The sequence below is a fragment of the Halomonas sp. DP5Y7-2 genome, assembly GCF_019802025.1.
GTDB classification, from domain to species: Bacteria; Pseudomonadota; Gammaproteobacteria; order Pseudomonadales; family Halomonadaceae; genus Halomonas; species Halomonas litopenaei_A.
Map to the genome: position 1 here is coordinate 168,267 of NZ_JAHVHY010000009.1, position 50,779 is coordinate 219,045.

The 50,779-nt window shown below is 60.8% G+C and carries 41 protein-coding genes and 1 tRNA gene (1 of these 42 running past the window's edge); 35 read left to right on the forward strand and 7 right to left on the reverse strand.

Annotated features, from left to right (window positions below):
• From KUW18_RS17780 to KUW18_RS17800, 5 genes are all read left to right on the forward strand, one after another.
• A protein-coding gene (locus KUW18_RS17780; protein WP_222562020.1) for an SDR family NAD(P)-dependent oxidoreductase crosses the window boundary here: on the forward strand, window positions 1–407 show its 3' portion. It extends 352 nt beyond the left edge of the window; only the last 407 of its 759 coding nucleotides appear in the window; its start codon lies beyond the left edge, outside the window; it ends in the stop codon at window positions 405–407.
• A 10-nt stretch (window positions 408–417) separates the two neighbouring features.
• Window positions 418–1,380 (forward strand): C-terminal binding protein, encoded by a 963-nt coding sequence (locus KUW18_RS17785; protein WP_222562021.1) that lies wholly within the window; start codon window positions 418–420, stop codon window positions 1,378–1,380.
• Window positions 1,381–1,471: 91 nt separating this feature from the next.
• Window positions 1,472–2,467 carry a DctP family TRAP transporter solute-binding subunit gene (locus KUW18_RS17790; RefSeq protein WP_222562022.1) on the forward strand — a complete coding sequence of 332 codons (996 nt, stop codon included), beginning with the start codon at window positions 1,472–1,474 and terminating at the stop codon, window positions 2,465–2,467.
• Between the two features lie 84 nt (window positions 2,468–2,551).
• Entirely contained in the window at window positions 2,552–3,046 is a 495-nt protein-coding gene (locus tag KUW18_RS17795) for a TRAP transporter small permease (protein WP_222562023.1), read from the forward strand.
• Between the two features lies 1 nt (window position 3,047).
• Window positions 3,048–4,328, forward strand: a complete 1,281-nt coding sequence (locus KUW18_RS17800) for a TRAP transporter large permease (protein WP_222483756.1) — start codon at window positions 3,048–3,050, stop codon at window positions 4,326–4,328.
• Window positions 4,329–4,598: 270 nt separating this feature from the next.
• On the opposite strand, the gene KUW18_RS17805 is transcribed toward KUW18_RS17800, so the two are convergent.
• Both KUW18_RS17805 and ispB read right to left on the reverse strand, forming a co-directional pair.
• Window positions 4,599–4,675 (reverse strand) — tRNA-Pro (locus KUW18_RS17805).
• 145 nt (window positions 4,676–4,820) lie between these two features.
• Window positions 4,821–5,819, reverse strand: coding sequence for an octaprenyl diphosphate synthase (ispB, locus tag KUW18_RS17810; RefSeq protein WP_206944006.1), 999 nt, complete (start codon window positions 5,817–5,819; stop codon window positions 4,821–4,823).
• 286 nt (window positions 5,820–6,105) lie between these two features.
• Between ispB and rplU the strand changes: the two genes are divergently transcribed.
• The 16 genes from rplU (at window position 6,106) to KUW18_RS17890 (ending at window position 20,918) form a co-directional block, all read left to right on the forward strand.
• Window positions 6,106–6,417: a 50S ribosomal protein L21 gene (gene rplU, locus KUW18_RS17815; RefSeq protein WP_206944005.1), complete on the forward strand. Its 312-nt coding sequence runs from the start codon at window positions 6,106–6,108 to the stop codon at window positions 6,415–6,417.
• A gap of 62 nt (window positions 6,418–6,479) precedes the next feature.
• On the forward strand, window positions 6,480–6,737 hold the full coding sequence (gene rpmA, locus KUW18_RS17820; RefSeq protein WP_097790539.1) for a 50S ribosomal protein L27: 258 nt from the start codon (window positions 6,480–6,482) through the stop codon (window positions 6,735–6,737).
• A gap of 126 nt (window positions 6,738–6,863) precedes the next feature.
• Window positions 6,864–8,054: an Obg family GTPase CgtA gene (gene cgtA / locus KUW18_RS17825; protein ID WP_206944004.1), complete on the forward strand. Its 1,191-nt coding sequence runs from the start codon at window positions 6,864–6,866 to the stop codon at window positions 8,052–8,054.
• Window positions 8,055–8,111: 57 nt separating this feature from the next.
• Window positions 8,112–9,251 carry a glutamate 5-kinase gene (gene proB / locus KUW18_RS17830; protein ID WP_222562024.1) on the forward strand — a complete coding sequence of 380 codons (1,140 nt, stop codon included), beginning with the start codon at window positions 8,112–8,114 and terminating at the stop codon, window positions 9,249–9,251.
• A gap of 256 nt (window positions 9,252–9,507) precedes the next feature.
• Window positions 9,508–9,774, forward strand: coding sequence for a 30S ribosomal protein S20 (gene rpsT, locus KUW18_RS17835; protein ID WP_206944002.1), 267 nt, complete (start codon window positions 9,508–9,510; stop codon window positions 9,772–9,774).
• A 333-nt stretch (window positions 9,775–10,107) separates the two neighbouring features.
• Window positions 10,108–11,631, forward strand: a complete 1,524-nt coding sequence (gene murJ, locus KUW18_RS17840) for a murein biosynthesis integral membrane protein MurJ (protein ID WP_206944236.1) — start codon at window positions 10,108–10,110, stop codon at window positions 11,629–11,631.
• An 89-nt stretch (window positions 11,632–11,720) separates the two neighbouring features.
• Window positions 11,721–12,773 carry a bifunctional riboflavin kinase/FAD synthetase gene (ribF, locus tag KUW18_RS17845; RefSeq protein ID WP_222562025.1) on the forward strand — a complete coding sequence of 351 codons (1,053 nt, stop codon included), beginning with the start codon at window positions 11,721–11,723 and terminating at the stop codon, window positions 12,771–12,773.
• Between the two features lie 10 nt (window positions 12,774–12,783).
• Window positions 12,784–15,630, forward strand: a complete 2,847-nt coding sequence (gene ileS, locus KUW18_RS17850) for an isoleucine--tRNA ligase (protein ID WP_222562026.1) — start codon at window positions 12,784–12,786, stop codon at window positions 15,628–15,630.
• Between the two features lie 37 nt (window positions 15,631–15,667).
• Entirely contained in the window at window positions 15,668–16,174 is a 507-nt protein-coding gene (gene lspA / locus KUW18_RS17855) for a signal peptidase II (protein WP_224852145.1), read from the forward strand.
• Between the two features lie 63 nt (window positions 16,175–16,237).
• A complete protein-coding gene (gene fkpB / locus KUW18_RS17860; protein ID WP_206943994.1) occupies window positions 16,238–16,684 on the forward strand; it encodes an FKBP-type peptidyl-prolyl cis-trans isomerase in 447 nt (148 codons plus the stop codon).
• Window positions 16,685–16,810: 126 nt separating this feature from the next.
• Window positions 16,811–17,764 carry a 4-hydroxy-3-methylbut-2-enyl diphosphate reductase gene (gene ispH, locus KUW18_RS17865; protein ID WP_206943993.1) on the forward strand — a complete coding sequence of 318 codons (954 nt, stop codon included), beginning with the start codon at window positions 16,811–16,813 and terminating at the stop codon, window positions 17,762–17,764.
• A 234-nt stretch (window positions 17,765–17,998) separates the two neighbouring features.
• A complete protein-coding gene (locus tag KUW18_RS17870) occupies window positions 17,999–18,502 on the forward strand; it encodes a type IV pilin protein (protein WP_206943992.1) in 504 nt (167 codons plus the stop codon).
• Window positions 18,489–19,001, forward strand: a complete 513-nt coding sequence (locus tag KUW18_RS17875; protein WP_222562027.1) for a prepilin-type N-terminal cleavage/methylation domain-containing protein — start codon at window positions 18,489–18,491, stop codon at window positions 18,999–19,001. Before KUW18_RS17870 ends, KUW18_RS17875 begins: the two co-directional genes overlap by 14 nt.
• The gene (gene pilV, locus KUW18_RS17880; RefSeq protein ID WP_222562028.1) at window positions 18,998–19,417 is read left to right on the forward strand and encodes a type IV pilus modification protein PilV; all 420 of its coding nucleotides are present in this window, start codon (window positions 18,998–19,000) and stop codon (window positions 19,415–19,417) included. The genes KUW18_RS17875 and pilV overlap by 4 nt, the downstream gene beginning before the upstream one ends.
• Window positions 19,414–19,896, forward strand: a complete 483-nt coding sequence (locus KUW18_RS17885) for a PilW family protein (RefSeq protein WP_222483735.1) — start codon at window positions 19,414–19,416, stop codon at window positions 19,894–19,896. The genes pilV and KUW18_RS17885 overlap by 4 nt, the downstream gene beginning before the upstream one ends.
• A complete protein-coding gene (locus KUW18_RS17890) occupies window positions 19,893–20,918 on the forward strand; it encodes a PilX N-terminal domain-containing pilus assembly protein (RefSeq protein ID WP_222562029.1) in 1,026 nt (341 codons plus the stop codon). Before KUW18_RS17885 ends, KUW18_RS17890 begins: the two co-directional genes overlap by 4 nt.
• On the opposite strand, the gene KUW18_RS17895 is transcribed toward KUW18_RS17890, so the two are convergent.
• Entirely contained in the window at window positions 20,915–21,454 is a 540-nt protein-coding gene (locus KUW18_RS17895) for a GspH/FimT family pseudopilin (protein WP_222239146.1), read from the reverse strand. The genes KUW18_RS17890 and KUW18_RS17895 overlap by 4 nt on opposite strands.
• A gap of 181 nt (window positions 21,455–21,635) precedes the next feature.
• On the opposite strand from KUW18_RS17895, the gene thiO reads away from it, so the two are divergent.
• Window positions 21,636–22,733: a glycine oxidase ThiO gene (thiO, locus tag KUW18_RS17900; RefSeq protein ID WP_222562030.1), complete on the forward strand. Its 1,098-nt coding sequence runs from the start codon at window positions 21,636–21,638 to the stop codon at window positions 22,731–22,733.
• Between the two features lie 18 nt (window positions 22,734–22,751).
• Here the strand turns inward: thiO and KUW18_RS17905 are convergent, their stop codons facing one another.
• A complete protein-coding gene (locus KUW18_RS17905) occupies window positions 22,752–23,018 on the reverse strand; it encodes a PP0621 family protein (RefSeq protein WP_222483729.1) in 267 nt (88 codons plus the stop codon).
• 110 nt (window positions 23,019–23,128) lie between these two features.
• Here KUW18_RS17905 and KUW18_RS17910 point away from each other — a divergent pair, with 110 nt between their 5' ends.
• The 3 genes from KUW18_RS17910 (at window position 23,129) to KUW18_RS17920 (ending at window position 28,124) form a co-directional block, all read left to right on the forward strand.
• Window positions 23,129–24,760, forward strand: coding sequence for an NAD+ synthase (locus tag KUW18_RS17910; RefSeq protein ID WP_222562031.1), 1,632 nt, complete (start codon window positions 23,129–23,131; stop codon window positions 24,758–24,760).
• 167 nt (window positions 24,761–24,927) lie between these two features.
• Window positions 24,928–26,256, forward strand: coding sequence for an ABC transporter substrate-binding protein (locus KUW18_RS17915; protein ID WP_222562032.1), 1,329 nt, complete (start codon window positions 24,928–24,930; stop codon window positions 26,254–26,256).
• 104 nt (window positions 26,257–26,360) lie between these two features.
• Window positions 26,361–28,124 carry a purine-cytosine permease family protein gene (locus tag KUW18_RS17920; protein WP_206943979.1) on the forward strand — a complete coding sequence of 588 codons (1,764 nt, stop codon included), beginning with the start codon at window positions 26,361–26,363 and terminating at the stop codon, window positions 28,122–28,124.
• A gap of 156 nt (window positions 28,125–28,280) precedes the next feature.
• Here KUW18_RS17920 and KUW18_RS17925 read toward each other — a convergent pair whose 3' ends face one another.
• The gene (locus tag KUW18_RS17925) at window positions 28,281–29,099 is read right to left on the reverse strand and encodes an outer membrane protein assembly factor BamD (RefSeq protein WP_206943977.1); all 819 of its coding nucleotides are present in this window, start codon (window positions 29,097–29,099) and stop codon (window positions 28,281–28,283) included.
• 173 nt (window positions 29,100–29,272) lie between these two features.
• Between KUW18_RS17925 and rluD the strand changes: the two genes are divergently transcribed.
• The 6 genes from rluD (at window position 29,273) to clpB (ending at window position 42,028) form a co-directional block, all read left to right on the forward strand.
• The gene (rluD, locus tag KUW18_RS17930) at window positions 29,273–30,232 is read left to right on the forward strand and encodes a 23S rRNA pseudouridine(1911/1915/1917) synthase RluD (RefSeq protein ID WP_222239137.1); all 960 of its coding nucleotides are present in this window, start codon (window positions 29,273–29,275) and stop codon (window positions 30,230–30,232) included.
• The gene (gene pgeF / locus KUW18_RS17935; RefSeq protein ID WP_206943974.1) at window positions 30,229–30,984 is read left to right on the forward strand and encodes a peptidoglycan editing factor PgeF; all 756 of its coding nucleotides are present in this window, start codon (window positions 30,229–30,231) and stop codon (window positions 30,982–30,984) included. The genes rluD and pgeF overlap by 4 nt, the downstream gene beginning before the upstream one ends.
• A gap of 657 nt (window positions 30,985–31,641) precedes the next feature.
• Window positions 31,642–32,142 (forward strand): hypothetical protein, encoded by a 501-nt coding sequence (locus KUW18_RS17940; RefSeq protein ID WP_206943973.1) that lies wholly within the window; start codon window positions 31,642–31,644, stop codon window positions 32,140–32,142.
• Between the two features lie 135 nt (window positions 32,143–32,277).
• Complete coding sequence (locus tag KUW18_RS17945) at window positions 32,278–34,224, forward strand: hypothetical protein (RefSeq protein WP_224908844.1); 1,947 nt, start codon at window positions 32,278–32,280, stop codon at window positions 34,222–34,224.
• Window positions 34,225–34,311: 87 nt separating this feature from the next.
• Window positions 34,312–39,264, forward strand: a complete 4,953-nt coding sequence (locus KUW18_RS17950) for a DNA repair ATPase (protein ID WP_222562033.1) — start codon at window positions 34,312–34,314, stop codon at window positions 39,262–39,264.
• A gap of 181 nt (window positions 39,265–39,445) precedes the next feature.
• Complete coding sequence (clpB, locus tag KUW18_RS17955) at window positions 39,446–42,028, forward strand: ATP-dependent chaperone ClpB (RefSeq protein WP_222562034.1); 2,583 nt, start codon at window positions 39,446–39,448, stop codon at window positions 42,026–42,028.
• A gap of 392 nt (window positions 42,029–42,420) precedes the next feature.
• Here the strand turns inward: clpB and KUW18_RS17960 are convergent, their stop codons facing one another.
• Window positions 42,421–43,842: a sugar porter family MFS transporter gene (locus KUW18_RS17960; protein ID WP_206943970.1), complete on the reverse strand. Its 1,422-nt coding sequence runs from the start codon at window positions 43,840–43,842 to the stop codon at window positions 42,421–42,423.
• 619 nt (window positions 43,843–44,461) lie between these two features.
• Between KUW18_RS17960 and KUW18_RS17965 the strand changes: the two genes are divergently transcribed.
• Window positions 44,462–46,186 carry an acetolactate synthase 3 large subunit gene (locus KUW18_RS17965; protein ID WP_222562035.1) on the forward strand — a complete coding sequence of 575 codons (1,725 nt, stop codon included), beginning with the start codon at window positions 44,462–44,464 and terminating at the stop codon, window positions 46,184–46,186.
• Window positions 46,186–46,677 (forward strand): acetolactate synthase small subunit, encoded by a 492-nt coding sequence (gene ilvN / locus KUW18_RS17970; RefSeq protein WP_206943968.1) that lies wholly within the window; start codon window positions 46,186–46,188, stop codon window positions 46,675–46,677. The genes KUW18_RS17965 and ilvN overlap by 1 nt, the downstream gene beginning before the upstream one ends.
• Window positions 46,678–46,769: 92 nt before the next feature.
• Here ilvN and ilvY read toward each other — a convergent pair whose 3' ends face one another.
• Window positions 46,770–47,657, reverse strand: coding sequence for an HTH-type transcriptional activator IlvY (gene ilvY, locus KUW18_RS17975; RefSeq protein WP_206943966.1), 888 nt, complete (start codon window positions 47,655–47,657; stop codon window positions 46,770–46,772).
• 223 nt (window positions 47,658–47,880) lie between these two features.
• Here ilvY and ilvC point away from each other — a divergent pair, with 223 nt between their 5' ends.
• Together ilvC and pssA are read left to right on the forward strand one after the other, a co-directional pair.
• Complete coding sequence (gene ilvC, locus KUW18_RS17980; protein ID WP_224852159.1) at window positions 47,881–48,912, forward strand: ketol-acid reductoisomerase; 1,032 nt, start codon at window positions 47,881–47,883, stop codon at window positions 48,910–48,912.
• Between the two features lie 232 nt (window positions 48,913–49,144).
• On the forward strand, window positions 49,145–49,966 hold the full coding sequence (gene pssA / locus KUW18_RS17985) for a CDP-diacylglycerol--serine O-phosphatidyltransferase (protein WP_206943964.1): 822 nt from the start codon (window positions 49,145–49,147) through the stop codon (window positions 49,964–49,966).
• Window positions 49,967–50,779 lie beyond the last annotated feature (813 nt).

Consider the following 50,779-nt stretch of genomic DNA (forward strand, 5'->3'; position numbering starts at 1 on the left):
CGGCGGTGTTCGAGCTATGTCAGCTTGCGGGGCGGCATATGCTTGATCAGCGGCGTGGAAAGATCATCAACATTGCCTCACTGCTGTCATTTTTCGGCGGCTATACCGTCCCTGCTTATGCGGCCAGCAAGGGCGGTGTCATGCAGTTGACCAAGGCACTGGCCAACGAGTGGGCTGGGCGAGGCGTCAACGTCAACGCCATTGCACCAGGTTACATGGCGACCGAGATGAACGCGGCCCTGCTGGCGGATCATGCTCGCAATACCGGGATCACAGAGCGTATTCCCGCGGGAAGATGGGGCGTTGGCGATGACATGAAGGGGCCTCTCCTGTTTCTGGCATCCACCGCTTCCGACTATGTCAATGGTGCCATCTTGCCGGTCGATGGTGGCTACCTTGGACGCTAAAACAAGGGGCATGCAGCTCGCCTTCTCGGATCTTGATCATGCCGATCATCTGATCGAGAGCGGTATCTTTTCCTCTGCTGGCCTCTCGGCAAAGATGTTGCGCTGCCGTAGCGAGATGGAGGTCATTGAGCAGCTTAATGATGTCGATATTGTAATTAACCAGTACGCCTCTTTTACGCGTCGGGTGTTCGAGGCATTGCCACGTCTGAAGCAAGTCGTCCGGTATGGAGTGGGTGTCAACAATATCGATATAGCAGCTGCCACGCAGGCGGGAGTGCAAGTCTGTCATGTGCCCGACTATGGCATGCATGAGGTGTCCGATCATGCCTTGGCGATGACGCTAGCCCTGCTGAGAAAGCTGGTGCCAATGCACCATGCTTGCCACCAGGGGCGCTGGGATTATGTCGAAGCTGTACCGTTGAGACGATTGTCCTTGCTGACCATTGGCGTGATCGGTCTTGGACGGATCGGGCGACTATATGCGCGCAAGATGCAGGCACTTGGATGCCACGTACTGGGCTATGACGCCTACTACCGTCCATGTGCAGAAGATGGGACGGAGCTGATCCAGCGTGCCGAGCTTCCAGAGCTATACGGTGAAGCCGATGTCATTGCCGTTTTCTGCCCATTGACGGCAGATACTCATCACCTGATCAATGCCAGCGCCCTTTCTTCAATGAAGGAAGGGGTCTATCTCATCAACACCTCCCGTGGCGGGATCATTGATGAAGACGCCCTTGCCGATGCGCTGGCATCGGGCCAGGTGGCGGGGGCGGGTATCGACACCACAGAGCATGAACCCCTGCAGCCATCGAGTCGGTTGTGGTCGAGTCCCCACTGCCTGATTACCCCCCATATGGCCTGGTACTCGGAAGACGCGGCCGCTGAGCTAAAGCGCAAGGTGGCTGAAGAGGCCGTGCGGTTTGCTCGAGGCGAGCCGGTGCTATGGCCCGTCAACCGTCTGGCGTCGTAGCGGGTGTCATCACGCTGAGTCGTAACAAGCCGCCTGGCGGCACTCCCGGGCCTGACGGGCTCGTACTCTAACGCGAAAGAAGGAAGTGGCGATGTCTAAAGCTTGCAAGCCCCGGTGGGTGAGGTCGGTCGCGATGCTCGGTTCGCTGTTGGCCATGACGCCGGCTATCTCCCAGGCCGAGACGCTACGTATGTCCACGGTCACTTCAGTGTCGGCCAAGGACGCCAGCTATGAGTTGAAGCGCCTGGTAGAAGAGCGAAGCGGTGGTGATCTAGAGGTCACGATCTTTCCTGATAACCAGCTGGGGGATGACCGGGTGGTGGTGGAGAGCACCATCTTTGGTGACATCGATATTGGTTTATCATCGACCAGTCCCATGGCCACTCTGTTTCCCGACCTTTATCTCTTTGATGCGCCCTTCCTGTTCCTGTCCAAGGAGGGGACCTATGCCGAGCTCGACGGAGAGGTGGGGGATCAGCTGTTGGCCTCTCTTGAGAGCAAGGGCCTGAAGGGGCTGGCGTTCTGGGAAAACGGGTTTCGTAACTTCACCGACAGTGGAAAGGTGGTGGCGGTACCCGCCGATGTGGAAGGCATGAAGGTACGTACCATGGAGAATGAGGTCCATCTGGCCGCATGGCGCGCCTATGGTGCCAACCCGACACCGATGGCGTTCACGGAACTGTTTACCGCGTTACAGCAGGGCACGGTCGACGCTCAGGAAAACCCGCTGGGAATCATCGACGGTAACCGCTTGCAGGAAGTGCAAGATCATGTGTCGCTGACACAGCATGTCTATACCCCGTATCTCGTGTTCATGAGCCTTAGTGCCTATAACGCTCTGAGCCAGGACCAGCGTGACGTGCTGGAGGCCGCCATCGATGAGATGACCACCTATCAGCGTCAGCGCTCCGAGGAGCTGGAGGGCGAGATTCTGGCGAAGTTCAGTGAGCAGGGCGTGACCGTGACCGAGCTGTCGCCAGAGCAGAAGGCGATGTGGCGTGACGCCGCGGTGGAGGCCGATATCTACGCACTGGTAAAAGACAAGATGGAGCATCCCGAGTACCTCGATCAGCTTTTGTCCCAGTAGCTTCCTGGGGCGCCGGTTCATCGGCGCCCCTTCTTTTTGCCTAAAGTTTCGCTGTTTGCTCCCGATTGCCGCAGGAGGGTGCGGATGAAAGTGCTCAAATGGTTCGACCAGTACGCGGAGATTTCGATCTGCGTGGTACTGATGTCTGCGATGACGTTGCTGCTCGCGGTTCAGGTGTTTATGCGTTATGTCATGGGGGAGTCCCTTTCCTGGTCGGAGGAGCTCGCCCGCTACTTCTTTATCTGGTTGATCTATCTGGGTATCAGCTACGGCGCGCGAGAAATGCGCCATATCAAGATCGATGCGGCGCTCAAGCTATTCCCGCGACCGGCGCGCCCTTGGGTCGTGATTCTTGGGGATGTGCTGTTTCTGGTCTTTGCTCTGTACGTTGTCTGGACCAGTTGGACGGTCATCGAGCGCCAGATGATGCTCGGCCAAACCTCTCCGGCTATCGGCGTGCCCATGTGGATCGTTTATGCAGCCCCCTGTGTGGGCTTTGCGCTGACCACGGCGCGACAGGTGCAGAGCATCTGCTGGCGGATCAAGCATCCCGACGCTGCTCACGAATCGGAGGTGTGAGATGACTGCAGCCGTGTTGTTTCTGAGCCTGGTCGCGCTGTTGATCCTCAATGTGCCAGTGGGCATCGCCATCGGCCTCTCCTGTGTGGTGACAATTCTCACCTTTGGCACGCTGTCCGATCTATATGTGGCGCAGACTTTGGTATCCGCCACCGACAGCTTTCCGATCATGGCGATTCCGCTGTTTATCCTGGCGGGCGACCTGATGGGGGCCGGTGGGGTTTCCCGGCGTATTCTGGCGGTGGCGTCTGCCTTCTTCGGCCGTGTGACGGGAGGGCTGGCCATCGTCACGGTGGTGGTGTGCATGTTCTTTGCAGCGGTATCGGGGTCTGGTCCGGCGACCGTTGCGGCCGTCGGCTCCATGGTCATACCGACCATGCTTGAGGCGGGCTATTCCAGGTCCTTCGTGCTGGCACTGGTGGCGGCGGCGGGGAGCATCGGCGTCATCATTCCTCCATCCATTCCGATGGTGCTCTACGGTGTCTCTACCGGCACCTCCATCTCCAACATGTTTCTGGGTGGCGTATTGCCCGGATTGTTGATCGGTATGGTGCTGATCCTTTACGCCTACTTCTACTCCAGAAAAATGGGTTGGAAAGGCACTGAGGAGCCCTTTGAAGGGCGCAGGACGCTGTGCCTGGTATGGGAAGCCAAGTGGGCGCTGCTCAATCCCGTGATCATTCTTGGTGGCATCTATGCGGGGATCTTCACGCCGACCGAGGCGGCGGCTGTCGCTGCCGTCTATGCATTTGTCTGCGGTGTCTTTATCCACCGGGAGCTCTCGCCCAGAGACATCTTCAAGGTGATCGCGGGCTCTTGTGCTACCACTGGCACGGTCATGGTGATCCTTGGCTGTGCCTCCACCTTTGCCCGTATTCTCACGATCGAGCAGATCCCGGTGGCCATCGCCGACTTCATGCTGCAGTTCTCGTCGAGTCCGGCGGTGATGTTGCTGGTGATTCTGGTGCTTTTGCTGGTGGTTGGCTGCGTGATGGATACCACCCCCGCCATTCTGGTGCTGTCACCGATTCTGTATCCGGTGGCCACCTCCATGGGGATTGATGCCGTGCACTTTGGCATCGTGATGGTGGTCAGTCTGGCGATTGGCTTTATTACCCCGCCGCTGGGGATCAACCTGTTCGTCGCAGCTCGGATTGGTAACGCGCCCTTGGGTACGGTCATCAAGGGGATCGTGCCTTTCGTGACGGCCATGGTCCTGACGCTGCTGGTGATTGCCTACGTACCAGCGCTGTCATTGATGCTTATATCACTGTTGAGCTGAGTTGGGTTCAGCATAGGAAGATGAGCTCAGGGAGTTGAGTTTAGATAGAACAGAGGATGTGAGGCGCAGTCGCGTCCGGTGCAAAGCAGGACGACCTGAGCGACGCCGCGGGGTCTTTTGGACGGTAGCGTTGGCAGGAGCGACGTGCAGGTGGGGTCGAAAAGATCCGCGGTCTATTGAGGCCGCTTATGCGCCAGCTCGACATGGGGTATCAGAAACGAAAAAGGCTCCTGCGAAATGTTCGCAGGAGCCTTTTTCTGTGAAATTCTTTGGTCGGAGTAGCAGGATTCGAACCTACGACCTCTGCCTCCCGAAGGCAGCGCTCTACCAAGCTGAGCTATACTCCGACGCGTGAGGTGTGCCCCTCAACGGATGCGTAGTATACGGATCCTTGTGATTGATGCAACTCTTGCGAGCCCGATTCGGTACTTTTTTCCAGCTTGCCCGACACTTGGGGGCACTTTGCCTGTTGCCTATCAGGCCTGGTGATTGTCAGGTCTTGCGCTCTACCGCCAGGCGGGCCAGCTCGGCCATGCTGTCACGGTAGGGAGAGGGCGGCAGCTGGTCGAGTTCTGTCAGCGCCTTCGAGACCATCTCTTCCGCTTTCTGGCGAGTGTAATCCAGGGCCCCGGTAGCGGTAACGATGGACAGCACCTCATCGAGATGGTCGAGTCCGCCCTTGCGGATGGCGCGACGTATGATGCGGGTCTGTTCCGGCGTGCCGGCGGCCATGGCCTGAATCAGTGGCAGGGTCGGCTTGCCTTCCGCCAGGTCGTCACCGACATTCTTGCCCATGGCCTTGGCGTCGCCTTCGTAGTCGAGCAGGTCGTCAATAAGCTGGAATGCCAGGCCGAGATAGCGCCCGTAGTTCGCCAGCGCCTGTTCCTGCTGCTCATCGGCGCCGGCGAGGATGGCGCCGCTATGGGAGGCAGCCTCGAACAGCATGGCTGTCTTGCCAAGAATGGTGTCGAAGTAGGCCGCTTCGTCGGTGTCCGGATTGCCCACGTTGGTGAGCTGCTGGACCTCGCCTTCGGCGATGGTGCAGGTGGCGGCGGACAGCACTTCCATGATCCGCATCGAGCCGACGTCGACCATCATCTGGAACGAACGCGAGTAGAGGAAGTCACCCACCAGCACCGATGGCGCATTACCCCAGGCGTCGTTGGCGGTGGCCTTGCCGCGGCGCATGTGTGACTCATCGACGACGTCATCATGGAGCAGCGTCGAGGTATGCATGAACTCGATCAGCGTGGCCAGGGTAATGTGACGCTCGCCCTGGTAGTTCAGCGCCCTTGCCGCCAGCAGCACCAGCAGCGGGCGCAGACGTTTGCCCCCGCTTTCGATGATGTATTGCCCAATGGTTTCGACCAGCGGGATGCGGGAGGCAAGCTGGTCCAGGATGGTCTGGTTGACGGCGGCGAAGTCGTCGGCGACCACCGCATGAATCGGCGAAGGAGCTGCAGATGAAGGCGTGGTGGCGTTGACAGGCATGAAGGCGGCTTCGGCTTATAGAGATGGGAGGCCAGGGGCCAGGTTGCCGGTCATGCTATGGGCCCCCTATGGGGCCGTCAAGACGATAAGCACCCTGGCAGGGCCCGTGAAGAGGTTTTTGCCGGCAATGTGGCTTGACGGCAGTCGCCGGGTTGTGTTGTCGCGCGGGCATCGTTATAATTCGCGGCCCACTCATCCATGCTCCCTGTCAGATGGCTGCCAAAAGGGGCGCCACTCGAAGCAGGTCGATCAAGAGCCAACCCCGATGAGTATCTGGAGAAACAGCATGTACGCAGTGATCAAAAGCGGTGGCAAGCAGTACCGCGTTCAGGAAGGCCAGACTCTCAAGCTCGAGAAGCTGGAAATTCCGACTGGCGATACCGTCGAATTCGACGAAGTCCTGCTGGTTGGTAATGACGACGACGTCACCGTCGGTGCCCCGCTGGTAGCCGGCGCCAAGGTGAGCGCTGAGATCGTTTCCCACGGCCGTGGCGAAAAGGTCACCATCATCAAGTTCCGTCGTCGTAAGCACCACATGAAGCGTCAGGGCCACCGTCAGTGGTTCACTGAAGTTAAAATCACCGGAATTTCTGCCTAAGAACGCCTCGCCTCACGGCGAATGCGTAGCGGACTATTCCCTCAACGAGCGAGGACTTTGCAATGGCTCATAAGAAGGCAGCCGGCTCCACACGTAACGGTCGCGACAGTGAAAGCAAACGCCTTGGCGTCAAGCTGTTCGGCGGCCAGGCAGTGACCCCGGGCAACATCATCGTGCGTCAGCGTGGCACCAAGTTCCACGCCGGCACCGGTGTTGGCATCGGCAAGGATCACACTCTCTTCGCACTGGACGAAGGTGTGGTCAAGTTCGAGACCAAGGGTCCGAAGAACCGTAAGTTCGTGAGCGTTGTCTCTGCCTGAGACCGCCCCGAGCGCCATGGGTAGGCAGCGGCCGTGAAGTTCGTCTGCTGTCAGGCCCCGGAAGGCCCCGCCAAGCGCGGGGCCTTCTTGTATCATGGTGGAAAGCTTCCGCCAGGAGAGTGACAGATGCAGTTCGTCGATGAAGCCTCGATCATCGTGGAGGCGGGCAACGGGGGTAACGGTTGTCTCAGCTTCCGTCGTGAGAAGTACGTGCCCAAGGGCGGCCCGGATGGTGGAGATGGCGGTCATGGTGGGTGTGTTTACCTGATTGGTGACGACGCCCTCAATACGCTGATCGACTTCAAGTACCAGCGCTTCTACAAGGCGCAGAACGGGCAGCCCGGGCAGGGCCGTCAGATGAGTGGCAAGGCTGGCGAGGATCTCCACGTGAAGGTCCCGGTGGGAACCACCGTCATTGATGAAGATACCCTTGAGGTGATCGCTGACGTGACGGAGGTCGGCCAGGTCGTGCAGGTGGCCCAGGGTGGTCGTCGCGGGCTTGGTAACATCCACTTCAAGTCGTCTACCAATCGCGCGCCGCGTCGGACCACGCCTGGTACAGAGGGTGAGCGCCGCAACTTGCGCCTGGAAATGAAGGTGATGGCCGATGTCGGGCTGTTGGGGCTGCCCAATGCCGGCAAGTCGACGCTGATTCGCTCCGTCTCAGCGGCCAAGCCCAAGGTGGCCAACTACCCGTTTACCACCCTTGTGCCCAACCTTGGCGTGGTCAAGCTGGGGATGCACGAGCACTTTGTCATGGCGGACGTGCCCGGGCTGATTGAGGGTGCCTCCGACGGCGCCGGCCTGGGACTGCGCTTTCTCAAGCACCTGACCCGTACCCGGCTGCTCTTCCATGTGGTGGATGTGGCACCCTTTGATGAGTCTGATCCGGTGGATGCTGCGGCCGCCATCATGCATGAGCTTGGGCAGTTTTCACCGACGCTGGCGGAGCGTCCGCGCTGGCTGGTGCTCAACAAGCTGGATCTGCTGCCGGAAGACGAGCGTGAGTCGGTGGCGGCAGAGATCGTGCGTCGGCTTGACTGGCAGGGGCCGGTCTTCCGTATCTCGGCCATCTCCAATGATGGCACCGATGCGCTGGTGCAGGCGGCTCATCGCTGGTTGACCGAACAGCGCACCCTCGAGAACGAGGATGAAGAGGCCATGGAGCGCGAGCAGGACATGCGCCAGCGGATGGAAGATGAAGCCGTGGCGCGCACCGAGGCTCGTCTCGGGCGGCGTCGCAAGCACGTTGATGACGACGACGATGATGATCTGGACGACGATGATCACGACGTCGAGGTCGAATACGTTCAATAGGGCTGCCGGGCTGTCAGCAGCAAGCGCGGTCGGTAGCGTGAACAGGTCGAGGAAAGGATGCACAGCGTAGAGCAGGTTCCGGGGCGAGACGCCCTGAGCAGCGCGCGGAGGGTGGTGGTCAAGATCGGCAGCGCGCTGTTGACCAACGATGGCCGTGGTCTCGATGACGACGCCATTGGTGGCTGGGTGGACCAGATTGCCGCCCTGGCGTCCCGCGGGGTCGAAGTGGTCCTGGTGTCTTCGGGGGCGGTGGCCGCCGGCATGGTGCGCCTGGGGTGGGCATCTCGCCCGTCGTCAGTTCATCAGCTCCAGGCGGCGGCGGCCGTAGGGCAGAATGTGCTGACGGAAACCTATGAAAGCCATTTTGGCCGTCATGAGCTGCTCACCGCGCAGATCCTGCTGACCCACGATGACCTGTCCAATCGCAAGCGCTACCTGAATGCGCGATCCGCCCTCAGGACGTTGGTCGACCTCAAGGTTGTCCCCGTGATCAACGAGAACGATACGGTGGTGACCGACGAAATTCGTTTCGGTGACAATGACACCTTGGGCGCGTTGGTGGCGAACTTGCTGGAGGCGGACGCGCTGGTGATCCTGACCGACCAGGAAGGCCTGTTCGATGCGGACCCCCGCCATGACCCGGATGCCAACCTGATTCAGGAAGGCCGTGCCGATGATCCGCGGCTTGCAGCGGTGGCTGGCGGCGGCGGTGCGCTTGGGCGCGGGGGCATGACGACCAAGGTGCGCGCCGCCAGGCTGGCTGCCCGCTCGGGCGCGGTCACGGTCATCGCCAGCGGTCGCCAGCCGCGGGTGCTGGAGCGTCTCGCGGATGGCGAGCGTCTCGGTACTCTGCTGACTCCCGATCGTGCTCCCATGGCCGCTCGCAAGCGCTGGCTCGCCGGTCAGCTGCAGGTGCGTGGCACCTTGACGCTGGACAGCGGGGCAGTGCGCGTCCTGCGCGACAAGGGGTCGTCGTTGCTGCCTGTGGGCGTAAAAGGCGTTCAAGGCAGGTTTGCCCGCGGTGACATGGTGCTTTGTGTAGATGAGCAGGGAGAGCGTGTTGCCAAGGGGTTGATCAATTACCACGTGGATGACGCGAGCAAGATCCTTGGGCAGCCCAGCGGACGCATCTGCGAGCTACTGGGCTACATGGAGGCGCCCGAGTTGATTCACCGCGACAACCTGGTGGTGTTTTGACAAGGCCACATCCTGTACCCGCCTTGTCAGGGGCGTCTGGCAACACGTGCCGAAAAGCTGGCACCCCGGGGCTTGACATGATAGGATGCGCCATCCTCTCAGACACGGCCCGTAACGATTGCCTTGCAACATAGGTTGCTATGGCGGTCGGCCAGATGGCCAGGCCGACGGGGATTTTTTATTTTCCCCTGTTGGATCAAAATGTTATCAAGTCATCGTATGACGGTGACGACAACTTTCTCCAAGGAGACAGTCAGTGGCTAACAGCAAGCAAGCCCGTAAGCGCGCCCGTCAGGCAGAAACTCGTCGTGTCCTGAAGGCAGGCCAGCGCAGCATGGTCCGCACTTACGTCAAGCGCGTGATCAAGGCAATCAACTCTGGCGATCACGCCCAGGCAATGGACGCCTTCAAGGCAGCCCAGCCGGTCATCGACCGCATTGCCGACAAGGACACGCTGTCCAAGAAGAAGGCCGCTCGTATCAAGAGCCGTCTGAACAAGCGCATTAAGGCACTGGCTGCGTAAGCCGGTACTGCGCTCTCAGTGTGACGCGGCGAGCCCGAGTCATGCTGACGAAAAACCGGCTTCGGCCGGTTTTTTTGTGTCTGCTGATTGGCTCTGGCCACCACCGCCAGGGTGGCTTCCATGACGATGGTCCTGCAACGATGGTCCCGACACAAAGGGTCCTGCGATAAAGGGTGAGATGACGTGAGTGACGAGCGTCGACAGCCACAGGCGAGCAATGATCGCCCTGAGCACGAGGCGAGCGATCTGAGCCGCTCGCTGGAACAAGGCAATGGAACTCCTGCTGGCGCGGCGGAGGATGGCGCTGCGCGTCCCCCCGCGCGACGTGGCTTGATGCGCTCTGGCCTGGTGGTCAGCAGCATGACCATGGTGTCGAGAGTGCTGGGGTTGGTGCGTGACGTGGTGATTGCCACGTTGCTGGGGGCTGGGCAAGGTGCTGACGCCTTCTTCGTGGCGTTCAAGATCCCCAACTTCATGCGCCGGCTGTTTGCCGAGGGCGCCTTCAATCAGGCCTTCGTGCCTGTGCTGTCCGAGTATTCGACCACCCGCACCCGCGATGAGGTGCGTGAGCTGCTCAACGCCGTGTGTGGCAGCCTGGCTGCGGTGCTGGCACTGATCACCGCGCTGGCGATCGTGGCGGCACCCTGGCTGACCTGGCTGTTTGCCCCCGGCTTTGCTCGCGATCCCGAAAAGCTGGCGCTGACGGCTGATATGCTCAGGCTGACCTTTCCCTATCTGCTGTTGATTTCGCTCACCGCATTCGCAGGGAGTGTGCTCAACACCTGGAATCGGTTTGCCGTGCCCGCCTTCACCCCGGTACTGCTCAACCTGTCGCTGATCGGAGCTGCCCTGCTGCTGACTCCCTTGATGAGCGAGCCGTCCATGGCGCTGGCCTGGGGCGTGCTGATTGCGGGTGCGGCGCAACTGCTGTTTCAAGTGCCTTTCCTGGTCCGCCTGGGGCTTATGCCACGGCCCTGGCCAAACTTCGCCCATGAAGGCGTGCGCCGCATCCTCAAGCTGATGGCGCCCGCGCTGTTCGGCGTATCGGTATCCCAGATCAACCTGCTGCTGGATACCATCCTGGCGTCGTTGCTGGCGGCCGGCAGTGTATCCTGGCTGTACTACTCGGACCGCTTGGTGGAGCTGCCGCTGGGCGTCTTTGGTGTCGCCATCGGGACGGTCATCCTGCCTGCCCTGTCACGCCGTCATGCGGAAGCGTCCACCGAGCATTTCAGTCAGATGCTGGACTGGGCGCTGCGTGCTGTCCTGCTGCTCGGGCTGCCGGCGGCGCTGGCGCTAGCGCTGCTGGCCGAGCCGCTGCTGATCACGCTCTTCCATTATGGCGCCATGACCGACAATGACATCGTGATGGCGGCGATGAGCCTGCGTGCCTATGCCCTTGGGCTGGTGGCGTTCATGCTGATCAAGGTGCTGGCGCCAGGCTTCTTTGCCCGCCATGACACCAAGACGCCGGTCAAGGTAGGGATCGTCGCCATGGTGGCCAACATGGTCTTCAACCTGATCCTGATCTGGCCACTGGCCCACGCTGGCCTGGCCTTGGCGACCGCGCTGTCGGCTTTCCTGAACGCCGGCATGCTGGCGTGGCTGCTGCGTCGTCAAGGAGTGCTGAACTTTCAGCCTGGCTGGGGGCGTTTTGGGGTGCAGCTGGGGGGCGGCTGCGTCGCCATGGCGGGCGTGCTGATACTGCTGGCGCCTGACTGGCACCAGTGGCTGACCTGGTCGCTTGTCGCGCGGGCGCTGTGGATGCTTGGGCTGGTGGCCGCTGGCGGGGCGACCTATTTTGCCTGGCTTGGGATCACCGGGGTGCGCGTCAGGCACTTCCGGCTCAAGGGCTAGCCCATGGACGTGCAATGGGTTAGCGGGAAGACGTGGCCCCCTGCACTTCGTTATACTCCTCACCCTTTAGGTTCGGTGTGATCCGGCTCATGGAAGTAATCCGAGGCTTGCACAATCTGCGCGAGAGGCACAGAGGCACGGTCGCCACCATCGGCAACTTCGATGGGGTCCACCTGGGTCATCGTGCCATTCTCGACCAGTGTCACGCTGAGGCGGCCAGGCGCGACCTCGCGGTCACTGCGGTGGTGTTCGAACCCCAGCCCAGGGAGTATTTTGCCGGTGACCAGGCGCCACCGCGGCTGACGCGCTTGCGTGACAAGGTAAAGTTGCTGGGCGAGTGCGGTGTTGATCGGGTGCTGTGTCTGCCGTTCAACGAATCGCTGCGCCAGCTGACGGCAGCGCAGTTCATCGACCGGGTGCTGGTCGAGGGCCTGGATGTTCAGCATCTGGTGGTGGGAGACGATTTCCGCTTTGGCTGCGACCGCCGTGGGGATTTCGCCCTGTTGACCGAAGCAGGGAAATGTCAGGGGTTCACGGTAGAACATACCCTGACCTTCCGTGTCGATGATGACAGGGTGTCGAGCACGCGGGTGCGAACCCTGCTGGCCTGCGGCAATTTCAAGGCAGCGGCTCAACTGCTTGGGCGGGCTTACTGCTTTCGCGGGCGGGTGGTGCCTGACCAGCAGCGTGGCCGCACCATCGGTGTCCCGACGGCTAACCTTCCGTTGCTGCCAGGACCGCTGGTGCTGCGAGGTGTCTATGCGGCCATGGTGGAGGTGGAAGGCGATAGCGGCACGCGCTATCCGGCCGTGGTGAACATTGGCTGGCGCCCCACGGTGGGGTCGGTACGCCCTGTGCTCGAGGCACATCTGCTGGACGTTGAGCGTGATCTCTATGGTCGACGGCTGACAGTAGTGCCCTGTGCCAAGCTGCGCGGGGAGGAGACCTTTGCCGACTTTGCCGCGCTGAAGACACAGATTTATGCCGATATCGACCGGGCCCGCGAGGTGTTCGCCCGGTACGACAGCGGTAGACGACCCTTTTCTAAAGAGTATCCTCTGGCGTCGGCGCCCCGTGCGCGCGAGGCCGTAACCCAGGATTCCCCGGCGGGGCAGGGCCCCGCCGATCATGATGACGGCTGACCCCAGGACTATGAGCGACTACAAGCACACTCTGAATCTGCCAGAAACCGAATTCCCGATGCGCGGCATGCTGCCCAAGCGCGAGCCGGCCCGGATTGAACAGTGGCAGAAGCTGGACATTTACCAGCGCTTGCGTGAAGCACGCCAGGGCCAGGAGGTGTTCGTGCTGCACGACGGCCCTCCCTACGCCAATGGCAGCATTCACATCGGTCATGCCGTCAACAAGATTCTCAAGGACATTATCGTCAAGTCGAAGAACCTGGCGGGCTTCGATGCACCCTACGTGCCGGGCTGGGATTGTCACGGCCTGCCCATCGAACACAAGGTCGAGACAACCCACGGCAAGCACCTGGAGCCCGAAAAGGCGCGGGCCCTGTGTCGTGACTACGCCGCCGAGCAGGTCCAGGGCCAGCTTCAGGACTTCGTGCGTCTGGGCGTGGTGGGCGACTGGGACAACCCGTATCGCTCCATGGATTACGCCAATGAGGGCGGTGAGATTCGCGCGCTGGCCGATATGGTCAAGGGCGGCTACGTGTTCAAGGGACTCAAGCCGGTCAACTGGTGCTTCGATTGCGGTTCTGCCCTGGCCGAAGCCGAGGTCGAGTACGCCGACAAGAAGTCCGATGCCATCGATGTGGCCTTCACCTGTGCCGATGCGGACAAGCTCGCCGCCGCGTTCGGCCTGGACAGCCTGACGAAGCCTGCCGCCGTGGTGATCTGGACCACGACGCCCTGGACCATTCCGGCCAACCAGGCGCTCAACGTCCATCCCGAATTCAACTATGCGCTGGTCGACACGGGCGAGCGCCTGCTGCTGTTGGCCGAGGACCTGGTCGAGAGCTGCCTGGAACGCTTCGGTCTCAGCGGTGACGTGGTCGCTACCGCTCGCGGTGAGCGCCTGGAGCTGATCGAGTTCCAGCACCCGCTGTATGAGCGCACCGCGCCGATGTATCTGGCCGACTACGTGACCTGCGATGAAGGCAGCACCGGCATCGTTCACTCGGCACCGGTGCACGGGGTCGATGACTTCGACTCCTGCCGTCGCTACGGCATGGACTTCAGCGACTTCATCAGCGTGGTCAAGGGCGACGGTTGCTATGTCGATGATCTGCCCCTGTTCGGTGGCATGCTGATCTGGAAGGCCAATCCGAAGATCGTCGAGGCCCTGTCCGAGACAGGTGCGTTGATGGCCCACAAGACCATCACTCACAGTTACATGCACTGCTGGCGCCACAAGACGCCGGTCATCTACCGTGCCACCGCCCAGTGGTTCGTCGGTATGGACATTCCGGGGCACGATGGCCGCACCCTGCGCGAGAGTGCACTTGAGGGCATCGAAGCGACCCAGTTCGTGCCGGCCTGGGGCAAGGCTCGCCTGCATAGCATGATTGCCAACCGCCCGGACTGGTGTATCTCCCGCCAGCGTAACTGGGGGGTTCCGATCCCGTTCTTCCTGCACAAGGAGACCGGCGAGCTGCACCCGCGCACGGTAGAGTTGACCGAGCAAGTGGCAGACCTGGTTGATAAGGCCGGCATCGACGCCTGGTTCAGCCTTGATCCGGCAGAGCTGCTTGGCGACGAGGCCGGTCAGTATGACAAGGTCACCGACACGCTGGATGTGTGGTTCGACTCTGGCACTACCCATCGCCATGTACTGCGTGGCTCGCACCCCCATGGGCACCAGAGCGGGCCGCGAGCGGACCTCTACCTCGAGGGCTCCGACCAGCATCGTGGCTGGTTCCACTCATCGCTGTTGACCGGCTGCGCCATCGATGGTCATCCGCCTTATCGCGGTCTCCTGACCCACGGCTTCACCGTTGACGCGCAAGGCCGCAAGATGTCCAAGTCCATGGGCAATGTGGTGGCTCCGCAGGAGGTGATGGACAAGCTGGGGGCCGACATCCTCCGCCTATGGGTGGCGTCTACCGACTACTCAGGCGAGATGGCGGTATCGGACGAGATCTTGAAGCGCACCGCCGACGTCTACCGGCGCATTCGCAATACCGCACGCTTCCTGCTGGCCAACCTCAACGGCTTCAACCCCGAGCGTGATGCGCTGGCCTTCGATGACATGCTGGCATTGGACCAGTGGGTGGTGGACCGCGCGGCCCAGCTGCAGGAGCGCATCGAGACGGCCTATGCCGAGTATCGCTTCCTCGACGTCTATCAGCAGGTGCATGGTTTCTGTGCGCGGGAGCTGGGTGGCTTCTACCTGGATGTGATCAAGGATCGCCAGTACACCACCCAGGCGGACTCCCAGGCCCGTCGCAGCGCCCAGACCGCGCTGTATCACGTGGTTCAGGCGCTGGTGCGCTGGGTCGCGCCGATCCTGTCGTTCACCGCCGAGGAAATCTTCGAGAATATTCCTGGTGAGCAAGGTCTGGAGCAGGGCCGCAGCGTACTGCTGGAGACCTACTACACCGGTCTGTCCACCCTCAGTGGCGACGCCAGCATGGGCCGTGACTTCTGGGAGCAGGTGCTGACCGTCAAGCAAGCGGTCAACAAGTGTCTGGAAGACGCCCGTAACGCCAAGACCATCAAGGGCAGCCTGGCCGCCGAGGTGACGCTGTACGTCAACGATGAACTCAGCGAACTACTGTCGCGGCTGGGCGATGAGCTGCGCTTTGTCATGCTCACCAGCGACGTGCGCCTGGCGCCGCTGGCCGAGGCCAGCGATGCCGCGGATACAGATGTCGAAGGTCTCAAGGTGGCGGTGAGTGCCAGTGACCACGCCAAGTGTGAGCGCTGCTGGCATCATCGTCCTGAGGTAGGCTCGCTGCCCGAGCACCCCGACCTGTGTTCGCGCTGTGTCAGCAACCTGCCCGATGGCTCGGGCGAGGTGCGTTACTATGCCTGATTCGGCCGAGTCGACTGCCAAGGAGGCAAAGGACGCGATGAGTTCTCAGGTGCAACCGATGAAGCAGCCGCTGCGCTGGTGGTGGCTGGCGTTGGTCTGGATCGTGCTCGACCTTGGAACCAAGGCGCTGATGAGCCAGTCCCTGAGCTACGCTACGCCGGTTGAAGTGCTGCCGTTCTTCAACCTGACGTTGCTGCACAACACTGGTGCCGCCTTCAGCTTCCTGGCTGACCACCCAGGCTGGCAGCGCTGGCTGTTTGCCGCCATTGCGGTGGCGGCCACCGTCGGCCTGACCATCTGGATGAAGCGGCTGCGCCAGGATGAAAAGCTGCTGGGAGCTTGCCTGGCGCTGATCATCGGGGGCGCCCTGGGCAACCTTTACGATCGGCTGGTGCATGGCTACGTGGTCGACTTTCTGTCGTTCCATGTGGCGGGCTGGTACTACCCGGCCTTCAACGTGGCCGATATCGGTATTACCCTGGGGGCCATCGGCCTGATCTGGGAGTCCATCTTCGGCGAACGTCGACGCGCCCGGCGCGGCTAACCCCTCCTTTGCCGGCGGGGGCGTTACCGATCCCTGCCGGCCTGTCACTCTTTTGGAGATCCCATGAGCGACTACCGTATCGACGAGGGCATGGAAGTCACTCTGCACTTCACCCTCAAGCTGGAAGATGGCACCGTGGTGGACAGCACCCGCGACAAGAGTCCAGCTACCTTTCAGCTGGGCGACGGCAACCTGCCACCCGGTTTCGAGCAACCGCTGAAGGGCATGACAGATGGCGACAGCGGCAGCTTCGAGGTCAGCCCCGAGCATGCCTTTGGCCAGCACAATCCGCAGAATATTCAGCGTATGAAGCGCGATGTGTTCAACGGCGATGAGCCCGAAGTGGGCACCGTGATGTCGTTTGCCGACGTCAACGGTGACGAGCTTCCCGGTGTCATCACCGAGCTGGATGGAGACATGGTGGAAGTGGACTTCAACCATCCGCTGGCAGGACGCACCCTGACCTTCGAGGTCGAGGTACTGGGCGTCAAACCCGCCACGACGCACTGACAGGCCTGCGTCTCTGGGTGTGTCAGGCGAGGCCCAGCGGGTGAGAGCCTGATCCACCAGCAGTGTATTCATTTGCTAAACCACCGCTCAATCAGACGCCTAGAAGGCGCCAAGGCAAGGCAGACCATGCAAATCAAGTTGGCCAATCCCCGCGGCTTCTGTGCCGGCGTCGACCGGGCCATCGATATCGTCAACAGCGCGCTGGATGTGTTCGGACCGCCGATCTATGTGCGTCATGAAGTGGTCCACAACCGCTTTGTGGTCGATAGCCTGCGTGAGCGCGGCGCGGTCTTCGTCGAAGAGCTGCATGAAGTGCCCGATGATGTCATCGTGATCTTTTCCGCCCATGGTGTATCGCGAGCGGTGCAAGAGGAAGCCGAGCAGCGCGGGTTGAAGGTGTTTGATGCCACCTGCCCATTGGTGACCAAGGTGCATATGGAGGTGCTTCGCTATGCCCGCCGTGGGCAAGAGTGCATCTTGATCGGCCACGAGGGCCACCCTGAAGTGGAAGGGACCATGGGACGTTATGATGTTTCCTATGGTGGCCAGATCTACCTCGTGGAGGATGAGGATGACGTCGCTCGGCTGGAGGTCAAGGATCCCAGTCGGCTCGCCTTCGTCACCCAGACGACCCTCTCCATGGATGACACCGCTCGCGTGATTGACGCCTTGCGTGCGACCTTCCCCGAGATTCAAGGCCCGCGCAAGGACGATATCTGCTACGCCACCCAGAATCGTCAGGATGCGGTGAGGGAACTGGCCGCGGCAACAGATCTGGTGTTGGTGGTGGGTAGTCCGAACAGCTCCAATTCCAATCGACTGCGGGAGCTTTCCGAGCGTGTGGGCACCGCCGCCTACCTTATCGACAATGCCGAGCAAATTGATCCGGCGTGGGTCGACGGCGTGACTTCCGTCGGCGTTACGGCCGGGGCCAGTGCCCCCGAAGTGCTGGTCAAGGGTGTGATCGACCGGCTGATCGAACTGGGAGCCGAAGCGCCCGAGGAACTGGCGGGGCGTGAAGAAACGATTACCTTCTCGATGCCCCGAGAGCTGCGTGACCGGGTTATCGTCAGCGACTAGTCTTCGAGCAAGACCCCTTGCGAGCGTTGAGCTTCACGCCGACAAGAATGCGTCGATAAGAAAGCACCGATACGAAAGCGCCGCCTGTCACAGGGCGGCGTTTTTGCATTCAAGGCTCGGGATGACCAGGATTCTGTGCCTATTCGTTGCTCTGTGACAGATCCTTGATCCAGCGCCTGCCTTTGGCCGTCCCACTGGGACATACTTGGGGCGAAAACGAGCCGGAGATGCCTGATGATGGTAAGACTGCAGCCGCCAGCCAGGCGTGGTGCATGCGTGGGGGATCGCCAAAGGCGCACAGCAGGTAGCCGCCGTTGCGCTGGCTCCCGGCCTTCGTCAGGACGGCAGACGGCAGCAGGGGGGCGGCGAGGCCAGGCGGGCTTTACGCTGCTGGAATTGCTGCTGTGTGTCGCCATCCTGGGCCTGTTGGCATCGGTGGCATACCCGATGTACACCGAACACCTGCGGGAGAGCCGGGTCGCCGATGGCCGCGCGCTGTTGTTGACCGCGGCCTCTTCATTGGAGCGCTGCTACACCCGTGACCAGGCGTATGATGCGCCCGCCTGCGATGGCCTGGCCACGCCCTCGGCGTCAGGTTTCTATCTGCTGACCGTGGAGCGTTATCCGGGTCGCTTCTTTCTTGAGGCCCGGGCGGTGGATGCCCACTCGGTCAAGGGCGGATGCGACAGCCTGACCATGGACCAGACCGGGGAGCGTGCACCGAATGAGTGCTGGTAGTCGCCGCCAGCGAGGGATGACCTTGATGGAGCTGGTCCTGGGCTTGGCGGTGGTCGCGCTGATGGCGACGGTGGCGGTGCCCAATCTGCACCAGTGGTTGCGGCATGAGCGTCTGGTCGCCGATGCCAACCAGCTGGTGGGCGCCTTGACCCTGGCACGGACGACGGCCCTGACTCGCCGTCAGAATGTGACAGTACGAGTGCAGGAATGCAGCGGTCACTGGCGACTGGAGGTGCTGGCAGGCAACAGCGCTGCTGAGGGCTGTCCCGTGTCCGCCAGTCACGGCGAACCAGCGCTGATGATCGAGCAAAGCTCACGTACCGATGGTACGACCCTGACCGCCGGTGACGTCACCTTTGACCTCATGGGGCGGCTTGACCAGTGTCATTTCGAGCCACCATGCCGGCTGTGGCTGAGCTCGCCTGCAGGCGAGCGCCGCTGGATCCGCGTGGAGCCCAGCGGCATCGTACGCTCTGGGGCGGGAGAGCGGGCCGTATGAGTACGCCAGCGAGGCAACGTGGCTTTTCCCTGCTTGAGGCACTGGTGGCCCTGCTGCTGCTGTCAGTTGGCTTGCTGGGTATTGCAGGGCTGCAGCTGCGCAGCCTCCAGGGGGCGCACTCCAGCATTCAGCGGTCTCTCGCCGACCTGGCCGCCCAGGATGCCAGGGAGCTGCTGTGGGCGAGCATGACGGCGCTAGACGGCGAGTGTCCTCCCGATGCTGCGCAAAGCCTTCGCTCACATCAGTGGCACCAGCATTGGGCGCCCTTTCTACCGGGGCTTGCCGACGCCGATCAGTCGATCGAGCCTGCCGAAGACTGCGCCTTCAAGATATCGATTCGCTGGCAGGACGAACGCTTCTCCGATCCCAGCGTGTTCGATTATTGGGTCAAGTTGCCGGCCAGGGATCACCTATGAGCGGGCTGGGGCGCGGGCACCTCGCTATCCGCTTGGGCGCGCAGCGTGGCGTGTCACTGGTCGAGCTGATGGTGGCCATGCTGGTGGGGAGCCTGGTCATCCTTGCCGCGGGGAACCTGTTTCATGAGGCCAATGTCAGCGCCAATACGGTCTTGCGACTCGCCGATCGTCAGGCAGTGATCAGCTATGCGTTGGATACCGTGACCGCCGCGGTGCGGCGCGGGGCGGCTGACGTAGACAGCTACGTGCTCAGGCCTTCGCTCGATGGCGAAGGCTGCACCCTGCACGATGCGCTGAGCGGTGAGCCCCTGGTCGATGGCCTGGCCGATAGCGGTCACTGTGACCAGGATCCCGTGCTGGAGTCGCTTGGTGAGGGGCTCTATCGCATCACGCTGAGCCTGCCTCACAGTCCCGTGCCCTTGTCGTTGCACGTGGTAAATCGCCAGACCGCCATGGCGTCGCTGGAGGGCTCGCCATGAACAGATGTTCGATGTGCGACAGACAGCGTGGGGCGGTGCTTCTGGTGGTGCTGTCGCTGGTGGCCATCGCCTCGGTGATTGCCATGGCAGCGGTCCAGTCCTCCGTGGTCGACGAACGTCTTGCGGGCAATATGCGAGCCATGGCTCAAGCACAGATGGCCGCCGACTGGGGCGCTGCCGAGGTGATGCAAGATCTCGATATGACCCTGTCCGCTACCGAAGAAACCTGCCAGGTGTTGGAGCAGCAGGTGATGGCAGGAGGGTGGGGGCCCTCCTGGCGAGAGGCGGGTGCCCTGCCGAATCAGCCTGGCGTTGGCTACCGGTGGTCCCCTTGCGATCATGAGGGAAGTGCGGCTCGTCTTGTCGTGGGCTACGTCGAGGATGGATCCCATCATCTGGCATTGCACGGTGTCATTATTGCCGCATCGAAAGGGGACGGTGGCGCAAGTCCCGTTCCCGCGCTCCCGGATGGCTGTGACACCGTGTCGGCGGGCCCCTTCGTTAACTATGGTCCGAACGATGTGCAGATGTGCTGGAACACTGCGCCGTCGCCAGGGCAGCCCGCTCCGTCGCTCGATCCGAGACCCTACATGGATGAAGTGTTCGCGGCCTTTGAGGGGGTGCCGTTTGATGCGAGTGGCTGTGCGTATCAGAATCACACCGTGCTGTGTGATAGCGACAGGGGCTTTGACGGCACCATGGACCTGTCCGCCCATGCTGATCTGGATACGGTGATCGTGGATGGAGCGGTGACCATGACGCTGCCTTCCGGCAGCTATGGCTGTGATGTGGTGGCGACGGGGCAGGTCACGCTGAATGGTCAGGGTGGCGTTATCCTGGACGGCAGCGTCTGGGCGAACGGTATTTCCATTCACGGTGATGTGGATAATGCGACGTTCGAGGTGCAAGGGGCGTTGGTGTCGGCGGGGACCGTGATTGTCGATCACAACGTGAGGGTAGAGCCGGAGCTCGGTGGTGGTGAGAGTGCCGATGGTACCCTGTGGCTGAATCGATCCGCCTAGCCTTCGAGGCAGGGCGTCGTTGTGGAGTGAGTCTCGCTGCGCAGGCGGCCGAAATTGCTGAGTACCAGGCGCACATGACGCCGATCGTTTGTGCACAGCTCAAAGGTCCCGTTGTGCCCGCTGGCCCGTCCATTGGCCAAGAACCTGACGGGCTTGTGGTCCTCGCGAAAGCGAATGCGCGGCAGCAGGCTTGGGGGGAACACTCGCAGTGTGGCGCCACCCCAGTTCGGAGCTCCTGCCTTGATCAACAGCTTTCCTGTCCAGTCAGTACCGCAGTGTACGCCATCAGCACTAGGACACAGGGTGACCTGGGAGGCACGCACAATCGCGGTACTGCGGGTCAGCGCCAGGGCGTCCTGTAGCCGTGCAACGTCGCTGGCGATATGCTGGCGAGCGATCATCGCGCGATAGCCCGGCACGGCCACCGCGCTCAGCATGCCGATAATGGCGATGACCAGCAGCAATTCCAGCAGGGTCGCACCCGACTGAGGTCTTTGGAGGCAAGGACGCTGCGCAGCAGATCGGTCGTCGTCCATGGCAATCTCCCTTCGCTGCCGCCAATGCTGGCGAAATGAACGGGCAGACCTCCGTCGCGCCCGGCGTCATGCCCTTGGGGATGACGACAAAGGTGATGATGGCGTTGAAGCGGTGCTGGTCGTGTTGGTGTTGTTCCGAGTGTAGTTCTCGATAGTGGGGTAGACAGGTGGGAGGCGTGTTTTGAGCGAGTTTGTGGTGATCGGCGGTGGCGTGATTGGGCTGATGACGGCCCTGCAGTTGGCAGATGCTGGCTACAGCATCACGGTAATCGACCGCGGGCAATGTGGGAGAGAAGCCTCCTGGGCGGGAGGAGGGATCGTCTCGCCGCTTTACCCATGGCGCTATAGCGACCCTGTTTCCCAGTTGGCGAGCTGGTCCGAGGGCGCCTATCCCGAGCTGTCGCTGCGCCTGCTCGAAGAGACAGGGGTAGATCCAGAATACCGTCAGAAGGGGCTTCTCTACCTGCGTGTCGAAGATGAAACACGCGCCTTGGCGTGGGCCAGGGGAGTCGGCAAGCCGCTGTCTCGGGTAGGGGCGGAGGTGATTCGCGCCAAGGAGCCTCAGGTGCGTCAGGATGTCGAGGACGCCCTGTGGATGCCAACGCTGGGCAGTATTCGCAACCCGCGCTTGATGCGTTCGCTCAAGACGAGGCTTTCAAGCATGCCTGGCGTGACCTTTGCCGAGCAGACGTCGGTCACAGGGCTCAACCGGCAGGGCCAGCGCGTCACCTCGGTAGCCACGGACCAGGGAGACGTCGGCGCTGACCAGGTAGTGATCTGTGCGGGTGCATGGTCCGCCCAGCTGGCCAAGCTGGCGGATCTCAGCCTGCCGGTGCGGCCGGTCAAGGGCCAGATGCTGCTGTTCAAGGCGCCGCCTGGCATGGTGGAGCGGGTGGTGTTGATGGACGGGCGCTACGTGATTCCCCGGGGTGATGGTCGCGTGCTGGCAGGCTCGACGCTGGAGGAAGCCGGGTTCGACAAGGGAGTCGATGAGCAGGCCCGGCAATCACTGTGGCAGTCTGCCACCGGGATCATCCCTGCGCTGGCAAGCTGCGAGGTAGAACATCAGTGGGCGGGGCTGCGCCCGGGGTCGCCCGATGGGGTGCCCTTCATCGGCAGAGCCCCCGGCTGGGACAACCTGCACGTCAATGCCGGGCATTATCGTAATGGCCTGGTGCTGGCTCCGGCGTCTACGCGGCTGCTGGTCGACCAGATGCTGGGACGCCGGCCCATTATCGAGCCCTCCGCCTATGCCCTGGAAGGCCGGCTGGAGCAATGACAGGCTGGCCCCCGAGGCCTAGTCGTCGCTGCCCTTGTCCTCGTGCTCTGCCAGGGACTTGTCACGATGTTCGCCACAGCAGAACCACTGTCCCTGCGCACGCAGGGCGTCCTGTTCCGGCAGATGCACGTTGCACCAGCTGCAGCGGACCATTTTTCCGCCCTGCTGTGTGCTCGGGCCGTGGTCTTGTTGCTCGAGCTTCCATTCGCGGTACATGCGATACAGCTTGAGCCCGGCGAAAAACACCACGGCAAAGATCAGCAGACGGATAATCAATAGGTTCATCCTTACTCCCGGTGGGGAGGCGGCCCTCGATGAGCGGCGGCCTTTGCCACTTGGCGGCCCTTGCGGGACAATGGGTTGACCCTATCGATTTTCGAGAGATTTCTTCGCTCATGCAAGACCTGACTCTGGTGATGGCGCAGCTCGATCCCCTGGTGGGCGACATCCCCGGCAATGCCGACCGGGCGATCGAGACCGTGCGGGAGGCCTACCTCGAGCACGGCGCTGACGTGGTTGTTCTGCCGGAACTTTTTCTGACCGGCTATCCCCCCGAAGACCTCTTGCTGCGCCCCTCCATGGAGACGCGATTGCGTGAAGCTCGCGCACGCATGGCCGCCAAGATGGTGCGCGACGTGATGGTCATCGTTGGCTATCCCGGACGTCGCGAAGGCGCGCTCTACAATATGGCGGGCGTCCTCTACAACGGACAGTGGCTGGATGAATACGCCAAGCAGGCGCTGCCCAACTACCAGGTCTTCGACGAGCAGCGCTACTTTACTGCCGGTACGAGCCCCTTGGTGATCGAGCATAAAGGGGCAAAGCTGGGGGTCCTGATCTGTGAGGACATCTGGCAGGAAGCGCCGATCCAGGCGACTCGTGCTGCCGGTGCTGACATCCTGGTGACGTTGAATGCTTCACCCTATCACCAGAACAAGCCAGCGGAGCGCCTGGCACTGCTCGAGCAGCGCGCACGCGACGCGGGATTGCCGCTGGTGTACGTCAACCAGATCGGCGGCCAGGATGAGCTGGTGTTTGACGGTGGCTCTTGCTGCGTCGACGCCGATGGCAGCCTCGCCGTCCAGGCTCCCCACTGGGACATCTGGCTGAGCCCTGTTCATTTTTCTCACGAAAAGGGTCGCTGGTCACCGCGTCAGGGGGAGGTAGACCTCGACGTGGCGCCAGAAGAAGACCTTTACAGTGCGCTGGTCACCGGGCTGAGAGACTACGTCAACAAGAGCGGTTTCCAGGGGGTGGTACTGGGCCTCTCCGGTGGTATCGATTCGGCGCTGTCGTTGGCCATCGCGGTTGATGCACTGGGGCCTCAGCGGGTGCACGCGGTGATGATGCCGTATCACTACACCGCCGATATCTCCAAGGAAGATGCCGCCGAACAGGCCCGACTTCTCGGCGTCAGCTACGAGGTCATGCCCATCGCGCCCATGGTCGAAGCCTTCATGGACACTCTGGCCGAGAGCTTCGAAGGGACCGAGCGGGATACCACCGAGGAAAACCTGCAGTCACGCTGTCGCGGCGTGCTGTTGATGGCACTGTCGAACAAGAAGGGACTGATGGTCCTGACGACCGGCAACAAGAGTGAAATGGCGGTGGGTTACGCCACTCTCTATGGCGACATGGTGGGGGGCTACAACGCGATCAAGGACGTCTACAAGACGTGGGTGTATCGCCTGGCACGCTGGCGCAACACCGAAAACCTGGTCATCCCCGAGCGCGTGATCGATCGTCCGCCCTCCGCGGAGCTGGCGCCGGACCAGCAGGACAGTGACTCGCTACCTGACTACGACACCCTGGATGCCATTCTGGTGCGCTATATCGAGGGTGACATGAGTGCCGAAGCCATCATCGCGGCAGGGTACAGTGCCGAGGATGTGTACAAGGTGGTCAAGCTGGTGGACCGCTGTGAGTACAAGCGCCGACAGGCACCGGTCGGAGTACGCGTGACCCAGCGCGGATTTGGCCGCGACCGCCGCTATCCCATTGTCAACGGCTGGCAACCTGGCCGCTGATCCTTCTCCCCTCCAGTCGTTACCCGCACGCCCTGCGACGGTCGCTTCGGACCATTGCAGGGCGTTGTTGGTTGTGTGCATAGCTGCACAGTTACGGAGTGTGTATCCGGCGGAGCCTGCTAAGTTTGCTTAATAGGTGTTTGTTAAAGGCAACTTTAGGAGGTGCCATGTTGCTCAGAACCGTGTTGGTAACAGGCAGCCTGACATGCGTGTTAAGCACGGGGGCGGCGCTCGCTGAATCGTCGCCGATCAGTGCCTTGACCATCGCCACGGTGGGCAACCGTGACATGGTCCGCATGCAACAGCTCAGTGAGGGCTTTACCGCCGCGAATTCAGATATCGAGTTGCAGTGGGTGGCGCTGGATGAAAACACTCTGCGTCAGCATGTGACGACGGATATCGCCACTGCGGGGGGGCGCTTTGACATCGTGACCATTGGTACCTACGAGGCAGCGATCTGGGCCGAGCGAGGGTGGCTGCTTCCCCTTGACGACCTGCCAGCCAGCTACCAGGTGGATGATCTACTGCCCACAGTGCGTGAAGCGCTGTCGTTCCAGGGGCAGCTTTATGCTGCTCCATTCTATGCGGAGTCGGCATTTACCCTGTATCGCGAGGATCTTTTCGCCGAAGCCGGGTTGAGCATGGTCGAGTCACCGAGCTGGGAGTTCATCGCCCGGGCTGCCGCTGCGTTGCATGACCCTGATGAGCACTACGGCATTTGCCTCAGGGGCAAGCCGGGCTGGGGCGAAAACATGGCGCTGTTGACGGCGATGGCGAACGCCTATGGTGGCCGCTGGTTCGACATGCAGTGGGTCCCGCAGTTGGCGACGGCCGCCTGGCGTGACGCCCTGGACCAATACCTATCGTTGCTGTGGGAGTATGGCCCACCGAACCCGGAACAACTGGGCTTCAATGACAACCTGGCGCTGTTTCAGCAGGGCAAGTGCGCGATCTGGGTGGATGCTACGGTCGCGGCGTCCGCCGTCACCAACCCACGAGAGTCAATGGTGGCCGATCGGGTGGGGTTTGCACTGGCGCCACAGCAGGGGTTGGGCAAGCGAGCCAACTGGCTGTGGGCATGGGCGCTAGCAATACCGTCGAGCTCCACTAGTAGCGACGCGGCAAAGCGTTTCATCGCCTGGGCCACCTCGGCAGACTTCCAACGTCAGGTCGCCGAGGATGAAGGGTGGGCTCAGGTCCCTCCCGGTACTCGCCGCTCCCTCTATGCCAATCCCCACTATCAGGCCGCAGCGCCATACAGTGACATGGTGCTGGAATCGCTGACAGCCGCAGATCCTGGGAACCCGACGGTGGAGCCAGTGCCGTATCGTGGCATCCAGTACGTGGCGATTGCTGCCTTTCCTGGTATCGCCACGGCGGTAGGCAATCGCTTCGCGAAGGCGCTGGCAGGCGAGATAACGGTCGATGAGGCGCTGGAAAACGCGCAGTGGGTAACCCAGAAGGTGGCCGAGCAGGCCCGCTTTGCCGATCAATGATGCATCGGCTGTGGGCGTCATTTGCCGGCGTGAAGCTAGCGCCAGGCCGCCCACTGCCTCGTGATACCAGGCGTAGTGTCCTGCGCCGGGACAAGGAGATTGCCATGGCTTCATCCGGGTTCAACCCCCATCAGCCGCTGGAGCGCATCGACGATGAGCAGCTGCCGGTGTCGCCTCACAAGCAGCATGGTGCCAGACACTTTCTAGGGCTCTATGCGGCGGAACACGTCGCCGCGACGGAGTTCGTGATAGGCGCCACCTTTGTCGGCCTGGGGGCAGGAATATGGGACATCCTGATCGGCTTGATCATCGGCAATACGTTGGCGGTGTTGAGCTTCACGCTGATTACGGCCCCGATCGCGGTAGGCACGCGATTGAGCCTGTTTGCCTATCTGGAGCGGATCGCCGGTAATGTCATGGCCAAGCTCTACAATGGCGCCAATGTGGTGATCTTCTCGGCCATCTCGGCGGCCATGATCACGGTGTCAGCGACCGCAGTACGCGTGCTGTTCGATGTGCCTCCGCAAGTGGCTCCCTACCCTACGGACGTGGCTTTTGTGCTGATTGCCTTTGCCGTAGGGGCGATCGTGGTGCTGGTGGCAGCGTTTGGCTTCAACGCGCTAAGCGAGTTTGCCAGTATCTGTGCCCCCTGGCTGATGGTCATGTTTACCGCCGGGGGCATGGTGCTGATTCCAGCGCTGGCGGAGTCGGTGACGGGCTTCACGACACTCACCAGTGTCTCTGATTTCATTGCCATTGCCAGTGCCAGCGTGTTCACCGGCGTCAACGCTGAAGGCGAGCCAGGTATCGGTCTCTGGGAGGTCATCGGTTTTGCATGGGCGGCCAACACCTTTGCGCACTTCGGACTGATCGATATGGCGCTTCTGCGTTATGCACGCAAGGTGCGCTACGGTCTGGCCACCTGTACAGGCATGATGTTCGGTCACTACGTTGCCTGGATCTCGGCCGGGCTCATGGGGGCGGCGACCGCGGCTACCATGAAGCTCAGCATCATGGTGGTGGATCCCGGCGATGTGGCTTTCTATGCGCTCGGACTTTCCGGTTTCGTCATCGTGGTCGTGGCGGGGTGGACGACCGCCAATTCGAACTTGTACCGAGCAGGCCTGGCAGCTCAAGCCTTGATGCCTGAGGTCAAGCGCTGGAAAGTGACCATGCTGGTAGGCTTAGGCGTCATGGGGGCGAGCTGTTTCCCGTTCGTCTACCGCAGCATGCTGCCCTTGCTGACCTATGCGGGCCTGATACTGGTGCCCGTAGGCGGGATTGCCTTTGCCGAGTACCAGCTGTTCCCGCGGCTTGGCATGACGTCATACTGGGCCAGCTTCAAGGGGCTGGCAGACAATCGTCCAGCCATTGCCAGTTGGCTTCTTTCGCTGGCCTTTGGTGTGGGACTGAACGTGCTGGATATCATGCCGTTCTACTATCTGTTTCTCCCTACCTGGTGTGTCTCCATCCTGATCTATGTCGTTCTCGCGCGGCGGGCAGGGGCCTGTGAGGCCTATCCAGAGCAGCAGCGCGCGCTGGAAGACTTCCATCAGCGGGTGGCTGAACGCCATGAACGCAAGGCGGCGGAGAAGCATCGCCAGAGGATCGAGGACAAGACCTGGCTGTCCAAGGGCATTGTCGTCATCTGGTGCGGGGTAGGTTTGATCGTGCCCGCCGTCTTGGCCTGGCGAGTCATGTTCGATAGCCCGGATCTCTACGAATACTACGTGAATCGCGAGCTGTTCTACGACGTGACCATCTGGTGCACGCTGGTGTACTTCACGTTCGCCTACTGGGGCCTTCAACGGCGCAAGCGGTTCAAGCGTGGTGGCGTCGCGGCCCACACACCAGAGGCCGCCGGGTAGCGGTCGGTCACGATAGCGGCGCTGTTCCGTAGAGGGTGCTCTGGCCAGAAGAGGGCGCTGGCCAGAGGCTGCGCTGTGACCGCAAGACGTCACCATCAAGAAAAGGGGCTGCGTCAGCAGCCCCTTTTTCCAGCGTAATCCGCGCTTGTATCGTGATCAGGCGCTGAGCGGTGCTTCGTCCACGTACTTGGGTTCGAAGCGGCGACCATCGAGGCGCTCGTTGTCGGGGTCGTTCTCGAGCAGCACCTGCAGGGTCTCGCTGGCGCGATCGCGCATACCCATGCCCAGGTAGCCTTCGACCATGACCGCCAGGGCGTCACGGGTCGCTTCTGCCTGGGGGTAGTTCTCGATGACCCAGCGGCCGCGCTGGACTGCCGCCATGTAAGCCTTCTTGCGCAGATAGAAGTCAGCCACGTGGAGCTCGTGCTGGGCCAGCAGGTTACGCAAATAGATGATGCGTTGACGAGCATCGGGTGCGTACTGGCTGTCGGGGTAGCGGTTGGTCAGGTCAGTGAAATCGGTATAGGCATCTCGGGTGGCCCCAAGGTCACGCTCGGAGATGTCGATGACTTTCAGCGACTCAAGACTGAAGCGACCTGCCTGCCAGGCGGCCAGGCCTCGCATGTAGTAGGCATAGTCGACCTGGGGGTGATTGGGGTGCAGACGAATGAAGCGACTGGCGGCGGCACGAGTGCCCTCCCAATCGTCCGTTTCGTAGTACGTGTAGATCAGCTCAAGCTGGGCCTGCTCGGCATAGTCGCCGAAGGGGAAGCGGGTATCGATCGCCTCCAGGCGGTTCATGGCGGTGGTGAAACTGCCATTTTCCAACGCCTCGCGGCCCTCCTGATAGAGCTGGCGCTCGGTAGCGCCGTCGTAGCGCTCTTCTTCGACGTCGTTGCTGGCGCAGCCGCCGAGCACCGCGCCCATCAACACCAGGGCGCCCAGGCGAGTAGCGGAAATAGTGAAAACGCGCATCTTGGTCCTCGTGTCAAACAACCCGGGTCGGCCGTGGTAGAATCGGCCGCGATCCGCCCACTATAAAGCACCTTGTCCTGAAACGCAGTCCTCCTGCACTTCGGAACACGCTTTGGGCGCAGGCGAACCACTGGTTCCATTGACTTTCATGCCAAGAGACGTCGTCCGCACCTATGTCCCAGACCCTCGATGTTCACCACCGCATTCCCCTTGAGATGGCAGGCTTTCGCCTCGACCAGGCCGCGGCTGAGCTGTTCTCCGACTTTTCCCGGGAGCGCCTCAAGGGCTGGATCAAGGATGGCTCCTTGACCCTGGATGGCGCGACTGCCAGGCCAAAGGACAAGGTGCACGGCGGCGAAAGGCTGTCGTTGACGGCGCATATCGCCGACGATACGCGCTTTGAGGCCGAAGACATCCCACTGGATGTGGTCTACGAGGACGATGATGTACTGGTGGTCAACAAGCCGCCGGGACTGGTGGTTCATCCGGCTGCGGGGAACCCTGACGGCACCCTGCTGAACGCACTGCTGCATCACTTTCCTGATGCCGCGACATTGCCCCGGGCGGGTATCGTGCATCGCCTCGACAAGGACACCAGCGGATTGATGGTGGTGGCCAAGACCCTGGCCGCCCACGCGGACCTGGTGGCGCAGCTGCAGGCCCGCACGGTATCGCGGGAGTACGACGCCATCGTGGTGGGCAAGATGACCTCCGGTGGAACGGTTGATGCCCCGATCGGACGTCATCCCAAGGATCGCAAGCGCCAGGCGGTCACCGCATCGGGCAAGCCGGCGGTGACCCACTATCGGGTCGTCGAGCGCTTCCGCGCCCACAGTCATGTGCGCTGCAAGCTGGAGACCGGCCGTACCCACCAGATTCGGGTGCATATGGCCCACCGGCGTTTTCCGCTGATCGGTGATCCGGTTTACGGCGGTCGACTCAAGCTGCCACCGGGGGCGGGCCAGACATTGAAGGAAATTCTGCGTGAGTTTCCTCGCCAAGCATTGCACGCTCGCCGCTTGGCCTTTGTGCATCCCCGCCATGGCGAGGAGGTCAGTTTCCACGCCGCGCTGCCGGATGACTTGCTGATGCTGCTGGATTATCTGCGCGTTGATGCGGAGACCATGCAATGACAGACGCCCTTGATCTTCGCCCCAGCGTTATCCTGCCAGACTGGCCGGCACCGGCGAATGTGGGCGCCTTTGTCACCACTCGCGAGAGTGGGCCCAGCCAGGGCCCCTATGCCGCTTTCAACACCGCCAGTCATGTAGGCGACAAGCCGGAGCACGTCAGTCTCTGCCGACGCCAGCTGGGCAAGGAAATTGGCGATGAGCGGCCCCTGCTGTGGCTGGACCAGGTCCATGGCGCCAGTGTGCAGCACGGTTGGTGCGATGAGACGCCCAAGGCCGATGCGGCGGTGGCGACGACTCGGGACTATGCCTGTGTGGTAATGACGGCCGACTGCCTGCCGGTCTTTTTCTGCGACCGGAGTGGTGAGCGCGTCGCGGTCGCCCACGCCGGCTGGCGCAGCCTGGCAGGCGGCGTGCTGGAAGCTACTGTCGCCTCGCTGGGGAGCCCCGCCGGCGAACTGCTGGCTTGGCTGGGACCTGCCATCTCGAACGCCCAGTTCGAGGTGGGTCCTGAAGTACGGGAGGCGTTCTGTGGTGTGCACCCTGAAGCCTCCAGTGCGTTTGAGCCCAGCCCGTATCGACTGGGTCACTACATGGCGGATCTTTACCGGCTGGCGAGGTTGCGACTGGAGCGCCTGGGTGTCGCTCACGTCAGTGGAGGGCACTTCTGCACTGCCTGTGAATCCCGTTTCTACTCTCACCGCCGCGATGACGGCGTGACGGGGCGCATGGCCAGCGTCATCTGGCTGCGATAGCCGCAGCGCTATGCTCTCGTCCTACGCCATCGGCGACGGGCGGTGGCGTAGGATCTCCCTGTGGTCCTGTAATCCTGTGGTCCTGTGGACGATGCGCTGTGGCCCGATGAAGGCGGCGCTGCCTGCCAAGGTGTGACGCAGGTAGTGATGTTGGCCGCCGTGCGCTGCTCTGCTTGTTGCACGTCTTTCCCTTCTTTTCGTGTGCTCTCCGCTGCTTCTCTTGTTCATGGCCTGGGCCAGGCACTATGTGGCCCGGGTATCTCGACGCCAAGGTGTGTGCTTGGAAGGCCTGGCACGGGCGTTGCCCTGTAACGAGAGAAGGCAACGACAGGCTGCCTGATGTTTCAGAGTTCATTTGTTTAGGTTGTTCCCGTGATGTGTCACTCGGGCGCGGGTGTATCTCCGTGCCTTTTTTATGAATTTTTGAAATCGAGAAGCTTGTAGGACTATGGCTATGCCGTCCCTAAGAGGGAGGTGTTAGCGTCATCTTCTTGTGAAAGTGGGATCGACGTACACCGCAGCTGGGTATCCGTAATGTCCGGAGTGTCTCGTTTTTTTATTGTTGCATTTAATTTCCCTACATTGCTGTTCACGATACTTCTGATGGTGTCAGTGCTGTATTGGCTGATTACTCTATTGGGTTTTATGGATGGCGACATGACGGACCTGGTCGACATCGATGCGGAAGGGGCGTTTGATCTGTCCGGCCTGTTGGCGACGTTAGGTCTGCATGGCGTCCCGTTGCCCATGACGGTGACACTGCTGTCCCTGTTTTCCTGGCTAAGTAGCTACGTGCTTCAGCTGTCAGCTATCTCCTATCAGTGGTCCTCAGGCGGGTGGATGATGATCTCGCTGGGAATCCTGGTCATTTCCGTCGTGGCCGGTTATCTGCTTGCCGTCATGCTGGCGCGATGGCTGCGCCCCGTATTTGCGACCTTGTATCAGCACCATCAAGAACACTGCATGGAAGGCTTGAGCGCTGTGGTGACAGGACTGGCCAGGGATAGCTGTCGAGGGCGGGCTAGGGTCAGCCGGGAAGGTGTCGATTTGACCGTGAATGTCAGGGCCGTAGCGCCACTCAAGCATGGGATGAGAGTACTGCTGGTTCGGGAAGAACGGGGGCTTTATTACTGGGTGGAAGATGTCACGCCGGGGTAGGTCTTGCTGGATCGATGTAGATCATGCTTCGCGAGGGTCTCAATAGTGCTTCGCAAGCCAACGTAGATATGCAACGTAAGCGCCGAAACATAACGATATACGACAGGGAATGGGGTGCGATCAATGGAAGATATTATGCCGTTTGAAATGGACTTTTCGTGGGTGATGCCCGCCTTGGTAGTGGTAGGCGTCATCGTGCTGGTCATTGTATCAATCATGTTGTTGATCAAGGCTTTCTACAAGAAGATTGATCAAGGGCAGGCGTTGATCGTCAATGATATGTCCAAGACCCCCAAGGTCTACTTTACCGGGGCCATGGTACTGCCCGTCATTCATCGTGATGAAACGATGAAGATCTCGGTGATTACCCTGGAATTGAACCGCCAAGGGAAAGAGGGACTGATCTGCAAGGATAACCTGCGAGCAGATATCTCGGTCGCGTTCTATCTGCGTGTCAACGAGACCGCGCAGGATGTCCTGAGGGTTGCCAAGTCCGTTGGCGTCGACCGTGCTTCCGATAGAAACGCGGTGAATGAACTGTTCAATGCCAAGTTCAGTGAGGCACTCAAGACCGTCGGCAAGAAACTCGAGTTCATGCAGCTGTTCGAGGAGCGGCAGCGTTTTCGCGACATGATCATCCAGACCATCGGCGAAGATCTCAACGGCTATGTGCTGGAAGATGTCGCCATCGATTATCTGGAGCAGACGCCCAAGTCCGCCCTGGATCCCAATAACATCCTCGACTCTGAAGGCATTCGCCGCATTACCGAAATCACGGCGGCCCACAACGTGGATACCAACCGGCTTGAGCGCGACCAGGAGCTGGAAATCAAGCGCAAGAACGTCGCGGCCCGTGAGGCCTCGCTTGAGCTGGACAAGTCTCAGGCTGACGCCGAGGCCCGCCAGACTCGGGAAATCGAGACGATTCGAGCCCGTGAGGAAGCCGAGACAGAGCAGGTGAAGGAGCAGGAGCGGGCCAAGGCTGAAGCGGCGCGTATCAAGACCGACGAAGAGCTCGCCGTCGCCAGCGAGAACATGCGCCGTCAGGTCGAAATGGCCGAAAAGGCGCGGGAGCGCGCGGTACAGATCGAGGAAGTGCGTATCCAGCAGGCGCGTGAACTCGAGGACGTCAACCGTCAGCGCAGCGTCGAGGTCGAGCGTATCGGCATGGAGAAGACCCTGGAAGTCGAGCGCAAGGAGATCGCGGTGATCACCAGCGAGCGCATCTCGGTGGAGCGCAACGTGGCAGAGGAAGAAGAGCATATTCGGGATGTGCGAAACCGTGCCGAGGCTGATCGCCGCAAGGTCACCAGCGTGGTGGCCGCCGAGGCTGAGGCAGAAGAGACCAAGATCAAGGAGCTGCGCCTGGCCGAGGCCGCCTTCGAGCGTGCCAAGCTGGAGGCCGACGAAGTGCTGGTGCGTGCCCAGGCCGAGGCAGAGGCGGCGGAGAAGCGTGCGGTCGCAGATGAAAAGCAGGCTCGCGGCCAGCAGGCATTGGCGGCTGCCGAGGGATTGGCGCAGGCGCAGGTACAGGAAACTCGCGCCAAGGCCCTGCGTGCGGAGGGCTTGGTTGAGGCAGAGGTCATTTCGGTCAAGGCCAAGGCCGACGAAGATGCGGGTCTTGCGGATGTTCGAGTACTTGAACAGCGCCTCGAGGCAGAAGCGTCTGGTGAGGAAAAAATGGGGCTGGCGAAGGCGTCTGCTCGAGAAGCCCTGGCCCGGGCCGAAGCCAATGGTCTGGTCGAGAAGTTGAAGGCGTACGACGCCATGTCCGCCGATGCTCGTGAGTTCGAGCAGTTCCGCATGAACCTTGAGCTGCTTGAGAAGGAGACGCTGGCCAGCATCGATATGCAGCGTGTAGCGGTGCAGGAAAATGGACGAGTGATGGCGGAAGCACTGAAAGGCGCCAAGTTTGAGCTGATCGGCGGTGACGGTGGCATCTTCGATACCTTCTCCAAGGGGTTGGGGATCGGCAAGGGGGTGCAGGGCGTAATGGACAAGGCGCCCGCGCTGCAAACCCTCATGGCTGGTCTGGCCGGCAATGCAATGAGCCGTGCTTCTGCCAAGGATCATCAGCAGTAAGACGCTCACACATCCAGCGATAGCTCGGCCGTGTCCGGGCTATCGCAACGATGCTGCTTCCACTTCTGCAATAGGCATTCCGGCACCATGGCTGACTCCGATCCCCAACACGCCAAGCTTCACGAAGATGGTTCTTCCTATGCACTGCTTGCTCGCCGCCTGGCCACACAAGGGCAGCAACTCGAACGACTGACCGCTTCCCTCAACACCCTGCGTGAACAGACCTTTGGCGCTACCTCGATGGTGTTGCTGGGGCGAGGTCGAGTGCGCACCGAGTTGAAGTCGATTGCCCGTGATGCCGTCCGTATTGGCGACCAAATGCTGTTTGGCTTTCACGTTCAGCTAGGCCTCAAGCGGGCGCTGCGCGTGGAGGATGTGTTTCGTCTCTATCGGGTCGATGACCAGGAGGATGCGTTTAGTGTTGCTGAGTTGGGGGTGTCGGAGAGCTTTCTGACCGACGAGCGCTTCAATACCGATTTCCAGGAACTCCAGCAGTACTACAGTCATGCCACGCTGTCCCAGTTGGTGATCCTCAAGGGCATGCTGCTGATGGACTTCCAGATTGGCGAGAAGCTCGAGGATCGTCGAGTCTTCCGCTGGGAGCTGGACGCCCTTGGCAACGTCAGTCGCTACATCGACAACCGCGGCGACCGTGACCTGAGTCTGCCTGACCGCTTTGACTTTGCCTGGCGGCGAGTCAGCAGAGACGACCATGTTCAGGGGCGTTCTCCGCACATCAATATTGCCGATACGCTGTTCGTCGATAACCTCGGCGGCTCGGTGACCTTCAAGGTCGAGAACAATACCGACAGCGGCGAGGGTATCTATACCGACAGGGTGGAGTCTGACTCGCAGTCGTTGGATGACGCCAGTGTCGAGTACGCCGACCTGGGCGAGCTGCTGCTCGTCAGGATTCGCCCTTTTGCCGAAAAGGTGATGCGCTACTACGCCTTCCACCGGCCGACGCGAGGTATTCAGCGCTGTGATGCGATGGATAGCGGCATTGTGCTGCTGCCAGACAACCACGGGCTGATGTTTGCGTCTGGGTATCTGCTCAGCAATGGTCAGCTCAAGACCTTTGACGTACCGGCCGAGCCCATGCGTCTGTTGCGATCCGTTCGCTCGCCCAACGGCGAAGATGTGCTGTACCACTTCTATGCCGGCAGCAGCGGGAGGGTGGTGTTCTATCGCTACAACCTGGTCACCAAGCAGGCCGATGCGCCATTGCTGGGACACGGTGCAGCGCTGTTCGATAACGGCCATCTGGTGCTGTTCAATGCGGAGCGTGAACCCTCGTTGGTGCACCCCTTGCAGATATGGATTACCCCCTTTCTGTCTGATATCCAGCATGCTCGCCACGCCGCTGACAATGACAGCCAGCTAGGCCGTATCGGTAACGCGGAGCTGGTTCGGGGACTGGCCGAGCTCAACGACCTGGCAGGGCTGGTGCGAGGACTGCAACCCTACGATGCGTACCTAGCGCAGCTGATCAAGGGCTGCGATCGCTTGCTCGAGCAGTACTACTGGATCGATGAAATACCCCTGCCGGGAGAAGACGGCGAGACGGATGTCCAGCACCTGCCTGAACAGATTCAGTGTATTCGGGAAACGGCAGAGACGATCGGCGACGAGTTTGAAAAAGTCGAAGAGATCCGTCGCCAATCCGCCGAAGCGGTCACCCGAGCGTCGGCACAGCTGAGCACGCTGAAGCGAGGTATCACACCGGATAGCTGGCACCATCCAGAGCCATTTCTGCGACAGCTGAAGGCCGTTCGGCAGTTTCGCGGTGACGTGCGTACCCTGGCGCAGCGTCGTTATGTGGATGTTGAAGCGGTCGACAGCATGGACCAGACCGTGGCGGAGATCGAGCAGCGCCTGATCGACAGGACCCTTGCCTTTCTTGCCACCCCAGACGCCTTGCAGGGCTACCGCGATAGCCTTGCGGCGCTGGTGGACAGAAGTCAGCAGGCCACGGCTCGTCAGGCGCTGGTGGATTGCGTGGCGGACTATCGCGAGATCGCCGAAGGGTTAGACCTGGTTCAGGCCATGCTGGCTACCCTGGGTGGCAAGAATCCAGAGCTTGAGGTCAACGTCAATCAGATGCTGGCGACCGTGTTTGCCTCGCTCAATCGCGAGCGCACGTCAGCGGAACGGCGCCTCGAGGAGCTCACGGTTGTCGAACAGAAGGCTCGCTTTGGAGCGCGCTTGCGACTGTTCGAACAGAGCCTGGCATCGGGTATCGCGGCCATTTCCGCGCCGGATGACGCCACTGAGCTGTTGACCCGCATGTTGGACCTGCTGCAGGAACTGGAGGCCGAATTTGGCGAGCAGGCGGCGTTTCTCACCTCGATTGTTCAGCAGCGAGAGCATTGCCAGGAGGCCATCGAGACCAAGCGTGAACAGCTGGCTCAGCAGCGCCGTGGGCGGGTGATGGCGATGTCTCAGGCGGCTGAGCGGATCCTCGACGGTGTGCCTCGTCGGGCGGAGCGCTTCGAGGAAGAGGCGGCTCTGCAGGCCTTTCTCGCCGCCGACCCAATGATCGAGAAGGTCATCGACTCGGTCGCGAGCCTACGTGAGCTGGGCGCCACCATGGAGGCGGATGATCTGGAGGCGCGGCTGGTGGCTGTCCGTGATGCGGCGTTGCGCAGCGTCAGGGATCGTGCCGACCTATTTGAAGACGGGGGGCAGGTTATCCGGCTGGGGCCGCGTCATCGCTTCTCCGTCAATCGCCAGGAGGTCTCGCTGACGCTGGTACCCAGAGACGACCAGCTCACTCTCCATATCACCGGTACCCAGTTTTACGAGACGCTGACCTGTGCTGAGCTCCAGGCCCTGTCACCGCTATGGACGCAGCACCTGCCCTCCGAGTCGCCACAGGTCTATCGTGGCGAATATCTGGCGTATCGTTACCTGCAGCATGTCGATGCTGTCGTGGACACGGCGGACATGGATGCCCTCGAGGCGTCTGTTCGGCAGTTTGCGGCTCCCCGCTTCCGTGAAGGATACGAGCAAGGGGTGCATGACCATGATGCGGCTCGCATTATCGCGGTGCTCGAGCCGGCCCGACGTCAGGCGGGGCTGTTGCGCTTCTCGCCCTTGGCACGCGCTGTGGGTCTTCACTACTGGCTGGGGTTGCCGACCGCCGAGGCCCAGGAATTGATTGCCCACTGTGTGGGCGCAGGACAGATACTGCGGGAATACGGAAGCGACGAGCTGAAACGCGACCTGGTGGCAGAACTCGCACCGCTGCTTTCCACCTATGAGTTGGTGGTGGCGCTGGGGGCGGAGGAGCGCTGTCACGAAGCCGCGACGTATCTGGTCGAATGGCTGGCAGCCGATCAGCAGGGCATCGAGGTGTCTCAGCATGCGGACCGGTTGGCCAACGCCTTTCGCGAGGCGCTAGATCGTGGCCAGCAGAGAGCTGCCTTCGAGGCCATGCGACAGGCCCTGGCCAGGCGTGCGGCAGACCGCTGGATGGCGACCCGACGCTGGCTGAGTGCCTGGAGTAATGCGGCGGGTATCGATGAGTTGGAGCGCTACTATCTGGACGAGGTAGTGGCGATGATCGACGCTGGCGACCAGCTGTCCTGGACGCCGCGGGAGGCTGAGTTGAGCGTTCCCGTCGAGGGACTTCTCGGCGATCATGGCCTGATCGAATCACGCAGGTTGATGCTTCGCCTTGATGACTTCGAGCATCGTCTCGAACACCATCTGGCACGGGTGGAGCCTGCGTGGGAGCAGCTGCAGGACCTGCGCAAGAGCGTGCTGGAAGAACAAGGCAGGCGTCTTGATGTCACTGCGTTCAGGCCTCGCCCGCTGACGTCCTTTGTACGCAACCGATTGATCAGCGAGAGCTATCTGCCGTTGATTGGCGACAACATGGCCAAACAACTGGGTACCGTGGGAGCGAAGCGACGCAGCGACCTGATGGGGCTGTTGATGCTGATTTCACCCCCCGGCTATGGCAAGACCACGCTGATGGAGTATGTCGCCCATCGTCTGGGCCTTATCTTCATGAAGATCAACTGCCCGAGTCTGGGGCGAGAGGTGACATCGCTCGATCCACAGAAGGCGCCTCATGCCACGGCACGAGCCGAACTGGAGAAGGTCAACCTGGCGCTGGAAATGGGCAACAACGTCATGCTCTATCTTGATGACATCCAGCACACGGATCCAGAGTTCCTGCAGAAGTTCATCTCGCTGAGCGACGCCACCCGCACCATCGATGGTGTCTGGCGCGGCACCACGCGTACCTATCAGTTGCGGGGAAAACGCTTCTGCATTGTGATGGCCGGCAATCCCTATACCGAGGAGGGCAAGGCGTTTCGTGTGCCTGACATGCTTGCCAACCGTGCTGATATCTACAATCTCGGCGATATTCTCTCCGGCACAGCGACCATCTTTGCCCAGTCGTACATCGAGAATAGCTTGAGCGCTCACCCGGTGCTGGCCCCTCTGTTGACCCGGGGTATGGAGGACGTTTACCGGTTCATCGACATGGCCGCTGGCAGGGAGGTGCCGGTCAGTGAGCTGGAACATGACTACAGTGGGGCAGAAAGAGATGAGATTGTCGCCCTGCTGACCAGAATGCAGCGGATACGCGACGTCATTCTCAAGGTCAATGGCGCTTATATCGCGTCCAGTGCCCAAGCCGACAGCTACCGGGAAGAGCCGCCATTTCTGCTTCAAGGCAGCTATCGCAACATGGCCAAGTTGGTGGAGAAGCTGTCCCCTGCGATGACCGACGGCGATATCGATGCACTGATCGACGATCACTACCAGGGTGAGGCGCAACTGCTGACCAGCGGTGCGGAAGAAAACCTGCTCAAGCTACGTGCCTTGAGAGGCACGATGGACCCCGACGATGCAGCGCGCTGGGCCTCGGTGTGTGCAGAGTACCGTCGGCGTCAGCAGGCGGGGGGAGACGAGGATGTGGGGGCCAAGGTCGTCATGCAACTTGGGCGGATTGCCGAAGGGCTGGGGCAGGGGGTGTCGAGTCGTCAGCGAGACCGTGATTCGCAGCTCTGCGACAGGACCTAGTGTCGATATGTCACCTGCCAGCCTGCGCCTGGAGTCTAAGCCCCTGGCGTTGCAGCACGCCCGCTGCAGCAGCGCCAACCCGACTTGAAACCTTGCTAAAGCACCGCCATATCTCTGTCAAGTCACATTGACAGGGTCACGCGGTGCGTCCGATCGCATCGCCATCCCCAAGGAGATATCGATGCGTTTCGACAAGTTTACTGCAAAGCTTCAGCAAGCCATTGCCGATGCCCAGTCGTTGGCCGTGGGCCGTGGACACAATCAGATGGAGCCCGCACACCTGCTGCTGGCACTGCTCGACAATCGCGATACCGGCATCAAGGCGCTGGTACAGAAGTCCGGCGGCGATGCCGCAAGGATGCGAGATGGACTCGCAGGTCTGCTCGACGATATGCCAAAGGTTGCCCACTTTGATGGCGAGGTGCAGCCCTCTCGCGATCTGATAAAGCTGTTCAACTTGACCGATGCAGAGGCCCAGAAACGCGGCGATCAGTATATCGCCAGCGAGTTGGTGCTACTGGCCGCGCTGGCCATGAAGCACGCGGTGTCAAAGGTCCTTACCCAGGCAGGGGTCACCCAGGCGTCTCTGCAGACGGCGATTGATAGCGTTCGAGGTGGCCAGAAGGTGGATGATGCCAACGCCGAGGACAGTCGGGAGGCGCTGGAGAAGTACACCCTGGATCTGACCCAGCGGGCTGCGGATGGCAAGCTGGATCCGGTCATTGGTCGCGATGATGAAATTCGTCGCACCATTCAAGTACTGCAGCGGCGCACCAAGAACAACCCGGTATTGATCGGCGAGCCAGGGGTCGGCAAGACGGCTATTGTCGAGGGCCTGGCGAGTCGCATCATCAATGGTGAAGTGCCAGAAGGGCTGAAGGACAAGCGCGTGCTGTCGCTGGATATGGGAGCCCTGTTGGCTGGCGCCAAGTTTCGTGGTGAGTTCGAGGAGCGCCTGAAGTCGGTGTTGAATGAGCTGGCTCAGGAAGAGGGCCGGGTCATCCTGTTTATTGACGAATTGCACACCATGGTGGGCGCAGGCAAGGCCGAGGGGGCGATGGACGCCGGCAATATGCTTAAGCCGGCGCTGGCTCGCGGTGAGTTGCACTGTGTCGGTGCCACCACCCTTGACGAGTATCGTCAGTACATCGAGAAAGATGCCGCGCTCGAACGTCGCTTCCAGAAGGTGCTGGTGGATGAGCCGAGCGAAGAGGATACCGTCGCGATTCTGCGCGGGCTCAAGGAGCGCTACGAAGTTCATCACGGTGTGGATATCACGGACGGGGCGATCATCGCTGCCGCCAAGCTGTCGACCCGCTACATTACCGATCGGCAGTTGCCGGACAAGGCCATCGACCTGATCGACGAGGCGTCGTCACGTATTCGCATGGAGCTGGATTCCAAGCCTGAGGAGATGGACCGTCTGGATCGTCGCCTGATTCAGCTCAAGATGGAGCGGGAGCACCTCAAGAAGGAAACTGATGAAGCCTCGCGCAAGCGACTGGAAACCCTCGTTGAGCAGATCGAGGAGCTGGAGCGTGAATACGCTGATCTCGACGAGATCTGGAAGGCCGAGAAAGCCAGCATTCAGGGAGCTGCCCAATTCAAGGATGAGCTTGATCGCGCGCGGGTAGATCTGGAGCAGGCACGACGCCAGGGTGACCTCGGGCGCATGTCGGAGCTTCAGTACGGGGTGATTCCGGAGCTTGAGAAGAAGATTGCCGAGAGCGGGGACGCGGAAACCGATACGCGCCATCACACCCTGCTGCGCTCCAACGTCACCGAGGAGGAAATTGCCGAGGTCGTATCCCGGTGGACCGGCATTCCGGTGGCCAAGATGCTGGAGGGCGAGCGCGACAAGTTATTGCGTATGGAAGAGGCGCTGCACGAGCGCGTCATCGGCCAGGAAGAGGCGGTCACAGCGGTGTCCAATGCGGTGCGCCGTTCACGCGCGGGATTGGCAGATCCTCAGCGTCCCAATGGCTCTTTCCTGTTCCTTGGCCCCACCGGCGTGGGCAAGACCGAATTGTGCAAGTCGTTGGCCAACTTCCTGTTCGATACCGAGGAAGCCATGGTTCGCATCGACATGTCTGAATTCATGGAGAAGCATTCCGTTGCACGCTTGATCGGCGCTCCCCCCGGATACGTCGGCTATGAAGAAGGTGGGTACCTGACCGAGGCGGTACGTCGCAAGCCGTATTCGGTGTTGTTGCTGGATGAGGTGGAAAAAGCCCACCCAGACGTCTTCAACATTCTGCTGCAGGTGCTGGAGGACGGGCGCCTGACCGATGGGCAGGGACGCACCGTGGATTTCCGTAATACGGTCATCGTCATGACGTCGAATCTGGGCTCCGACATCATTCAGCATTTTGGTGGGGATGACGCGGACTATGACAGCATGCGCCAGGCAGTGATGGAGGTAGTGGGTACCCACTTCCGCCCAGAGTTGATCAACCGAATCGACGAGGTGGTGGTCTTCCACGCGCTTGGGCAAGAGCAGATTCAAGAGATCGCCGGCATCCAGCTCGAGCGCTTGCGTTCGCGCCTGGCTGAACACGAACTGGGGTTGGAGGTCAGCGACGAAGCGCTGGCTTTGTTGGCGGTGGTCGGCTTCGACCCCGTCTATGGCGCGCGTCCCTTGAAGCGAGCGGTGCAAAGCCGTATCGAGAATCCGCTGGCCCAGGACTTGCTGGCGGGCAAGTTCACCCCCGGAGAGGTGATTCGAGTGGTGGCGGATGACGGTCAGCTACGTTTTGCCCACTGACGTGTGCCCGGTCGTCCGTCTGTTTAAGCCCTTGGGTGTCATCCCCTTCCTCATGAAGGGGATGAGTTCACTTACAGTCTTTGCTGTTATGAAGTATCGGTAAGCGTTATCAGGCAGATTTCATGCCTCTCGCTATACTGAAGTTCAGGTTGCGTCCTGTGACCCCCTTGCCCGCCCGGTTCCCCACCCGGCGGGCTTTTTGATAGCAGGGGCGGGCTATTGTGATAGCAGGGCAGGGCTATTGTGACAGCAGGGCCGGGCTATTGTGATAGCTGGGCCGGGCAATGTTGATAGCGGTGCCGGGTCTCTCGCTGGCGGACACTGTCTTGCAAGTTTGCCCCATGGCGAGATGCTGCCGGTGAAAAGAGGGCAGCGTCTCGCTGGCCCATCGTTCAGCGCAGGACACGTGCCCCGGAAAGTCGGACGCGGCGCAGCCTGACGTTGTCGCCTACCAGATGTCGTTGCAGCTCTTCCAGACTGACGTTCTTGGTTTCAGGCATCAGGAACATCACGAAAAGCAGTTGCAGCAGCATCATGAGGGCGAAGAAAGCAAACACCGGGCCACCATTGAAGGTGCTGAGAATCCAGGGCATGACCAAGGTAATCAGCGCCGCAAATACCCAGTGAATGGAGGCGCCAAACGATTGTCCTCGGGCGCGCACGTGGTTGGGAAACACCTCCGAGATAAAGACCCAGATAACGGCACCCTGGCTGATGGCGTGGGCCGCAATAAACAGTGCCAGCAGCATGGGAACCTCGATGCCGCCTAGCGCCTCTGCAAAGAAGGCTCGTGAGATCATGACCAGAGAGACCAGGTATCCCGCCGATCCTATAAACAGCAGAGTGCGTCGCCCGAAGCGATCAATCAGCGACATGCCGATCATGGTAAAGATGAGATTGACCAATCCGATGCCAGCGGTGGAGAGCAAGGCGGCTTGGCTGCCCAGCTCGGCTGCCTCGAGCACTCGTGGAGCATAGTAGATGATGAAGTTGATGCCCGAGAGTTGGTTGAAGAAGGCAATCAGAAAGGCCAGCAGAAGCGGTAGGCGATAGCGTCGTGAGAAGAAGGGGGCTTTGGCAGACTGCTCTTGCGCTTCTGCGTCACGGATGGCGGCGATGTCGGCATCCACGTCTGCTGCGGGATTGATCAAGCGCAGCACGCTTGCCGCTTCCTCGATAGCGTTCTTGTTCAGGATCAGCCAGCGTGGACTGCGTGGCACACGGGTGATCATCAGGGTGTAGATCAGCGCAGGAACGGCCTCAATGCCGAGCATCCAGCGCCAGGCGTCATCACCGATCACGCTGCCGATCACATAGTTCGACACGAACGCCATCAGGATGCCAAACACGATGTTGAACTGATAAAGGGCAACGAGAAAGCCACGCTGGCGCGGTGGGGCGATTTCCGAAATGTAGGTTGGCGCGGCGACGGAAGAAATCCCCACGCCAATCCCTCCGATCAGACGGAAGAAAGCAAATAGCCAAGGATCGGACACGATGGCCGACCCCACCGCAGAGACCAGATACAAGACGCCGATCATCAATAGGGTGGCGCGCCGGCCGAGCGTATCGGTGGGCCAGTTGCCGAAAATGGCACCGATGACTGTGCCCCACAGCGCCATCGACATGATCAGCAGGCCATGCTGCAGGTCGCTTAGCCCCCACAGGGATTGAATCGGCTTGTCGGCGCCGGAGATGACCGCCGTGTCGAAGCCAAAGAGAAAGCCCGCAAGGGCGACGGTGATGGACCATTGGACGATTCTGGACATGGCAAGTCCTCGTTGAGCTGTTGTGATTGTCGTCAAAGAGAGCATGATGAGAGGTGAATCGATTCACTCATGCGGCGTCTTGTGCTCTCGGCCAAGTGCCCGCGAAGGTGTTGTCCAGGAGCGAACTCGCGCGTTACAGGCTTGGTTCGTGTGGTGACGATGAGCTGGATGTGAAAAAGTGAATCGTGTCACCTGTCCATCTCATTACAGCAGCCAAGCAGGAATACTTCGAGCTCCAGGGCTTAGACATTGGTCGTGGGCATGGCCACTGCAGGTGATCCATCACAGCGATAACGGGATGGCCTGCACGGTGCAGGGAGCGTGCGGGTCAAGAACGGCGGTTGACAGTCACTGGGCGCTATTGGAATCTTGTGGGTTCCTGACTGCGGGCGCGGCACCATGGGAGACCCCCCAACGCCGCGTGAAGGGTAGGCCTGCGTGCCTCTACCCGCCGAAGGACTTCCAGGTGAGGGTTAACCGCCCCGCCTGGCCAACGCCCCGACGCGGTGACCCGCCGTGATGAGAGTGCAGGCCCCAACCGGGCCGACGGACGCCAGGGTTTGGCATCAGGTGCCGGTGCGCCGGCAGCAGCATATCGCTGCACTCGACTTCGTGCCGATAACCGGTACGAATCGCACTCGAGACCTCCAGGGGAGATACATCTGTGGAATTGCTTTCAGGCGCGGACATGATCGCCCGCTTCCTCCAGGATGAGGGCGTGGAATACATCTACGGCTATCCAGGCGGCGCCGCGCTACACATCTACGACGCCTTGTTCCGTCAGGACAAGGTCAAGCACATCCTCGTGCGCCACGAACAGGCTGCCACCCATGCCGCCGACGGCTATGCGCGTGCTTCGGGCAATCCTGGCGTCGTGCTGGTGACGTCTGGTCCAGGTGCCACCAACGCGGTGACCGGCATCGCGACCGCTTACATGGACTCGATTCCGATGGTCGTGCTTTGCGGTCAGGTCATGAGTCACCTGATTGGTGACGATGCCTTCCAGGAAACCGATATCGTCGGTGTGACCCGCCCGATCGTGAAACATAGCTTCTCGATCAAGCACCCCAGCGAAATTCCCGAGGTGCTGAAGAAGGCATTTTACCTGGCAGCGACGGGCCGTCCTGGTCCTGTTCTGGTCGATATCCCGAAAGATATGACGGCCCCCACCGAGCGTTACGAGTACGTCTACCCGAAAAAGGTAAAGATTCGCTCGTACAACCCGGTGAGCCGCGGCCACACCGGTCAGATCAAGAAGGCGGTGGAGTTGATGCTGAAGGCGCGCCGTCCGGTCTTCTATACGGGTGGCGGTGTCGTACAGGGGCGTGCCAGCGAAGGGCTCACCGATCTGGTCAAGCAGCTTGGCTTTCCTATCACCACCACGTTGATGGGCATCGGTGCTTATCCCCAGAGTGACAATCAGTGCCTTGGCTGGCTGGGGATGCACGGTAGCTACGAATCCAACATGGCCATGCACCATGCGGATCTGGTGATCGCCATCGGTGCGCGCTTCGACGATCGCGTTACCAACAACACGTCCAAGTTTTGCCCTACGGCGAAGATCATCCACGTCGACATCGACCCAAGCTCGGTGTCAAAGACGGTGCGTGCAGACGTGCCGATCGTGGGCCCGGCCGCCAGTGTGATCAACGAGATGATCAGCCTGGTGCAAGGTCATGAGATTGCCAATCCGGAGGCACTCAAGGACTGGTGGAAGACAATCGATGGTTGGCGCGAGGACCGCAAGGGCAAGCTCTACGAGCCCTCCAAGCCGGGAGAAGTGCTCAAGCCCCAGGAAGTCATCGAGGCCATCTGCCGGGTAACGCGGGGTGAAGCCTTCGTTACCACCGATGTTGGTCAGCACCAGATGTTTGCGGCTCAGTACTACAAGTTTGACAAGCCCAACCGCCTGATCACGTCTGGTGGCCTGGGCACGATGGGGTTCGGGTTTCCGGCGGCCATGGGCGTCAAGCAGAACTTCCCCGAGGAAGAAGTCGTCTGCGTCACCGGCGAAGGCAGCTTCCAGATGATGATGCAGGAGCTTTCCACCTGTAAGCAGTTTGGTGGTGGGGTCAAGATCATCAATCTGAACAACGGTTCCCTGGGGATGGTGAGGCAGTGGCAGGACCTCAACTACAAGTCGCGTCACGCGCACTCTTACATGGAGTCGCTGCCGGACTTCCAGATGCTGATCCAGTCCTACGGCTTCACGGCGTTGAGGGTCGAGAAGAAGGAAGATCTCGAGGAAGCCTTGGCAAGAACCTTTGCAGACACCCATGAGCTGGTGTTCCTCGATGTCGCGGTGGACCCGCACGAGCACGTCTATCCGATGCAGGTGCCCCTGGGCTCCATGCGTGACATGCTGCTTTCCAAGACGGAGCGGACCTGATGCGACATATCATCTCGATTCTGATGGAAAACGAACCGGGTGCGCTGTCGCGGGTCGTGGGACTGTTTTCTCAGCGCAACTTCAACATTGAAACCCTCAATGTGGCGCCGACAGACGACCCGACACTGTCGCGTCTGACGGTGACCACCGTTGGCGATGACCGGGTGATCGAGCAGATCACCAAGCATCTCAACAAGTTGATTGATGTGGTCAAACTGGTGGATCTCACCGAAGGCAACCACATCGAGCGAGAGTTGATGCTGGTGAAGGTGAAAGCGCTGGGTGCCGCCCGCGACGAGGTCAAGCGCACGGTGGATATCTTCCGGGCTCAGATTGTCGATGTGACTCCGAGTCTGTATACCGTGCAGATCACCGGAGATGCAGAAAAGCTCGATGCCTTTCTGCAGGCCATGGGGCCGGTCGGCGTCCTTGAAGTGGCGCGTACCGGGGTGTCCGGTATTGCCCGTGGTGACAAGGTGCTTAGCCTGTAGCGGCGGTCGTGATCGTGTGGCCAGCACTTGGCTTTCGCGCTCACTGCACACGCCTTGCGCCGCCCTTCGGGGCGGCGTTTTCATGGGTGGTGTCAGCGTTCCACGACTTCCTGCCACAGGGCATCGATCAACGGGCTCTTCAGGCGACGCTCCAGTACGCATAGACCCACATCGTAGTAGGGCAGTTCCGGCTTCACCGGCAGCATCCTGACCCGTTCAGCCAGAGGGCTTGCCTCCAGCACGATACGGGGTACGACTCCGATCCCGAAGCCCAGTCCGACCATGCTGACGATGGCCTCGTGCCCGGCAACCTGAGCGTAGATCGTCGGATTTACCCCCAGCGCCTTGAACCAGGTATCAGCCAGCTCCCGCGACAGCCCACCCTCCGACAGAATCATGGGAACACCCTGCCACTGTGGTTGGCTGGGGCTCATCGGCTGCTGCGGAATCCACGGCTGCGACTCCTGGGGAGCAATGAACACGAGGGCCGAGCGGGTCAGTGACTTGAAGGCGAGCCCTTCCGGCATTCGCCTGGGACGCGAGGTGATCGCCATGTCCTCTTCGCCGTTAAGGACTCGCTGGATGGCCCGAGCCGGATCGCCGGTATGCAGCTTCAGCTCGATATCAGGATAGCGCTGACGGAACTCCGCCAGCAGGCTGTAGAGGAAGCTGTAGCTGGCCGTCACGGAGCAATAGATGCTGATTTCACCGCTCAAGCGCATCGCCGTCGACTGGAGCGACAGCCGTACCTGCTCCCACTGTTCCAGCGCTTCCTTGGCGTAGCGCTGGAAGTGATGCCCCTGAGGGGTCATGACGACGTGGCGGTTGTCGCGTTGGAACAGACTCACTCCGAGCTGGTCCTCCAGCTGTTGAATCGAGCGACTAAGCGTTGATGGGCTGACATGGCACGATTCGCTGGCGCGGCCAAAGTGCAGGGTGTCCGCCAGGGCGAGAAAGTGTTTCAGCAGGCGTAGGTCCATATCGCACCGAGCAAGAAAGAGAGGGAATGTCTGCGTTTCACATATTGGGATGTAGTATTGCAAATATAGCGTTTTACGCAATACAGGTGCGCGGGTAAGGTGGCTGCATGGATGGGCGACCTGGTCATGGCCGGTCGACACTCGCCCAGCGCCGCACAAGACGGCGCGGGTGGCCATCAACGCTGAACACCACAAGACCTATTAACGCCGAGCAGGCAAACGAATCCAGGAGCACCAGATGCGCGTTTATTACGACAAGGACTGTGACCTTCAGCTGATCCAGAGCAAGCAGGTCACCATCGTGGGTTACGGTTCTCAGGGCCATGCCCATGCCAACAACCTGAAAGAGTCTGGCGTTTCCGTGACCGTTGCCCTGCGTCCTGGGTCTTCCTCGGCGGCCAAGGCCGAAGCGGCAGGTCTCAAGGTGGCCTCCGTCGCTGAGGCATGCCAGTCTGCTGACGTCGTCATGGTGCTGGCACCTGACGAGAATCAGAAGGCCATCTATGAGCAGGATATCGAGCCGAACCTCAAGGAAGGTGCGACGCTGGCATTCGCTCATGGTTTCAACATCCACTACAACCAGATCGAGCCGCGCAAGGATCTGGACGTGGTGATGATTGCTCCGAAGGCACCTGGTCACACCGTGCGCTCCGAGTTCACTCGCGGCGGCGGCATCCCGGACCTGATCGCTATCCATCAGGACGCGACTGGCCAAGCCAAAGAGCTGTGCCTGTCCTATGCGGCAGCCATTGGTGGCGGTCGTAGCGGGATTATCGAGACCACCTTCAAGGATGAGACCGAGACTGACCTCTTTGGTGAGCAGGCGGTGCTGTGTGGTGGTGCAGTAGAACTGGTCAAGGCCGGCTTCGAGACGCTGACGGAAGCAGGCTACGCGCCTGAGATGGCCTACTTCGAGTGTCTGCACGAGCTGAAGCTGATCGTCGATCTGATGTACGAAGGCGGTATCGCCAACATGAACTACTCCATCTCCAACAACGCGGAGTATGGCGAGTACGTGACCGGCCCTGAGGTCATCAACGACGAGTCTCGCGCGGCGATGCGCAATGCGCTCAAGCGTATCCAGACGGGTGAATATGCCAAGATGTTCATCAACGAAGGCAACACCAACTATCCGTCCATGACCGCGCGTCGTCGCCTGAATGCGGAGCACGAGATTGAGCAGGTTGGCGAGAAGCTGCGTGGCATGATGCCGTGGATCGCCGCCAATCAGCTGGTCGACAAGACCAAGAACTGATGCAGCCTTGTCGGGGCGACCGTCAGGTCGTCCAGACTGCCGGCGTATAGCAAAAGGGAGAAGCCGAGGCTTCTCCCTTTTGCGTTTGCTGACATCGCGCTGTTAGCGCGCCTGAGGTGGGGAGTCCTATCACGAGTCTGGGGTAAGACAAGAGTTGCCTTGACGTCGGCAGGGCGGTGAAGGTTGAGTGGTGTAGAATGCCTTTCATACCCGAAGCCAATGGATGACAGAGATGAGCGAAGACGCAGGCAAGCGTGAGCCGACCCCGCGGGAGTCGCAGGAAGAAGATCTGGCAAGCGCCTTCATGCGGGAGTCCGAAGTTGTGGAGGAGGCAGTGGAGGACGGCAAGAAGGTGCGCCGGCGGGGGATCTACCTGTTGCCCAACCTGTTTACGACCTCAGCGCTGTTTTCCGGCTTCTTTGCTGTGGTGGCGGCTCTCAATGGTGACTTTACTGCAGCGTCGGTAGCGATCTTCATTGCCATGGTGCTCGATGGGCTGGATGGGCGCGTGGCGCGTTTGACCAATACCCAAAGTGAGTTCGGTGCGGAGTATGACAGTCTGGCGGACATGATTTCCTTTGGCATGGCGCCCGGGCTTGTCGCCTTCACCTGGATTCTTCAGGACATCGGCAAGACGGGTTGGGTGGTAGCCTTTCTTTATGTCGCGTGCGCGGCCTTGAGGCTGGCGCGATTCAATGTCCAGATCGGCAGTGTCGACAAGAAATGGTTTATCGGGTTGCCCAGCCCCTCTGCGGCGGCACTGGTGGCTGCCAGCGTCTGGACCTTCCACAGCTTCGATGCCACTGCACTCGGGTTCAAGCTGCTGATGCTGCTGGTGGTGGGTGCTGCCGGCATCTTGATGGTCAGCAATATTCGCTATTACAGCTTCAAGGACGTGGACTTGAAAGGGCCCGTACCCTTTGTGGTGCTGCTGGCCATCGTGCTTGGCTTTGTGGTGATCTCCATCGAGCCTTCGGTGATGCTGTTGTTGCTGTTTGGAACCTATGTCGCATCGGGTCCTGCATTGGCGTTGATGCGCAAGCTGAAATCCTGAGTTCCCGTCGATTAAGCGAGCTGGCGGATTCCTGCCAGCTCGCGGCCTGGCTGGCGTAGCCGCTTTCTGCTCGCGATCAGCGGTTCTCGCTCTTTTCTTCTTCTTCCGCTCCCTTCCTTCGCCTTCGGCTCTCCCTCTCTGCTTTTCCCCCTCTCTGCTGTTCTCCCTATCCTTCGGCGCTTGGTTCCTGGACTTGAACGCCCTGCAGCTTGCCCATCGTGCTCCCCGCTCGGGCGCACGGTTATCCACTGAGGTGTCATGAGGAGAGGGGTGTGGATAAGGGCGATGTGCCGGTGCGCACTTTTTTTACGTCAGGCTATTGCCAAGCTGCCTCGAGATCCGTAAAGTACGCATCCGCTGCCGGCGACGAGCAAACGTCACAGGCGGTGAAGAGTGGTAAAAGTAGTTGATTTGAAAAGGCTTTCTGAAGCTTCTCGGAAAAATCACTGCTTGACGAGCAACGAGAAATCGGTAAAATGCTCGCCACTTGATCGGGGTCGCCGACAGGGCATCGAAAGATGCGCTGAGGCACGCTTCGCTCTCTTTTGAAGTCTGCAAGCATCGCTTGCGGGACGCAAAAGAAAGCGCTTGACGAAACGCTTCGATTCTGTAGAATACGCCTTCCTCGCAGGGCGCTGAGCAAAGCGCTCGGCAACAGCGAGACGCTCATTGAGCTCACTAGAGTCAAGAGCATGCTCTTTAAAAATTGATCAGGTAATTCATGTGGGCGCTTGCCGATGAGTCAGTGACAATGTCACTGAAATATCAAGGCAAGCGACTCGTCAAACGAGACGTTTGAACCTTGAGCCAAGT

Coding starts and splice junctions, on each gene's coding strand:
- KUW18_RS17920 (WP_206943979.1), top strand. CDS start 26,361: ATGGCTTCATCCGGGTTCAACCCCCATCAGCCGCTGGAGCGCATCGAC.
- pssA (WP_206943964.1), top strand. CDS start 49,145: ATGAGCGAAGACGCAGGCAAGCGTGAGCCGACCCCGCGGGAGTCGCAG.
- ispB (WP_206944006.1), bottom strand. CDS start 5,819: ATGCCTGTCAACGCCACCACGCCTTCATCTGCAGCTCCTTCGCCGATT.
- KUW18_RS17940 (WP_206943973.1), top strand. CDS start 31,642: ATGACGGACCTGGTCGACATCGATGCGGAAGGGGCGTTTGATCTGTCC.
- fkpB (WP_206943994.1), top strand. CDS start 16,238: ATGAGCGACTACCGTATCGACGAGGGCATGGAAGTCACTCTGCACTTC.
- KUW18_RS17945 (WP_224908844.1), top strand. CDS start 32,278: ATGCCGTTTGAAATGGACTTTTCGTGGGTGATGCCCGCCTTGGTAGTG.
- ispH (WP_206943993.1), top strand. CDS start 16,811: ATGCAAATCAAGTTGGCCAATCCCCGCGGCTTCTGTGCCGGCGTCGAC.
- KUW18_RS17800 (WP_222483756.1), top strand. CDS start 3,048: ATGACTGCAGCCGTGTTGTTTCTGAGCCTGGTCGCGCTGTTGATCCTC.
- cgtA (WP_206944004.1), top strand. CDS start 6,864: ATGCAGTTCGTCGATGAAGCCTCGATCATCGTGGAGGCGGGCAACGGG.
- clpB (WP_222562034.1), top strand. CDS start 39,446: ATGCGTTTCGACAAGTTTACTGCAAAGCTTCAGCAAGCCATTGCCGAT.
- KUW18_RS17885 (WP_222483735.1), top strand. CDS start 19,414: ATGAGCGGGCTGGGGCGCGGGCACCTCGCTATCCGCTTGGGCGCGCAG.
- KUW18_RS17890 (WP_222562029.1), top strand. CDS start 19,893: ATGAACAGATGTTCGATGTGCGACAGACAGCGTGGGGCGGTGCTTCTG.
- KUW18_RS17910 (WP_222562031.1), top strand. CDS start 23,129: ATGCAAGACCTGACTCTGGTGATGGCGCAGCTCGATCCCCTGGTGGGC.
- KUW18_RS17875 (WP_222562027.1), top strand. CDS start 18,489: ATGAGTGCTGGTAGTCGCCGCCAGCGAGGGATGACCTTGATGGAGCTG.
- KUW18_RS17785 (WP_222562021.1), top strand. CDS start 418: ATGCAGCTCGCCTTCTCGGATCTTGATCATGCCGATCATCTGATCGAG.
- rpmA (WP_097790539.1), top strand. CDS start 6,480: ATGGCTCATAAGAAGGCAGCCGGCTCCACACGTAACGGTCGCGACAGT.
- rluD (WP_222239137.1), top strand. CDS start 29,273: ATGTCCCAGACCCTCGATGTTCACCACCGCATTCCCCTTGAGATGGCA.
- KUW18_RS17870 (WP_206943992.1), top strand. CDS start 17,999: ATGATGGTAAGACTGCAGCCGCCAGCCAGGCGTGGTGCATGCGTGGGG.
- ribF (WP_222562025.1), top strand. CDS start 11,721: ATGGAAGTAATCCGAGGCTTGCACAATCTGCGCGAGAGGCACAGAGGC.
- pgeF (WP_206943974.1), top strand. CDS start 30,229: ATGACAGACGCCCTTGATCTTCGCCCCAGCGTTATCCTGCCAGACTGG.
- proB (WP_222562024.1), top strand. CDS start 8,112: ATGCACAGCGTAGAGCAGGTTCCGGGGCGAGACGCCCTGAGCAGCGCG.
- KUW18_RS17895 (WP_222239146.1), bottom strand. CDS start 21,454: ATGGACGACGACCGATCTGCTGCGCAGCGTCCTTGCCTCCAAAGACCT.
- ileS (WP_222562026.1), top strand. CDS start 12,784: ATGAGCGACTACAAGCACACTCTGAATCTGCCAGAAACCGAATTCCCG.
- KUW18_RS17950 (WP_222562033.1), top strand. CDS start 34,312: ATGGCTGACTCCGATCCCCAACACGCCAAGCTTCACGAAGATGGTTCT.
- pilV (WP_222562028.1), top strand. CDS start 18,998: ATGAGTACGCCAGCGAGGCAACGTGGCTTTTCCCTGCTTGAGGCACTG.
- ilvN (WP_206943968.1), top strand. CDS start 46,186: ATGCGACATATCATCTCGATTCTGATGGAAAACGAACCGGGTGCGCTG.
- lspA (WP_224852145.1), top strand. CDS start 15,668: ATGAGTTCTCAGGTGCAACCGATGAAGCAGCCGCTGCGCTGGTGGTGG.
- KUW18_RS17915 (WP_222562032.1), top strand. CDS start 24,928: ATGTTGCTCAGAACCGTGTTGGTAACAGGCAGCCTGACATGCGTGTTA.
- KUW18_RS17905 (WP_222483729.1), bottom strand. CDS start 23,018: ATGAACCTATTGATTATCCGTCTGCTGATCTTTGCCGTGGTGTTTTTC.
- rplU (WP_206944005.1), top strand. CDS start 6,106: ATGTACGCAGTGATCAAAAGCGGTGGCAAGCAGTACCGCGTTCAGGAA.
- KUW18_RS17960 (WP_206943970.1), bottom strand. CDS start 43,842: ATGCTCTCTTTGACGACAATCACAACAGCTCAACGAGGACTTGCCATG.
- ilvY (WP_206943966.1), bottom strand. CDS start 47,657: ATGGACCTACGCCTGCTGAAACACTTTCTCGCCCTGGCGGACACCCTG.
- KUW18_RS17925 (WP_206943977.1), bottom strand. CDS start 29,099: ATGCGCGTTTTCACTATTTCCGCTACTCGCCTGGGCGCCCTGGTGTTG.
- KUW18_RS17795 (WP_222562023.1), top strand. CDS start 2,552: ATGAAAGTGCTCAAATGGTTCGACCAGTACGCGGAGATTTCGATCTGC.
- KUW18_RS17790 (WP_222562022.1), top strand. CDS start 1,472: ATGTCTAAAGCTTGCAAGCCCCGGTGGGTGAGGTCGGTCGCGATGCTC.
- murJ (WP_206944236.1), top strand. CDS start 10,108: ATGCGCTCTGGCCTGGTGGTCAGCAGCATGACCATGGTGTCGAGAGTG.